The 57,261-nt window shown below is 69.8% G+C and carries 47 protein-coding genes and 1 pseudogene (1 of these 48 running past the window's edge); 18 read left to right on the top strand and 30 right to left on the bottom strand.

Features of this window, described 5'->3' with window-relative positions; translation table 11 throughout:
- A pseudogene (locus tag FrCorBMG51_RS32945) lies at positions 1–2,461 on the bottom strand (leucine--tRNA ligase) (it extends 753 nt beyond the left edge of the window).
- 134 nt (positions 2,462–2,595) lie between these two features.
- The gene (locus FrCorBMG51_RS24505) at positions 2,596–3,231 is read right to left on the bottom strand and encodes a rhomboid-like protein (protein WP_338052664.1); all 636 of its coding nucleotides are present in this window, start codon (positions 3,229–3,231) and stop codon (positions 2,596–2,598) included.
- A gap of 322 nt (positions 3,232–3,553) precedes the next feature.
- Here FrCorBMG51_RS24505 and FrCorBMG51_RS00775 point away from each other — a divergent pair, with 322 nt between their 5' ends.
- Positions 3,554–5,611: a thioredoxin domain-containing protein gene (locus FrCorBMG51_RS00775; protein WP_047221215.1), complete on the top strand. Its 2,058-nt coding sequence runs from the start codon at positions 3,554–3,556 to the stop codon at positions 5,609–5,611.
- A gap of 157 nt (positions 5,612–5,768) precedes the next feature.
- Positions 5,769–6,329 (top strand): hypothetical protein, encoded by a 561-nt coding sequence (locus tag FrCorBMG51_RS00770; protein ID WP_047221214.1) that lies wholly within the window; start codon positions 5,769–5,771, stop codon positions 6,327–6,329.
- A 65-nt stretch (positions 6,330–6,394) separates the two neighbouring features.
- Here the strand turns inward: FrCorBMG51_RS00770 and trhA are convergent, their stop codons facing one another.
- Positions 6,395–7,078, bottom strand: coding sequence for a PAQR family membrane homeostasis protein TrhA (gene trhA / locus FrCorBMG51_RS00765; protein ID WP_047221213.1), 684 nt, complete (start codon positions 7,076–7,078; stop codon positions 6,395–6,397).
- 337 nt (positions 7,079–7,415) lie between these two features.
- On the opposite strand from trhA, the gene FrCorBMG51_RS00760 reads away from it, so the two are divergent.
- The 3 genes from FrCorBMG51_RS00760 (at position 7,416) to msrA (ending at position 12,253) form a co-directional block, all read left to right on the top strand.
- Positions 7,416–9,239 (top strand): phosphoenolpyruvate carboxykinase (GTP), encoded by a 1,824-nt coding sequence (locus FrCorBMG51_RS00760; RefSeq protein ID WP_047221212.1) that lies wholly within the window; start codon positions 7,416–7,418, stop codon positions 9,237–9,239.
- Positions 9,240–10,064: 825 nt separating this feature from the next.
- Positions 10,065–11,357, top strand: coding sequence for a PhoH family protein (locus FrCorBMG51_RS00750; RefSeq protein ID WP_013872281.1), 1,293 nt, complete (start codon positions 10,065–10,067; stop codon positions 11,355–11,357).
- Between the two features lie 233 nt (positions 11,358–11,590).
- Positions 11,591–12,253 (top strand): peptide-methionine (S)-S-oxide reductase MsrA, encoded by a 663-nt coding sequence (gene msrA, locus FrCorBMG51_RS00745; protein ID WP_047221286.1) that lies wholly within the window; start codon positions 11,591–11,593, stop codon positions 12,251–12,253.
- A gap of 207 nt (positions 12,254–12,460) precedes the next feature.
- On the opposite strand, the gene FrCorBMG51_RS30240 is transcribed toward msrA, so the two are convergent.
- The 4 genes from FrCorBMG51_RS30240 to FrCorBMG51_RS27770 all read right to left on the bottom strand — a co-directional run bounded on the left by FrCorBMG51_RS30240 (position 12,461) and on the right by FrCorBMG51_RS27770 (position 14,023).
- On the bottom strand, positions 12,461–12,640 hold the full coding sequence (locus tag FrCorBMG51_RS30240) for a hypothetical protein (protein ID WP_235433203.1): 180 nt from the start codon (positions 12,638–12,640) through the stop codon (positions 12,461–12,463).
- A 36-nt stretch (positions 12,641–12,676) separates the two neighbouring features.
- Entirely contained in the window at positions 12,677–12,871 is a 195-nt protein-coding gene (locus tag FrCorBMG51_RS00735) for a hypothetical protein (protein WP_047221210.1), read from the bottom strand.
- A gap of 490 nt (positions 12,872–13,361) precedes the next feature.
- Complete coding sequence (locus FrCorBMG51_RS00730) at positions 13,362–13,862, bottom strand: GNAT family N-acetyltransferase (RefSeq protein ID WP_047221209.1); 501 nt, start codon at positions 13,860–13,862, stop codon at positions 13,362–13,364.
- On the bottom strand, positions 13,859–14,023 hold the full coding sequence (locus tag FrCorBMG51_RS27770) for a hypothetical protein (protein ID WP_162233150.1): 165 nt from the start codon (positions 14,021–14,023) through the stop codon (positions 13,859–13,861). Before FrCorBMG51_RS27770 ends, FrCorBMG51_RS00730 begins: the two co-directional genes overlap by 4 nt.
- A 92-nt stretch (positions 14,024–14,115) precedes the next feature.
- Here FrCorBMG51_RS27770 and FrCorBMG51_RS00725 point away from each other — a divergent pair, with 92 nt between their 5' ends.
- The 4 genes from FrCorBMG51_RS00725 to FrCorBMG51_RS00710 all read left to right on the top strand — a co-directional run bounded on the left by FrCorBMG51_RS00725 (position 14,116) and on the right by FrCorBMG51_RS00710 (position 17,004).
- Complete coding sequence (locus FrCorBMG51_RS00725) at positions 14,116–14,430, top strand: hypothetical protein (protein ID WP_139342119.1); 315 nt, start codon at positions 14,116–14,118, stop codon at positions 14,428–14,430.
- A gap of 467 nt (positions 14,431–14,897) precedes the next feature.
- Positions 14,898–15,539 (top strand): 5,6-dimethylbenzimidazole synthase, encoded by a 642-nt coding sequence (gene bluB / locus FrCorBMG51_RS00720; protein WP_200902292.1) that lies wholly within the window; start codon positions 14,898–14,900, stop codon positions 15,537–15,539.
- Positions 15,540–15,857: 318 nt separating this feature from the next.
- The gene (locus FrCorBMG51_RS00715; RefSeq protein WP_047221206.1) at positions 15,858–16,346 is read left to right on the top strand and encodes an SRPBCC family protein; all 489 of its coding nucleotides are present in this window, start codon (positions 15,858–15,860) and stop codon (positions 16,344–16,346) included.
- A 298-nt stretch (positions 16,347–16,644) separates the two neighbouring features.
- Complete coding sequence (locus FrCorBMG51_RS00710) at positions 16,645–17,004, top strand: hypothetical protein (protein ID WP_047221285.1); 360 nt, start codon at positions 16,645–16,647, stop codon at positions 17,002–17,004.
- Positions 17,005–17,274: 270 nt separating this feature from the next.
- Here the strand turns inward: FrCorBMG51_RS00710 and FrCorBMG51_RS00705 are convergent, their stop codons facing one another.
- Positions 17,275–17,841, bottom strand: coding sequence for a hypothetical protein (locus tag FrCorBMG51_RS00705; RefSeq protein ID WP_157180339.1), 567 nt, complete (start codon positions 17,839–17,841; stop codon positions 17,275–17,277).
- Positions 17,842–18,303: 462 nt separating this feature from the next.
- On the opposite strand from FrCorBMG51_RS00705, the gene FrCorBMG51_RS00700 reads away from it, so the two are divergent.
- The 3 genes from FrCorBMG51_RS00700 (at position 18,304) to FrCorBMG51_RS00690 (ending at position 21,885) form a co-directional block, all read left to right on the top strand.
- The gene (locus FrCorBMG51_RS00700) at positions 18,304–18,879 is read left to right on the top strand and encodes an NUDIX hydrolase (RefSeq protein ID WP_047221205.1); all 576 of its coding nucleotides are present in this window, start codon (positions 18,304–18,306) and stop codon (positions 18,877–18,879) included.
- 686 nt (positions 18,880–19,565) lie between these two features.
- Positions 19,566–20,429 carry a serine hydrolase gene (locus FrCorBMG51_RS00695; protein WP_235433202.1) on the top strand — a complete coding sequence of 288 codons (864 nt, stop codon included), beginning with the start codon at positions 19,566–19,568 and terminating at the stop codon, positions 20,427–20,429.
- A 367-nt stretch (positions 20,430–20,796) separates the two neighbouring features.
- Complete coding sequence (locus tag FrCorBMG51_RS00690; RefSeq protein ID WP_083730747.1) at positions 20,797–21,885, top strand: DUF3616 domain-containing protein; 1,089 nt, start codon at positions 20,797–20,799, stop codon at positions 21,883–21,885.
- Positions 21,886–21,945: 60 nt separating this feature from the next.
- Here FrCorBMG51_RS00690 and sthA read toward each other — a convergent pair whose 3' ends face one another.
- Both sthA and FrCorBMG51_RS00680 read right to left on the bottom strand, forming a co-directional pair.
- The gene (gene sthA / locus FrCorBMG51_RS00685; protein ID WP_047221203.1) at positions 21,946–23,355 is read right to left on the bottom strand and encodes a Si-specific NAD(P)(+) transhydrogenase; all 1,410 of its coding nucleotides are present in this window, start codon (positions 23,353–23,355) and stop codon (positions 21,946–21,948) included.
- A 650-nt stretch (positions 23,356–24,005) separates the two neighbouring features.
- Positions 24,006–25,397: a class II fumarate hydratase gene (locus FrCorBMG51_RS00680; protein WP_047221202.1), complete on the bottom strand. Its 1,392-nt coding sequence runs from the start codon at positions 25,395–25,397 to the stop codon at positions 24,006–24,008.
- 754 nt (positions 25,398–26,151) lie between these two features.
- On the opposite strand from FrCorBMG51_RS00680, the gene FrCorBMG51_RS27765 reads away from it, so the two are divergent.
- Positions 26,152–26,343 carry a hypothetical protein gene (locus FrCorBMG51_RS27765; protein WP_157180338.1) on the top strand — a complete coding sequence of 64 codons (192 nt, stop codon included), beginning with the start codon at positions 26,152–26,154 and terminating at the stop codon, positions 26,341–26,343.
- A 441-nt stretch (positions 26,344–26,784) separates the two neighbouring features.
- On the opposite strand, the gene FrCorBMG51_RS00670 is transcribed toward FrCorBMG51_RS27765, so the two are convergent.
- Both FrCorBMG51_RS00670 and glpX read right to left on the bottom strand, forming a co-directional pair.
- Positions 26,785–27,561, bottom strand: a complete 777-nt coding sequence (locus tag FrCorBMG51_RS00670; RefSeq protein ID WP_052914187.1) for a sterol desaturase family protein — start codon at positions 27,559–27,561, stop codon at positions 26,785–26,787.
- A gap of 17 nt (positions 27,562–27,578) precedes the next feature.
- A complete protein-coding gene (gene glpX / locus FrCorBMG51_RS00665; RefSeq protein ID WP_086055174.1) occupies positions 27,579–28,604 on the bottom strand; it encodes a class II fructose-bisphosphatase in 1,026 nt (341 codons plus the stop codon).
- Positions 28,605–29,316: 712 nt separating this feature from the next.
- Between glpX and FrCorBMG51_RS00660 the strand changes: the two genes are divergently transcribed.
- Positions 29,317–29,874, top strand: coding sequence for a DUF4245 domain-containing protein (locus tag FrCorBMG51_RS00660; protein WP_013872297.1), 558 nt, complete (start codon positions 29,317–29,319; stop codon positions 29,872–29,874).
- Positions 29,875–29,915: 41 nt separating this feature from the next.
- Here the strand turns inward: FrCorBMG51_RS00660 and FrCorBMG51_RS00655 are convergent, their stop codons facing one another.
- Complete coding sequence (locus FrCorBMG51_RS00655) at positions 29,916–30,200, bottom strand: exodeoxyribonuclease VII small subunit (protein WP_076842260.1); 285 nt, start codon at positions 30,198–30,200, stop codon at positions 29,916–29,918.
- Positions 30,201–30,439: 239 nt separating this feature from the next.
- On the opposite strand from FrCorBMG51_RS00655, the gene add reads away from it, so the two are divergent.
- Complete coding sequence (gene add / locus FrCorBMG51_RS00650) at positions 30,440–31,513, top strand: adenosine deaminase (RefSeq protein WP_086055173.1); 1,074 nt, start codon at positions 30,440–30,442, stop codon at positions 31,511–31,513.
- Between the two features lie 61 nt (positions 31,514–31,574).
- Here the strand turns inward: add and FrCorBMG51_RS30235 are convergent, their stop codons facing one another.
- The 6 genes from FrCorBMG51_RS30235 to xseA all read right to left on the bottom strand — a co-directional run bounded on the left by FrCorBMG51_RS30235 (position 31,575) and on the right by xseA (position 38,858).
- Entirely contained in the window at positions 31,575–32,324 is a 750-nt protein-coding gene (locus FrCorBMG51_RS30235) for an iron chelate uptake ABC transporter family permease subunit (protein WP_086055172.1), read from the bottom strand.
- A complete protein-coding gene (locus FrCorBMG51_RS00640) occupies positions 32,321–33,382 on the bottom strand; it encodes an ABC transporter substrate-binding protein (RefSeq protein ID WP_047221199.1) in 1,062 nt (353 codons plus the stop codon). Before FrCorBMG51_RS00640 ends, FrCorBMG51_RS30235 begins: the two co-directional genes overlap by 4 nt.
- Positions 33,383–33,969: 587 nt before the next feature.
- A complete protein-coding gene (locus tag FrCorBMG51_RS00635) occupies positions 33,970–34,713 on the bottom strand; it encodes a pentapeptide repeat-containing protein (RefSeq protein ID WP_083730745.1) in 744 nt (247 codons plus the stop codon).
- A 126-nt stretch (positions 34,714–34,839) separates the two neighbouring features.
- Positions 34,840–36,018, bottom strand: a complete 1,179-nt coding sequence (locus tag FrCorBMG51_RS00630) for a glycosyltransferase family 2 protein (RefSeq protein WP_235433200.1) — start codon at positions 36,016–36,018, stop codon at positions 34,840–34,842.
- Between the two features lie 112 nt (positions 36,019–36,130).
- Positions 36,131–36,943 (bottom strand): polysaccharide deacetylase family protein, encoded by an 813-nt coding sequence (locus FrCorBMG51_RS00625; protein WP_047221198.1) that lies wholly within the window; start codon positions 36,941–36,943, stop codon positions 36,131–36,133.
- A 649-nt stretch (positions 36,944–37,592) separates the two neighbouring features.
- On the bottom strand, positions 37,593–38,858 hold the full coding sequence (xseA, locus tag FrCorBMG51_RS00620) for an exodeoxyribonuclease VII large subunit (protein WP_047221197.1): 1,266 nt from the start codon (positions 38,856–38,858) through the stop codon (positions 37,593–37,595).
- Between the two features lie 137 nt (positions 38,859–38,995).
- Between xseA and FrCorBMG51_RS00615 the strand changes: the two genes are divergently transcribed.
- Positions 38,996–39,964, top strand: a complete 969-nt coding sequence (locus tag FrCorBMG51_RS00615) for a 4-hydroxy-3-methylbut-2-enyl diphosphate reductase (protein ID WP_047221196.1) — start codon at positions 38,996–38,998, stop codon at positions 39,962–39,964.
- Between the two features lie 195 nt (positions 39,965–40,159).
- Here FrCorBMG51_RS00615 and FrCorBMG51_RS00610 read toward each other — a convergent pair whose 3' ends face one another.
- The gene (locus FrCorBMG51_RS00610; RefSeq protein WP_157180337.1) at positions 40,160–40,495 is read right to left on the bottom strand and encodes a hypothetical protein; all 336 of its coding nucleotides are present in this window, start codon (positions 40,493–40,495) and stop codon (positions 40,160–40,162) included.
- 1,614 nt (positions 40,496–42,109) lie between these two features.
- Positions 42,110–42,343 (bottom strand): hypothetical protein, encoded by a 234-nt coding sequence (locus FrCorBMG51_RS30230; RefSeq protein WP_047221193.1) that lies wholly within the window; start codon positions 42,341–42,343, stop codon positions 42,110–42,112.
- On the opposite strand from FrCorBMG51_RS30230, the gene FrCorBMG51_RS33365 reads away from it, so the two are divergent.
- On the top strand, positions 42,240–42,956 hold the full coding sequence (locus tag FrCorBMG51_RS33365; RefSeq protein ID WP_420848552.1) for an acyltransferase: 717 nt from the start codon (positions 42,240–42,242) through the stop codon (positions 42,954–42,956). The two genes, FrCorBMG51_RS30230 and FrCorBMG51_RS33365, sit on opposite strands and share 104 nt — an antisense overlap.
- A 1,643-nt stretch (positions 42,957–44,599) precedes the next feature.
- Here FrCorBMG51_RS33365 and FrCorBMG51_RS00590 read toward each other — a convergent pair.
- The 9 genes from FrCorBMG51_RS00590 to FrCorBMG51_RS00550 all read right to left on the bottom strand — a co-directional run bounded on the left by FrCorBMG51_RS00590 (position 44,600) and on the right by FrCorBMG51_RS00550 (position 56,742).
- The gene (locus tag FrCorBMG51_RS00590) at positions 44,600–45,766 is read right to left on the bottom strand and encodes a glycosyltransferase family 4 protein (RefSeq protein WP_086055170.1); all 1,167 of its coding nucleotides are present in this window, start codon (positions 45,764–45,766) and stop codon (positions 44,600–44,602) included.
- Positions 45,767–45,894: 128 nt separating this feature from the next.
- On the bottom strand, positions 45,895–46,698 hold the full coding sequence (locus FrCorBMG51_RS00585; RefSeq protein ID WP_047221192.1) for a hypothetical protein: 804 nt from the start codon (positions 46,696–46,698) through the stop codon (positions 45,895–45,897).
- Positions 46,695–49,154, bottom strand: a complete 2,460-nt coding sequence (locus FrCorBMG51_RS00580) for a glycosyltransferase family 39 protein (RefSeq protein WP_052914185.1) — start codon at positions 49,152–49,154, stop codon at positions 46,695–46,697. The genes FrCorBMG51_RS00585 and FrCorBMG51_RS00580 overlap by 4 nt, the downstream gene beginning before the upstream one ends.
- Complete coding sequence (locus tag FrCorBMG51_RS00575) at positions 49,144–50,358, bottom strand: glycosyltransferase family 4 protein (protein WP_047221191.1); 1,215 nt, start codon at positions 50,356–50,358, stop codon at positions 49,144–49,146. The genes FrCorBMG51_RS00580 and FrCorBMG51_RS00575 overlap by 11 nt, the downstream gene beginning before the upstream one ends.
- A complete protein-coding gene (locus tag FrCorBMG51_RS00570; protein WP_086055169.1) occupies positions 50,355–51,572 on the bottom strand; it encodes a glycosyltransferase family 2 protein in 1,218 nt (405 codons plus the stop codon). The genes FrCorBMG51_RS00575 and FrCorBMG51_RS00570 overlap by 4 nt, the downstream gene beginning before the upstream one ends.
- Entirely contained in the window at positions 51,563–52,489 is a 927-nt protein-coding gene (locus FrCorBMG51_RS00565) for a glycosyltransferase family 2 protein (protein WP_047221190.1), read from the bottom strand. Before FrCorBMG51_RS00565 ends, FrCorBMG51_RS00570 begins: the two co-directional genes overlap by 10 nt.
- Positions 52,490–53,752: 1,263 nt before the next feature.
- Positions 53,753–54,196 (bottom strand): DUF6542 domain-containing protein, encoded by a 444-nt coding sequence (locus FrCorBMG51_RS00560; protein ID WP_235433215.1) that lies wholly within the window; start codon positions 54,194–54,196, stop codon positions 53,753–53,755.
- A 254-nt stretch (positions 54,197–54,450) separates the two neighbouring features.
- Positions 54,451–55,824: a DNA recombination protein RmuC gene (locus tag FrCorBMG51_RS00555; protein WP_086055168.1), complete on the bottom strand. Its 1,374-nt coding sequence runs from the start codon at positions 55,822–55,824 to the stop codon at positions 54,451–54,453.
- Between the two features lie 171 nt (positions 55,825–55,995).
- A complete protein-coding gene (locus FrCorBMG51_RS00550) occupies positions 55,996–56,742 on the bottom strand; it encodes a DUF4232 domain-containing protein (RefSeq protein ID WP_047221188.1) in 747 nt (248 codons plus the stop codon).
- Positions 56,743–57,099: 357 nt separating this feature from the next.
- Between FrCorBMG51_RS00550 and FrCorBMG51_RS30220 the strand changes: the two genes are divergently transcribed.
- Positions 57,100–57,261: GTPase (locus FrCorBMG51_RS30220; protein WP_235433214.1), on the top strand; the 162-nt coding region annotated here is incomplete at its 3' end.

Below are 57,261 nucleotides of genomic sequence, written 5' to 3'. Positions count from 1 at the left end.
GCTCGCCGTCGTGGGTGAACCCGCCGTCGCCGGTGCGGACGACCTCGGCGGCGGGCACGTACATGCCGCGGGCGTCGGTGAACGCGTCCGCCTGGATGTAGCCCTGGTTGAACAGCCGCTTGAACGGCTCCTTCGTCGAGACCAGCCCCAGGTCGTAGAGGACCTTGTGCCAGAACCGCGCGTACAGCAGGTGCAGGACGGCGTGCTCGACACCGCCGACGTAGAGGCCCACGCCGCCGTCGCCGGGCGGGCCGCCGGGGGTGTGCATCCAGTAGCGCTCGACCTCGGCGTCGACGAAACGCTCGCTGTTCGTCGGGTCGAGGTAGCGCAGGTAGTACCAGCAGGAGCCGGCCCACTGCGGCATGGTGTTGGTCTCGCGCCGGTACGTCTTCGGCCCGTCGCCCAGGTCGAGGGTGACGGTGGCCCAGTCGGTGACCCGTGCCAGCGGGGGGACCGGGTCGCTGACGTCGTCGTCGGCCACGGCCGCCGGCCGGAAGTCGGTCATCTCCGGCAGGGTGACCGGCAGCATGTCGTCCGGGAGCGCGACCGGCAGGCCGTCGGAGTCGAACACGATCGGGAACGGCTCACCCCAGTAGCGCTGCCGGGAGAACAGCCAGTCCCGCAGCCGGTAGGAGCGGGCGGCGCGGCCCGCGCCGACGTCCTCCAGCCAGCGGACCGTCGTCTTGATCGCGTCCGGCTTCGACAGCCCGGCCAGGGACGGCGCCGCGCCCGACGTCGGCAGGTACTCTCCCTCCCCGGCGAAGGCGACCGGCCAGGTGTCCGGGGTCGCGCCCGCGGGCACCCGGTGCTCGGCGCGCCAGTCCTCGCTCGGCGCGAGCACGGCCGGGACGGGCAGGCCGAACTGCCGGGCGAAGGAGAAGTCGCGCTGGTCGTGCGCGGGAACAGCCATGATCGCGCCCGTCCCGTACCCCATCAGGACGTAGTCGGCGAGGAAGACCGGGATGGTGCCACCGGTGACCGGGTTGGTGACGTACGCGCCGGTGAACACGCCGGTGCGCGGGACCTCGTCGGTGCCGCGCTGACGGTCGCCCAGGCGGGCGGCGTACTCCCGGTAGGCGGCCACGGCCGCCTGGGGCGTCCAGACCGCCTGGTCCGTCGCCGAGGCGCCGCCGTCGGCTCCTGGGGCGCTGCTGTCGCACCCCGGGCCGGTGCCAGGAGCATCCTGCGGCTCGGCGCCCGGGGTGGGAGGCGGGTTGGTGAACGTCCATTCGACAGGGGTGTCCGGCGGCCAGGCCCGCGCGGTCAGCGTGTCGACGAGGGGGTGCTCCGGGGCGAGCACCATGAAGGTGGCGCCGGCCAGGGTGTCTGGGCGGGTGGTGAACACCTCGACGCGGGCGTCGGACCCGACCGCGGGGAACTCGACCGTGGCGCCGTCGCTGGGCCCGATCCAGTTCCGCTGCATCTGCTTGATGGAGTCCGGCCAGTCGACCAGGTCCAGGTCAGCGATCAGACGTTCGGCGTAGGCGGTGATCCGCAGCACCCACTGGCGCAGCGGGCGGCGGAAGACCGGGTAGTTGCCGATGTCGCTGCGCCCGTCGGCGGTGACCTCCTCGTTCGCGAGCACCGTGCCGAGCCCGGGGCACCAGTTGACCAGCTGCTCGGAGATGAAGGCCAGCCGGTAGCCGTCCACGACCTGTCGGCGCTCGGTCGAGCTGAGCTGTGACCAGGGCCTGTTGCGTGGGTTGGCATCGCCGCGGGGCGCCCGGGTGCCGGCGGTGAACTCGGCGATCAGCTCGTCGATCGGGCGGGCGCGGTCGGCCTGGTCGTCGTACCAGCTGTTGAAGATCTTGAGAAAGATCCACTGTGTCCACCGGTAGTACGCCACGTCCGTGGTGGCGATCTCCCGGCGGGTGTCATGGCCCAGCCCCAGCCGGCCGAGCTGGCGCCGCATGTTGTCGATGTTGGCTTCGGTGGTGACCCGCGGGTGCTGCCCGGTGTTGATGGCGTACTGCTCGGCCGGCAGGCCGAAGGCGTCGTAACCGAACGGGTGCAGGACGTTGTAGCCGGTCATCCGCAGGTAGCGGGCGAACACGTCGGTGCCGATGTACCCGAGTGGATGCCCCACGTGCAGGCCGCTGCCGGACGGGTAGGGGAACATGTCCATGACGAAGAACGGCGGCCGTCCGGCGACCTCGTCGAAACCGTCCGACAGCGGGCCCCGCGGGTTGGGGGAGTGGAACGTGCCCCGCCGCGACCACGCCTGCTGCCAGCGGCGCTCGATCTCGCCGGCGAGCCGGGCGTCGTAACGGAACGGCAGGTCCACGGCTCCGGCCGCGCCGCCCGTAACCGGCTGAGCGTCCACCGGCCGGGTGTCGTCGTCACGCCCGGTGACGGTGTGGCCGGCGGCAGCGTCCCTGGTGTCCCGCGCGCCGGTGTCCCGCACGGCGTTGCCGTTGGTGCCGCTGTGCTCGACACGGCTGTGCTCGGTACTGCTGGTCATCTCTCATCATCCTCAGGTCAACCCGACCCGACCCGTCCCGCGGACCCTGCGGGAATCCGCGGATCACGACAGCGGAACCAGCTGTGCTGGCTCATGGCAGGCACACGCGGATGGTGTCGATCGTTGGTTCGAGCCTATCCGGAGCCTGTGAACCGGGGCTGGCAGGCCGGGCCGGAAGGCCCGGAAGGTATGGCGCCCGCCAGCGGGTACGAGAGCCGAAGGTACCGGACGCAGGCCAGGCCGATGCCGGCCGCGATCAGGTGGCCGGCGGCGGTGAAGTCGGGGGTGCGGACCGCGGCGAGGACGAGCGGCGCCAGCAGGCCGCCGACCAGCGGCCACCGCCGGTGCGCCCGCGCCGTGGCGGCGAGCACCGCGGCGCAGGCGATCAGGCCATAGCTGGCGCCGACGTCGACGGCCTCGGTGACATGCCCGCCGACAAGCCCGGCACGTTGGCCCAGCAGCAGCCCGCCGGCGACGAGCAGGCTCGCTCCGACATGCCCGGAGGCGAACACGCCGAGTGCCGGTCGGGGGCCGGCCACCCGTTCCAGCGGCGCGAGCAGCGCCGCCACCGCGGCGGCCGTCTGCGGGAACGTGCCCCTTTCGAGCCAGAACGCGCTGGCCACCAGCACGTACAGCGGGCGGCTGCGCAGCCCCGCGAGGTTGGTGGACCGGCTGCGCAACAGGCGCTGGTAGGTGTCCTGGTCGAGCCGGTGGACGACCGCGAGCACGGCCGAGGTGACGCTCAGGACGCAGAGGTAGGCCATGGCCAGGGGCGCGGCCCGCCAGGCCCGGGCCAGCGGGTCGTCCCGGCTTGCGGACGCCGTCCNTTGCGGACGCCGTCCGCCGTACCCGCGGCCAGGTCCGCGGCAGCGGGCCGGGACCTGGACCTGGGCCGGGACCTGGACCTGGCCGTAACCGCGCCCGGGACAGCGCGATCTGTAAGTAGGACGCGGTTTGTGGGTGAGAAGACGCGGAATGTAAGTAGGGCGGCGCGGATGTCGCCCTGCAGGTCACCATCCGGTCGACTGGCACCATAAAAGGTTCCAAGCGCCCACGGCCCGCTGAGCTTCCCGGCGGCGGGATGCTGGGTACATGCCGAACCGTCTAGCCGAGCAGACCTCGCCGTACCTCCTCCAGCACGCCGACAACCCGGTCGACTGGTGGCCCTGGGGGCCGGCGGCCTTCGCCGAGGCCACGGCCAGGGACGTACCTGTCCTGCTGTCCGTGGGCTACGCGTCCTGCCACTGGTGTCACGTGATGGCGCACGAGTCGTTCGAGGATCCGGACACCGCAGCGATCATGAACGAGTACTTCGTCAACGTCAAGGTCGACCGGGAGGAGCGGCCCGACGTCGACGCCGTCTACATGGACGTCACGGTCGCCCTCACCGGCCATGGCGGCTGGCCGATGACGGTGTTCCTCACCCCGGCCGGGGAGCCGTTCTTCGCCGGGACCTACTTCCCGCCGGCGCCGCGACCGGGGATGAGCTCGTTCCGGCAGCTTCTTGCCGCGGTCACGCACGCGTGGCGGACGCGACGTGACGAGGTGGCGGCCTCCGGCGCGGACATCGCGCGCCGGATCGCCGCGGCGGCGCTGGGGTCGGCCGGCCCGCCAGCCGGGCTCACCGGCGACCTGCTCGACACCGCCGTGGCGAAGGTCGCGCGGTCCTTCGACCCGGAGCACGGCGGCTTCGGGTCGGCGCCGAAGTTCCCGCCGTCCGCGCTGCTGGAGATGCTGCTGCGGCACCACGCCCGCACGGGCGACGCCGCCAGCCTGCGGATGGTCACCACCACCTGTGAGCGGATGGCCCGCGGCGGGATCTACGACCAGCTCGCGGGCGGGTTCGCCCGTTACAGCGTGGACGCCACCTGGACGGTCCCGCACTTCGAGAAGATGCTCTACGACAACGCCCAGCTACTACGGGTGTACCTGCACCTGTGGCGGGCGACCGGGTCGCCGCTGGCCGAGCGGGTCGCCCGGGAGACGGCCGCCTTCCTGCTGCGCGACCTGGGGACCACGGAAGGCGGGTTCGCCTCGGCGCTGGACGCGGACACGGTCGTCCCCGCCGGGCCCGGATCCGGCGGGGACGAATCGCCCGGGCACAACGCCGGCGGGCACGGTGCCGGCGGGCACAGTGCGGAGGGCGCCACCTACGTGTGGACGCCGGCCGAGCTCGTCGACGTCCTCGGCCCGGCGGACGGTGCCTGGGCCGCGGACGTCTTCGGCGTGACCGCCGCGGGCACGTTCGAGCACGGCAGCTCCGTCCTGCGGCTGCCGGCGGACCCGGACGATCCCGAAAGGTTCGCGTCGGTGCGCGAGCGGCTTGCGCGGGCCCGGGCGGCCCGCCCGCAGCCCGCCCGGGACGACAAGATCGTCGCCGCCTGGAACGGGCTCGCGATCGCGGCGCTCGCCGAGGCCGGCGCGCTGCTGGCCGAACCGGCCTGGGTGACCGCCGCCACCAGCGCCGCGACGCTGCTGCGCGACGTCCATCTGGTGGACGGCCGGCTGCGGCGCACCAGCCGGCACGGCCGTGTCGGGACGAACGCCGGGGTGCTGGAGGACTACGGCGACGTGGCCGAGGGCCTCCTCGCCCTGTACCAGGTCACCGGGGACGAACAGTGGCTGGCGCTGGCCGGTGACCTGCTGGCCGTCGTCCGGGCACACTTCGCCGCGGACGACGGTGGTTTCCACGACACCGCCGACGACGCCGAGCGGCTGCTGCGCCGGCCGCGGGACCCTTCGGACTCACCGACGCCGTCCGGCCAGTCCGCGGTTGCCGGCGCCCTGCTGACCTACGCGGCGCTGACCGCCTCCGACGAGCATCGCCGGGCCGCCGAGCACGTGCTGGAGGTGCTCGCCCCACTGCTTGCCGCGAACGCGTCCTTTGCCGGATGGGCGGGGGCGGTCGGCACGGCGCTGCTGGCCGGCCCCGCCGAGATCGCCGTCGTCGGCCGTCCGGACCTCGAGCGGACGGCCCGGCTGACCACCTCACCGGGCGCGGTCGTGGTCACTTCCGGGCCGTTGGCGCGGGGGCGGGGCACGGCGGGGGTCTACGTGTGCCGGGGTTTCGTCTGCGAACGTCCGGTGAGCACGGTGGAGGCGGTGCGTGACCAGCTGGGAGTCCGGCTCGTCCTGCCAGCGACCAGCTGAGCGTCTCGCGGGTGAGCCGGGCTTCCCGCCGCCGGACGCGGCTCTCGAGATGTTCGTGAGCGATACCTATTGCCATGTATCTGTTGTAAGTATGTAATCAATCGAGGTGCGAGATGTCTGGAAGTCCGCACCGGATGCGGACCGCGAGGAGGCAGACATGGCGGGTGCGCGTGGACGTGGCTTCGGCCGCTGGGGTGAGCGTGAGCCGGTGCCGCCCGCGGACGACGCGCCGGCGTGGTTCGCGGGCAGGCTGCCCGACACCTGGTTCACCGGTGCCGCGACGGTGACCGTCGACCGGGACGAGATCGTGGTGGTGGGGACGATCCCCGCCGCGGAGCTGGAGACCGATGATCCCGCCGCGGTCGCCGCCGCCGAGTCGGGCCGTATCCGCCGGTTCCGTGAGCAGACCAGGGACGTCCGGATCGCGATTGCCCAGGAGGCCGAGCGGCGCTACGGGCGCAAGGTGGCGTGGGGCGCGACCGCGGGCGGAACGACCGAGTTGTTCACCACCCTGTCCGTTCCGGTGATGACCAGGCTCCGGCAGCCGGAACGCCAGGTGCTCGACACGCTGGTCGACGCCGGGGTCGCGCGCAGCCGAAGCGACGCGCTGGCCTGGTGCGTCCGGCTTGTCGGTGACAATGCGCAGCCATGGCTGGCCCGCCTGCGGGAGGCGCTGGAGAAAGTCGAACAGGTCCGGGCGGAGGGGCCGGAACTGTGAACCCGAATTCCGCCCCGGCCGGCGGCCCCGCGAGATAGCGGGTTTTCGGTCAGACCATTCTGGTCCTATGTTGCGTAGATTGCCAGAATGACGGCGATATAGTGACATGTCGCCGCTACGATGGTAAACGCGTGAAAGACCTCGTGGTAGCCGAACGTCCGCGGAGCCGGGTTGGGGCGTCGGGACGCGTAGACAAATGCCCCGAGGCTGTACAGAACGCCACCGGCGAGGATCAGAACCAACGCCGCGACGCCGGCGGTGTGCAGCAGTTCGGGTATGACGAAGACCGCCACCCAGCCGAGGGCGATGTACAGCGGCACCATCAGGAAGCGCGGTGAGTGCAGCCAGAGCATCCGCAGTCCGATACCGACCGCGGCGCCTCCCCAGACCACCATGAGTATCGTCCGGGCGGTCCGCGGTGGAAGCGTGAGCAGGGCCAGCGGTGTGTAAGTTCCGGCGATGAAAACGAAGATCATGGAATGATCGAGTCGTTTCATCAGTGATCGCGCGCGTGATGTTGACCACATCCTCCGGTGATACAGCGCGCTCGTGCCGAACAGCATGGCGATGCTTAGCGCATAAACGCCCACCGCCATCCGTGCACGGAACGTCGTGGCCAGCGTAATGGCGATGACGCCGAGTGCCAGGCTGACCGGGAAGGCGCCCGCGTGCAACCATCCGCGCATCCTCGGTCGCACCAGGTCGCTCGGGTGGTGACGGAAGTCGCGGCCAGGTGCGGTCGTGGTCACGCGGTCACCGTATCTTGCGCCCGTCATGGTTACCAGTGGGCGTCGTTGATCGGCTTCGCGGCGGCTTCGCGGCGCGTGGATTTGCCCGATTGCCATGGCTCGACCGCGCGACTGCTGGAAGCTCCCAAGGTAGAGTCAAAAGATCCTGTACACGGCCTCGAATCGCCTATGGCTGTGGCTGATCCACTATGTGCTGGACGGTGATGGCGCGGGCGCGGTGTTGCGGGGTGACGGCGCGTGCGTTCTGTGGCCCCGAACACGAGTGGACCTTCCATGGCGTGGGCATAGGTGCTATGGCGGGGCCGTGGTGGGCTCGACTCAAGCGGAGGTGGGAGCTGTGACGACCGCGGCGCAGATTTCGGGGCTTGACGCTGCCCCGACCAGGCATGCCGGGCTGATTGCCTGGGTGCGTGAGATCGCCGAACTCACCCGGCCGGAACGGATTTGGTGGTGTGACGGTTCTGACGCGGAGTACGCGGAACTGGCCCGCTTGCTTGTCGACAAAGGCACGTTCGTCCCGCTGGACCCCGAGAAGCGGCCCGGCAGTTTCTACGCCGCTTCCGATCCTACCGACGTCGCCCGGGTGGAGGACCGTACCTTCATCTGCTCGCGGAACCCCGAGGACGCCGGGCCGACCAACAACTGGGCCGACCCGGAGGAAATGAAGGAGAAACTGCGGGGCCTGTTCGAGGGCAGCATGCGGGGACGGACGCTGTATGTCGTACCGTTCTGCATGGGCCCGCTGGGCTCCCGTATTTCGGCGCTCGGAGTCCAGCTCACCGACTCGGCATATGTCGCCGTGTCGATGCGGACGATGACCCGCATGGGCGCGTCCGCCCTGGAGCAGCTGGGCGACGACGGCTTCTTCGTCCCGGCCGTGCATTCACTGGGCGCTCCGCTCGAGCCCGGTCAGGCGGACGTGCCGTGGCCGTGCAACTCGACCAAGTACATCACGCACTTCCCGGAGACCCGGGAGATCTGGTCCTACGGCTCGGGTTACGGCGGTAACGCCCTGCTGGGCAAGAAGTGCTATGCCCTGCGTATCGCCTCGGTGATGGCCCGGGACGAGGGCTGGCTGGCCGAGCACATGCTCATCCTCAAGCTCACCTCGCCCACCGGAAAGGTCCACTTCATAGCGGCGGCATTTCCGTCGGCCTGCGGCAAGACCAACCTGGCGATGCTCATTCCCACCCTGCCGGGCTGGAAAGCCGAGACCATCGGTGATGACATCGCCTGGATGCGGTTCGGGGAGGACGGCCGGCTTTACGCGGTGAACCCGGAGGCCGGTTTCTTCGGAGTGGCGCCCGGCACGGGTGAGGAGACCAACCCCAACGCGATCGCGACCCTATGGGGCAACACGGTCTTCACCAACGTCGCCCGCACCGACGACGGCGACGTGTGGTGGGAGGGGCTGACGAAGGAGAAGCCGGCCCACCTGCTGGACTGGAAGGGCCGGGACTGGACACCGGATTCCCCCGAGCCGGCCGCGCACCCCAACGCCCGCTTCACCGTGCCGGCGGGCCAGTGCCCGACGATCGCGCCGGAGTGGGAGGACCCGAAGGGCGTCCCGATCTCGGCGATCCTCTTCGGCGGGCGCCGGGCGACCGCGGTCCCGCTGGTGACCGAGGCGCCGACCTGGCAGCGTGGGGTGTTCTACGGGTCGATCGTCGCCTCGGAGACGACCGCGGCGCAGGCCGGCGCGATCGGCAAGCTGCGGCGTGACCCGTTCGCGATGCTGCCCTTCTGCGGCTACAACATGGCTGACTACTTCGCGCACTGGCTGTCGATCAGCCGCAAGGCCGACCCGGCGAAGCTCCCGCGGATCTACTACGTCAACTGGTTCCGCAAGAGCGCGCAGGGCCGCTTCCTGTGGCCGGGCTTCGGGGAGAACAGCCGGGTGCTGGCCTGGATCGTCGGCCGCCTCGAGGGCGAGGCCGACGGGGTGGAGACCCCGTTGGGTGTCCTGCCCACCCCGGAGGCGCTGCCCACCGAGGGGCTCGACGTCCCGGCCGAGGATCTCGCTGAGCTGCTCACCCTCGACATCGAGCTGTGGAAGGAGGAGGCGGAGCTGATCCCCGAGCACTACCGGACCTTCGGCGACGCGCTTCCGGCCGAGCTGTGGGCCGAGCAGGAGGCCCTGGTCGACCGACTGAAGGGCTGACGAGGAGGCTGATCACGGTCCGTCCCACGGTTGTGACCGCGGGGGTGTGACCGCGGAGATCGGGCCGGCGTCCGGCATGCGCCACGGACGCCGGCCCGATCGCTGCCGTCGCGGCCTGTCCGGCGTTCTGGCGTCGATCCCGGACAGCGCCGGCTGTCCGCGTCCGCCGCTGTTTGTCTGCGCCAGCCGTCTGTTTGTCGTCGTCTGTTTGCTGCCGTCTGTTTTGTCGAGGGCGCGCTACCCGTAGCGGGCGCGCCCGTTGCCACCGCTCCGCTTCGCTGATCTGCCCGGTCGTTCTGCCCGGTTGATCTGCCCGGAGGTCCTGTCGGGGTTCTGCCCGGGTCCTCTGGAAATGTCGCCGGCCAGTGTCGCGGCCGTCGGTTCTCCGGCCGGGACGTGCTCCGTTCTCCGATCGGGATGTGCCAGCCAGGTAAACGCTGGGAAACGTCAGGATACGAACGCGAGGACACATAGTTGTCTTCTACGGCACGGTCCAGAAAAAATGATCATGGTTGTGGCTGGAGTACAAGCGATTTCCCGTTGGCCATCACCTTACGATCGGTGACCGTTGCTGAGCGTGTTGTGCGAAGATAGTCGCGCTTTCGTGGCGGGGGAGCTAACGTGTGGCCCTGGGTACGCCGGGTGGGCATCGCACGACGATGATCCACTAGGCGGGACCAAGATGGCTCAAGTCGTGGTCCGGCACTGGGCCGGGCCATTCGGGAGGCCCCTCGGTGCCGCATTCGCGACAACGCCAGGAGGCCGGTGCCCGGCCTCCTGCGAGGGGCCCGGTCCCGGACTTCCTCCGAATAAGCGGGTGGGCGTGTGCCACGAACGCATGTCGTCGACACAAGCGTGCTCCTGTCTGATCCTGGCGCGCTGCTGCGGTTCGCGGAGCACAATGTGGTGCTTCCTCTGGTAGTCGTAGGAGAACTGGAAGGAAAGCGGAACCACCCCGAACTGGGCTGGTTCGCCCGCGAGGCCCTTCGCCTCCTCGACGACCTACGAATCCGCCACGGTCGACTGGATCAGCCACTGCCGTTGGACGACGGTGGAACGCTACGGGTCGAACTCAATCACACCGACCCGTCGGTACTCCCACCGGGGTTCCGGGTGGATGACAATGACTCGCGCATTCTTGCCGTCGCGCTCAATCTCGCCGGGGAGGGCAACGACGTCGTCCTGGTCACCAAGGACCTGCCGCTGCGGGTGAAGGCATCCGCGGTCGGGCTCGCCGCCGAGGAGTACCGGGCGCAGACGCCGGTGGACTCCGGCTGGAGCGGCATGGCGGAGCTTGCCGTCGCCCAGGACGACCTGGACCGGCTCTACGCCCGCGAGACCGTCGAGATCCCGGACGCCGCCGGGCTGCCGTGCCACACGGGGCTGGTGCTCACCGCGGCCGGCGGCAGCGCCTCCGCGCTGGGCCGGGTGACCGCGGACAAGAAGGTGCGGCTGGTCCGTGGCGATCGGGAGGCGTTCGGCCTGCACGGGCGGTCCGCGGAACAGCGGGTCGCGCTCGACCTGCTGCTCGACCCCGACGTCGGGATCATCTCCCTGGGCGGGCGGGCCGGTACCGGCAAGTCGGCGCTGGCGTTGTGCGCCGGCCTCGAAGCGGTGATGGAACGCCGGCTGCACCGGCGGGTCGTGGTGTTCCGGCCGCTGTACGCCGTCGGCGGCCAGGATCTCGGCTACCTCCCCGGCAGCGAGAACGAGAAGATGGCGCCCTGGGCACAGGCCGTCTTCGACACCCTCGGCGCCCTGGTCTCCCAGGAGGTCATCGAGGAGATCGCCGACCGCGGCATGCTCGAGGTACTGCCGCTGACACACATCCGCGGCCGGTCGCTGCACGACGCGTTCGTCATCGTGGACGAGGCACAGTCGCTGGAACGCGGCGTGCTGCTGACCGTGCTGTCGCGCCTGGGGCAGGGGTCACGGGTCGTGTTGACGCATGACGTCGCGCAGCGTGACAACCTGCGGGTGGGTCGGCACGACGGGGTCGCGTCCGTGATCGAGACCCTGAAGGGCCATCCGCTGTTCGCGCACGTCACGCTCACCCGCTCCGAGCGGTCGCCGATCGCCGCGCTGGTCACCACCATGCTGGAGGATCTCGTTCTGTAGGACCCGCGGTCCCCGCGGGAGGTGTTCTACCGGTCCCGCGGGACGTCCACCGGCTCGGCCCGGGCCAGGTTCGCCCGGCCGGGCCGGGTTCGGGATGGACGAGTACGCGGCCAGGGAACGTACCGGGCATGGACGGGGTTGACGTCTCAGGCCCTGTCGCCGAAGGACCGCGGTGGTGCATCATGCTTCTTCCGCGTCACCGCGGACCGGACAAGTCCCGGAGGTTCCAGCAGATGTTCTTCACTCACCACAAGTCCACCCTGCCCACGGCCGAGCAGGCGCTGCCCGGTCGTCTGGTGCCCGCCTTCGCCGTGCCCGAGCGGCACGCCGTCCTCGGTACGCCGTTGCGGGGGCCCCTCCCGGCAGGGCTGGAGACCGCCGTGTTCGGGCTCGGCTGCTTCTGGGGCGCGGAGCGGAAGTTCTGGCAGACCCCCGGGGTGTACTCGACCGCGGTCGGGTACGCGGGCGGCATCACACCGAACCCGACGTACGAGGAGACCTGCTCGGGCCTGACCGGGCACACCGAGGTCGTCCAGGTGGTGTTCGACCCGGCCGTGGTGAGCTACGAGAACCTGCTGAAGGTCTTCTGGGAGGCGCACGACCCGACCCAGGGTATGCGCCAGGGCAACGACGTCGGCACCCAGTACCGCTCGGCGATCTACACTTTCTCGGACGAGCAGCTTGCCGCGGCACACCGCAGCCGGGACGCCTTTCAGACCGTCCTCGACACCGCCAGCTTCGGCCCGATCACCACGGAGATCGCCCCCGCCGGGCCGTTCTATTTCGCGGAGGACTACCACCAGCAGTACCTGCACAAGGTCCCCAACGGCTACTGCGGCCTCGGTGGCACCGGCCTGTCCTGCCCGGTCGGCGTAGCCCAGACCGACGCCGGCTGACCCCGGCAGCCGACTGGATGTCCGAGGGTATCCGGCGGTGTCTGTCTCACTCCGTTCCTGCGGTAGCCGCGGATCCACGACGTACGTGGGGAAGCTACCGCTCGAAGATGTCGTGGGTGCCGATGCGCAGCCAGATGACGTGCGGGCCGGGCTTGCCGGGGATCGGCTCGCCGTACGTCCACAGCGTCCGACCATCACGTGCCCACGTCATCTCGAACACCCGGGCTCGGACTTGAAGCCCTTGACCCGCATCGGGTGGAAGGAGCCCGAAGTCAGCCCTTCACGGAACAGCGCGACGGCACGCAGGAACGCGGCCCGCTGCGCGGGGGAGAGTCGATGGAACTCCGCGAGGAAGCGGGCAACCGGCTCGAAGGTGGGCACGGTCACGACAATAGGGCGAAGGGTGAGCGCCCTTTCGAGGGGTCAGCTTGCCTTCGAGTGTGGGTCCATGGACAGCTCGTGGAGGAGCGCGTCGAACGCGGCATCACTGGTACAGATGACCGATCGTCCTGCGGCAAGGTCCTCGCGTGCTTCGTCGATCGCCTGCTGGGTAGCGGAGTCGGGTTTGTCCGCCCATTCGTACGGCTCGGGGTATGGCCAAGCGTTGGGTTGCGTCACTTCCCACCTCCCCTGGGTCAGCCTAGGCCCTTCGATGGTCACATCGAAGGGCCTTCAAAGCATGCCCACACATGCGAGCACTGACAAGAACATCGGAGCGTGAGTTAAGACCGTCTTCATCACCGGACCGGCGGATCCAGAGTCGCGTCGGGCGGCCTACCCCCACCCGGGCCCTTCTCACGCCCGCGTGGCCTTCAGGCGGCCAACCTACTCCGCGCGGTCAGGCCGTGGAGACGGCCCACGGGACGGTTCGGAGATCGTTTGGTGCACTTTTAGGCCCCGCGGCGCACTTCCGGCTGACCGGCCGGGGTGGCCCCGCAACATCTGGCTCAGGTCAGTCGAGCTACCCGCCAGCGTCCGATGAGACGCCCCGCGGGCGCCCGGCGGACGTCCGCCCTGCTCGCTGACGTGGGCATGTGGGTGACGCCGACGCACTCTCTGGCGGAAGTCCGTGCCGCCGGGAGCGGTAGGCGGCGATCTGGAGCCGGATTCAGCGGCTGATCTGCGCCGCGGCGGCGCTCATCCGTTTCAGGAGACGGTTGGTGGCGGGCACCTGGGTGAACCCGTACTTGATGCAGAAGGAGACCGCCTGTTCGTCGATCGCGTCGACCACGATGAACCGCGCGGCGACCGTCCTGGTTGCCTCGACGACCCGGCCGACGGCGTCGGCAAGCAGGAGGCCGCCGAGCCCCTGGCCCTGAAGCGTCTTGTCCAGCGCCAGCTTCGCCAACAGGACTGCCGGGATCTGCACGGGGTTTCCACGGCCTAACGACCTCGGCAGGTCGTCACGCATCAGGAGATGGGCCGCGATCGTGTAGTAGGCGACCACCCGCCCATCGGCGGACCAGACAAAGGTCCGCCCAGTTCTACGCGACTCGGTGGTGAGAGCATGACGACGGAGCCACTCGTCGAGCTCGGGCTGACCGCTGTCGAAGTGATCCGCTCCGTGGAGCTCATCCAGTGCCTCGCTGACGAATCTGCTCGCGGTCACCGTCGCTCGATGACGGAATCAAGCCGTGCGGCGGCGCGGGTCAGGGCGTCGTTGGGCTCCGCGGGAGCGTCCAGGGAAGCAAGCAGTTCGAGGATCAGGGGTGGCGCGTGGATCGGGCCAAGCGTTACTACAAGATGTTCTGCCCCTGCGACAAGAAGCACATGAAGGTCGTTCACCCGACCCCGTCGGACCCGGACTACCGACGGAACCTCATCGGTCAGCTCAAGAGGGCGACGTGCTGGGAGTGGTCGAAGTGAGAGTGCTGATCGCTCAGCGTGCGGTGTACCGCGGGCCCCTGGACGGGTTCGAGGCCCGGGTGGATCGGCTGATGGACGCTCTCCTGGATCTGCACGGGATCATTGATCCGGACATCGCCGCGAGCCTCACCGAGGGCTGGGTGGACGTCACAATGGTGGTCGAGGTGGACCGGTTCGACGACGAGGCGATCCACGAGGCGATCCGCTGGAGTCGATCGTCCCTACGTGCGGTGATTCACGCTATTGGCGACCGGATTCCGGGGTGGGATGACGGTCAGGTGTGCGAGGCCAAGGTGCTCACGGACGCCTGATCCCCCCGAAGCATGGGGGCCGATGGCTGCTTGCTCACGTTCTTCACCAAGCCTTCGGCCGGGGCCGTCCCGTGGGATGATCGTGGTGGCATTGTTCGCGAGGTGCCCCAGGTTGCCTGGGGTCTCGGGCGCATGACCGGATGACCGGTCGGGTGCGCTCGGGGCGGCCAGGCGGCCGGGGAGAATCGGGAAGCCGGTGTGAGTCCGGCACGGGCCCGCCGCGGTGATCGGGGAGCCGCCGCCCACGCGCACGGGCCACGTCCGACGGATCGGGTGCTGACGGACTGGATGGTGGTCGTCCAGGTGCCGCCCGCGCGATCGAGGTCCGCTGGACGCGGCCCGGGAGCAGCCACTGGACCGCGCGGTCCGGGAAGGCGGGCGGTCAGGTGCTGATCCGAGAGTCCGAAGACCGGCCTCGCATCCGTGCCATCCGTCGACGGGCGGGTGGCGGACAGCGGGAGCCTGCCATGCCAGTGGACCTGTACGGCGTGATCCATCAGCGGCGTGACGTCCGCGCCCAGTTCACCGGGGCACCGATCCCGGACGGCGTCCTCGAGCGGGTGCTCGCCGCGGCGCATGCCGCCCCCAGCGTCGGGCTGAGTCAGCCGTGGGACTTCATCGTGATCGAAAACCAGCGCACCCGGCGCGCTTTCTACGAGCATGTCAGACGGGAACGCGCGGTCTTCGCCGCGACTCTGACGGGTGAGCGGGCCGCCCGGTTCGCCCAGATCAAGATCGACGGTGTCCTGGAGTCCACGCTTTCCATCGTGGTGACCTATGACGAGAAGCGCGGCGGGCCCGCCGTCCTGGGACGGCATGCTATTGCGGACGCGGGGGTGTACTCGGTATGTCTGGCGATCCAGAATCTGTGGCTGGCGGCCACCGCCGAGGGCCTCGGGTGCGGCTGGGTGTCGTTCTTCCGTGAACAGGCCGTCCAGGACATGCTGGGTATTCCCGACGGTATCCGGCCGGTCGCGTGGCTGTGCCTCGGCCCGGTCACGCATCACGAGCAGGCCCCCGACCTGGAAAGACATGGCTGGGCCCGCCGCCGGCCGCTGGAGCGCGCACTCCATCGTGAGACGTGGCAGTCCGCCATTGATCATCTGTAGTGGGCGGGAAAAAGCCGTCCGTGTACACATGGGGGATACACATGGGGCGGGATGCGTCTGGCTGAGGGCAGGGCGCGGCCGACCGCGAACGAGGCCACGGCTCGGCCCCGCGTGGCCGTGTCGACAGCCACATCCGCGCCCACACTCATGTTCTTGATGAGTTCGCGTTCTTGGTGAAAGGTAAGAGGCTGTGGTGGACGTCCGTCGGATATGGGAGCAGCCGGCCATCGTTTCCGGGGTCGCTGCGGTGGTACGAACCAGGTGGCCTGGCCAGGTCGACCGGTCTGACCGGCGCGAACGGGCCGGGCGGCGGGCGTCGTGAGCGGCCGGCGTCGGGTGTACGTGGTGACCCAGCTCTCCCCGGCCGCGCCGTCAGCGGTGTTCGAGCTCCTGGCGGACGGCGCGGGCTGGTCGCGGTGGGCGGCTCCGCTCATATCGCGATCGTGGTGGGAACGGGAGGGCACACCCCCGCCGGGCGGTGTGGGAGCGGTGCGTCGGGTTGGCCGGCCACCCCTGATCTCCCGTGAAGAGATCGTTGAGTATCTTCCGGCTCGTCGGCACGCCTACCGGGTTCGTTCGGGTCTGCTGCCGATACGCGACTATCTGGCGACGGTGGATCTGGCGCCGGTGGACGGCGGTACCGAGATCGTCTGGCAGGGCAGCTTCGTCCCGCTCGTGCCGGGGACGGGAGCGCTTCTCGCCGGTGTCCTGAAGTTCTTCACCGCCAGGCTTGCTCGCCGCCTCGCCAGGGCCGCGGCCGCGGGCCCGCAACCGGGTCCGGCAGCCACGCCGCCGGCCACGGCCTGAGCCGTCCAGCGGCCTGGCGGAAGCCTGGCGGAAGGAAGGCCTCCACGGGCCCGCGGTCTGTCCGGGCCCGGCGCCGGGCCGATGGGCGTCAGTGGGTGCTCGCCGGTGACGGCAAGAATGATCATTTGTGGGGGTGGCGTGCTGGCCGGGGTGGTTCAGCCGGCCGGGATGCCCCCTGGGGGCGTCAGGTGGCGTACCGGTGTCGATGCTGCCAGACCGGGTACGGCCGTCTGAACGGGCCGTTGACGCGGCCAGCCCCGTGCACCGGTTCGTCCTCGAGAATGCTCTGGAGGAGATCATGTCCGTGAGACTGAGCCGCCGTTCCTACGAGCATGCCAGAAAACTGATCGAAAACGGTGCCGTGGTACTCGACGAACGAGACGACTGGAGCGTGCACCAGCCCTCGACGCGGCAGGAGAACGAGTTCATTTCCGAACATGGCTTCAACGAGTATCAGAAATGGTATCTGGGAATCTCCGAGGACGACGACGAGGACGACAGGAAACGGTACAGGTTCCCGTACGGGGACTTCAGCAGAGTGCACCTTTGTGGCGTTCTCACGGCCGAGTCACGGGCCGGCCGGTACAAGTACTTCGACATTGAATGGGCGGTGGCCCATCTGCACGGGATGCTGGACGCGCTGATGAGCACGAAATAGCATCCGGGTACGGAACACGGTTCGGGTGCGAAGTGAGGTCCGGGCCGCCCGGGGTAATGCTGGCGGGTGCCCGATGGCCGTCCGGCGATCGCGACGGTACGGGCGGTGGCGGGTCACCGGCCGTACCGGGAGTCGGCGTTGCACAACCATCGGGCTGGCCGGAATCGGGCTGGTGGGCCGGTGAGCCTGAAAAGCCGGATCTGGTCCGTTTCCGCCGGCCTGTTCACTGCTGCCGGCAGGGGCCCGTCGCTTTGTCCGCTGCTTCTTTGCCTACTGCTTCCGGAAGGTCAGTATCGTGCCGTTGGCCGTTCCGATCCCGGCCGTTCCGATGGTCCCGCTCAGACCGTGGCCCTCGAAGGCGATCGAAGCCGCCAGACCGGCTATCTGATTGTCACTGGTAATCGTGTAGCCGGCGGCCGGCAGCGCCTGGCGGTAGAAGGTCGCCACCGCGTTGTCGGAGACACCGCTCAGGGTGAGCACGGACTCGTTGTTCCTGGACGTACCGGCCTCCACCTCGGCGCCCGGTGGGATCGGGAAGTCCTCGGGGACGTTCGCGGCCTTCAACGCGTCCCTGCCCGTGGCCACCTGCCCGCCGCCCGGCAGTGACGCCGAAATGGACGGCAGGGCCGTCGGCAGGCCCGTGGGCAGCGATGTCGGCAGCCCGCTCGGCAGAGTCACCGATCCGGTCGGCCCGGTCGACCCGGTTGTCACGCTCGTGCCCGTCGCTTCGCCACAGGCTCCGAGCAGCAGTACCGCCAGGCCACCGCCCATGGCTGCCACCGCCATCCGATGCCGTGTGGTGCCGACGTAGCCACCGGAACCTCCGGAAGCACCCAATCTGATCTCCCCCTTCACACACCCCGGGTGTGACGCGTGTCCTGTTCGGCCGGCCTCGCCCGCCGGTGTCCGTCCCGCCCGCATGGAGACGATCCCCAACGGTTGGTGCCGGTCGATGTGGGTTGGTGCCGGTCGTCACACGATAGGCATCACATGCCGACGCGCCGCCGCGGCTGTCGGCAGCCTGTCAGCGCGGCCGCGGGAACCGTTGGCGGCGGGCGGCGGGGCGGAGGTGAGCGGAGGCGATTTGTCGGTTTGGCGACTGTGGCCCGCTCGCTCGCCCGCCCGGCAGCGTCGTGACCGTCCGACGCGCTGGGCGGAAAGTGCGTGCCACGAACGGGATCCGGCCGCTGAGTGCACCGTTCGGGCGCCGCGGAGTACACCGTGGGCCCGTTCGAAGTGGCGGCGCCCGGCCGGCCCTCGTGCGGCCGAAATCGTCTTCTGGAGGTACTGTCATGTCCCGTGGCAGTGAGCAACAATGCGGTCGCCGGAGTAGTTCTCCACTATCTCGAGGACAATCCCGGTGAGATCGAGACCCTGAGTCCGCTGGTGCTGGCCCTGATAGAGGGGGCAGGCCCGGTGACGGACGCAGCCACGATGCCGGCGCACGTCACCTGGGGCGCGGTCGCGGTTACCGCGGACTGGCGGGTGCTGCATGTTCGTCATCGGGGTTCGGCGGGCTGGCTGCTCCCCGGCGGGCATGTCGACGCGGCGGACCGGTCCTTGTTGGGCGCGGCGCTGCGCGGGCTCGCCGAGAGAACCGGAATAGCGGCGAATTCTGTGATTCCGGACACTGTTTATCCGATTGATATTGACGCGCAGATCGTGCCCGCCGATCCGGTTCGGGAAGAACCCTCGCATGTGCACTACGACGCTCGCTTCATTCTGTATGTCCCGGACGAAACGGTGCGGCCGTGTTCCGCGGAGACGGTCGACCATCGCTGGATCCCGGTACGGGATCTGTCCGGCACGCTAGGTGACAAGCTTCGTGCCCGCTGCGCCCGCGACGCCCGAACGGAGCGGGCTCACCTCGCCTGACAAACCCGCCCGGGAACGGTGTGGTCACGTTCCTTCCACGCCTGGCTTCCCCGCTGCTTCCAGGGTGTCTCCTGATTGCGCGGAGGACGCGGCCAGGGGCGGTCGGGGGCCAAACCGGGAATCGGGCCGGGGACCAGGACCACAAGCCAGGGAGCAGTGCCAACAGCGCCAACCCGCCCCGTCGCCTGACAATAATGTCGAGGGCCGGTATGAGACTGTTTCCGAACTGCCGAGGTGCCGGCGGCCCGTGCGGCCGGTTCCAGCGTCTTTTGCCGGCGAATTTTCCGGTGGCTGTTTTCCACGGAAAGGCTGCCTGACGGGAGCCTTCTCGGCGTCCGGCACCGATCTGCGCGGTCGCGGAGAAAAGGGAATGTGGCGATGCGGCGACGCCCTGCCACGGGTATATATCGGCTGTGACCATGCGGCACCATGCAATCGTCGCCATGCGGCACCGCGCACCGCTGCACAACGTCGCGAAAAACGCGACCCGGCGGCCGGCGGTGGGATTTTCAGGACCGCTGGGATCCGTCGATGTGCCGGCCCGGGTCCCGGTCTCGAGACGAGCCGGCGCAATACTGGTCGCCGCTGCCGTGGTCAATGCTCTCGTGCTGGCTCCGGTCGTTGGATCCGTGCGTTTTGCCGGTGCCGGCGGATCCACGTCGAATGTTTCCGCGCCGGATGTTCCCGTGCCGGGCGTTCCCGCGGAGCCGCCAGCTGTCCGGTTGCCGTCCATCGGTATCGTCGTCCCACCGCCGCGGCTCGTTCCCGAGGCCGTGCCGAAGGCGCCGTCGCTGTCCGGGTCCGACCTGTCCGAGCGGTTCCAGGGATATCTCGAAGGACGCCCCGGGCAGGTCGGTGTGGCGGTGTACGACGCGGTCACCGGTCGGACCGTCACCGTCGACGACCCGACGGCGCCGGGTTTCGAGACGGCCAGCACGGTGAAACTGTCGATACTGCTGGGCATTCTGGAACGCGCCGGGCCGTCCGGACGTCTGGGCACGAGCGAACTGCGCAACGCCCAGGCGATGATCTACGTAAGCGACAACAGGGCCGCGAGCCGGTTGTGGCGCTCACTCGGCGGCACGGCGTCGATGGACACCATGTTCAGCCGGCTTGGGATGACCAGGACGAAGGCGGGCGGCGGCGGACGCTGGGGGCTCACCCTGACCAGCGCCGCCGACCAGCTCGCGGTGCTGCGCACGCTGGCCTATCCGGGCGGTGTGCTGAGCGAGCAGGCCCGGGCCACCGCGGCGAGCCTGCTCGCCGGTGTGGTGCCCGCCCAGCGGTGGGGCCTGCCCGGCGGGGTGCCCGCGGGCGTCACCGTGGAGGTGAAGAACGGCTGGCTGCCCCGTGACGGTGGCTGGGTGATCGCCAGCATCGGACATGTCCACGGGGGCGGGCGGGACTACGTGATGGCGGTCTACAGCCGCAGCAACCCGTCGATGCGGGCCGGCATCGACACGGTCGAGGGGCTGTCCCGGATCGCCTGGGACGCCGCCGCGACGTCGGTGGCGGTGGGCGGCCCGCGTCCCCTGAAGCCATTCCCCTGAAGCCGTTCCGCCGCGCTCGTCCCGCGGGAGTACTTCCGCGGCGAGGGCTGTGGGGCGACGGTCCACAGCCCTGAGGCTGCCCGGCGCGTCCGGCGCGTCTCCAGCCCGCCTACCCGCCCCCTCGACCGGCTCGGCCCGATTCCGCCCTCGGGGCCGTGTCCGCTTTGCGACACACAGCGTGTCTGTGGGCTGTGGTGATGTTTGCTGACCACGGCTCTGTCCGCCGGCTGCGCCGTCCGGTCACGGTGACGATCCGATCTGGCCGGATATGTCGGACGGGTCGTGGCAGGCGGGGCTGTGACAGGCGAGCTGTGGTAAACGGGACTGTCACGTCAGCGGGGGCTCAGGGCCGAGGGGGAGCAGTCGCGTGGATACGGTGGAGACCGTTACGGTCCGTTTCGACGACGTCGGCCCGCACCCCGTGGTCGACATCGTCGAGTCACTGTCGACGATCAAGAGTGAAGGGCGGCACCTGTGGCTCGGCGGAGACGAGACGACGACGATCGAGCGGGTAACCCTGGGCGCCGCCGGGGACACCTACGACAACCATGTCTCCTTCCCGGTCGGTGACTTCCTGCCGCTGCCGGCGGGGCCGGACGCGGACGGCGCCATCCCCGAGATCGACATCGAGGGGTTCGACCGGCATGGTGACTACCTGTGGTTCGTCGGCTCGCACAGCCTGACGCGCAAGCGGGTCAAACCGCACCACGCGACCGAGGACGCGCTGCGCGCCCTGGCAAAGATCCGTAAGAACGCGAACCGGCATCTGCTCGGCCGCATCCCGGTCGTCACCCGGGACGGGCTGCCCACCCTGGTGGGCAGCGCCGCCGCCCCGGACGGCGCCGGCGGGCCGCTGACCGCCGCCGCGCTGGGCCTGCGCAAGCAGACCCGGGTCACCACGGTGCTGAAGGGCGACAAGCACCTCGGCCCGTTCCTGACGATTCCGAGCAAGGACAACGGGCTTGACGTCGAGGGGCTGGCCGTCGTCGGTGAGCGGGTCTATCTGGGCCTGCGCGGGCCGGTGCTGCGCGGCTGGGCGGTGGTCGTCGAACTGCGTCCCACCGAGGGGGACGGGCAGGACCTCGGGCTGCGGCCGCTGGATGGCGGCCTCTCCTACCGGAAGCACTTCCTGAACCTCGACGGCCTGGGCGTGCGCGACCTGCTCGCCCAGGGGGACGACCTGCTCGTGCTCGCCGGCCCGACCATGGACCTCGACGGCCCGGTCCGGGTCTACCGGTGGCGTGGCGCGGCCAGGGCGGCGACGAGCGTCGTCGTCGACGACGAGGCGCTCGTCCGTGTGCTGGACCTGCCGTTCGGCGAGGGCGACGACCACGCCGAGGGGATCGCCCTGGCCCCGGGCGACCCTTCGTCGATCCTGGTCGTCCATGACAGCCCGGCGGCGCACCGCCGGCCCGCCCCAGGCGTGATCCTGGTCGACGTCTTCCGGCTGCCCTGACCGTTCCTGCCCCGACCGGGTGCCTGCCCCGACCGCCCTGAGCCCGCCTGAGCCTGGACGTCAGCTGCTGAAGCGGGCGACGGCACGCATCTTGTTCATCGCGTCCAGCGCCGCCACCTTGTAGGACTCGGCGAGCGTCGGGTAGTTGAACACGGCGTCCACCAGGTAGTCGATCGTCCCGTCGCAGCCCATCACGGTCTGGCCGATGTGGACGAGTTCGGTGGCCCCGGTACCGAAGACGTGGACACCGAGCAGCTTGCGGTCGGTCGAGCTCACAAGCAGCTTCAGCATGCCGTAGGAGTCCCCGACGATCTGGCCGCGGGCGAGTTCGCGGTAGCGGGCCACGCCGACCTCGAATGGCACGGCCCGTTCGGTGAGCTCGTCCTCGGTGCTGCCGACGTAGGAGATCTCGGGGATGGTGTAGATGCCGATGGGCATCAGCTCGTGGCGCATCACGTGGACGGCCTCGCCGCAGGCCGCGTAGGCGGCGAGCCGGCCCTGCTCCATGGATGTCGCGGCCAGCGCCGGGAAGCCGATGACGTCGCCGACGGCGTAGATGTGGTCGACCTCGGTCCGGAAGTCCGAGCCGACCTTGATGCGCCCCCGGTTGTCGGCGCTCAGTCCCGCGTTGGAGAGGTTGAGCGCGGTGGTGAGCCCCTGGCGTCCGGCCGAGTACATCACGGTGTCGGCGGGGACCTTCTTGCCGCTTTCCAGCAGAGTCAGGGTGCCGTTGTTGTGGCGTTCGACGGACACGACCGACTCGCGAAACCTGAATGTAACAGCCAGGTCTCGCAGATGATACTTGAGAGCTTCGACGATCTCCACGTCGCAGAAGTCGAGCATCCGGTCACGACGCTCCACGACGGTCACCTTGGTGCCGAGCGCGGCGAACATGGACGCGTACTCGATGCCGATCACACCGGCGCCCACGACGACCATCGAGCCGGGAATCTTGTCCAGCGCCAGGATCTGGTCGCTGTCGACCACGGTGTGGCCGTCGAAGTCGACCGTGTCCGGTCGGGCCGGCCGGGTGCCGGTGGCGATGATGATTTTCTCCGCCCGGACCCGGCGCTCGTCGATCTGGTCGCTGCCGATGATGGCGATGGTGTTCGGGTCGACAAAGCTTGCCGTTCCGATGAGCAAGGCCACCCGATTACGGCTGAGCTGGTTACGAATGACGTCGATCTCACGTCCGATGACGTGCTGGGTACGTGAGGACAGGTCCGCGACCGTTATGTCGTCCTTCAGCCGGTAGCTCTGTCCGTACATCTCCCGCTGGGTCATACCGGTGAGGTAGAGCACGGCTTCGCGCAGTGTCTTCGACGGGATCGTGCCGGTGTTGATGCAGACCCCGCCGACCATGTCACGACGATCGACGATCGCGACGCGGCGGCCCAGCTTGGCGGCGGCGATAGCCGCTTTCTGCCCGCCTGGGCCCGACCCGATGACGAGGAGGTCGTAGTCGTACATCGTTTGTCACCTCCTCAACTGAAAATTCCCGCTATTGATTAGTTGGGAGAATATCCGGCCCGGCGGCCCGAGGTGTCCGGAACGTCAGGTTGTTACTGCCCCTTCTGCCGGGACCTCCGTACCTTCCCGGGCCGTCGCTTCCAGATGGGCCGGCCGCGTCGGTGCGCGCGTGCCGGCCACACCTGGCGGCCGGTATGCGGCCGGTATGCGCCCGGCCCGGTCCGACACCGGCCCGGACAACTGGCATGGCCAGCGCGAACGACCGGCACGGCTCGGCCAGCCCGGCCGGCCGGCCCGCATGGCCCGGCCCGGGTGGCCCCATCGGCTGGCCCGTCCGGCCCGCACGGCCCGTCCGTCCGGCCCGCGGAAAAATCTTCGAGCTCCCCGTAACCTCCACCGTGGTGCCTCGTTGAACACGGGTGCGGGGGTCGTGGGGGCTTGCTGGGGGGTCTTCCACGGCTCCCCGCCGTCTGTTCGGCGCAGGTGGCGGGCAACGGCCGCGGCCACACCGCCGGACTGCCCGGTGATCGCGGCCCGGCGGCGCGCGGCAGAGATGATCATACTTTCTTCGGCCCGTCGGTGCCCCGCGGATCCGGGCTGCCGGCAGCGTGAAAGAGCATGATCACACTGCCGGCCGGGCCGGGCACGGTCTATGGGTGGGTCATCGACAGGACGTCCAGCGCGGCGTCCAGCTGCTCCTCGGTGAGCCTGCCCGCAGCCACGTAGCCGCGCTCGAGGACGACCTCGCGGATCGTCTTCTCCTCGGCCAGGGACTGCTTGGCGACCTTGGCTGCCTCCTCGTAGCCGATGTAGCGGTTCAGCGGCGTCACGATGGACGGCGAGGACTCCGCGAACCGCCGGCAGCGCTCGACGTCCGCGACGATGCCGTCCACGCAGCGGTCGGCGAACAGCCGGCTGATGGTGGACAGGATGTGGATCGACTCCAGCAGGTTGCGGGCGATCACCGGCAGCATCACGTTCAGCTCGAAGTTGCCCGCGGAGCCGCCGAAGGCCACGGCCGCGTCGTTGCCGACCACCTGCGCGACGACCTGGCAGACGGCCTCGGGGATCACCGGGTTGACCTTGCCCGGCATGATCGACGACCCTGGCTGCAGGTCGGGCAGGTGGATCTCGCCGAGCCCGGCGCGCGGACCCGACGACGCCCAGCGCAGGTCGTTGGAAATCTTGTACAGCGACAGCGCGATCACCCGCAGCACCCCGGAGGCCTCGACCAGGCCGTCCCGGGACGCCTGCGCCTCGAAGTGGTCGCGGGCCTCGGACAGCGGCAGGCCGGTGGCCGCCACCAACTGCTCGATGACGGCGGCGGCGAAGCCGGGCGGGGTGTTGATACCGGTGCCGACGGCGGTCCCGCCCAGCGGGAGCTCACCGATGCGGGGCAGGGCCGCCCGCAGCCGCTCCACCCCGTAGCTGACCGCCGCCGCGTAGCCGCCGAACTCCTGGCCGAGGGTCACCGGCGTGGCGTCCATCAGGTGGGTGCGCCCCGACTTCACGACCTCCCGGAACTCGACGCTCTTGCGCCCGAGGGCGGCGGCCAGGTGCTCGAGGGCGGGGATCAGGTCCCGGACGATCGCCTGCGTCGCCGCGACGTGGATCGACGACGGGAACACGTCGTTGGACGACTGGGACGCGTTGACGTGGTCGTTCGGGTGCACCGGCCGGCCCAGCCGCTCGGTGGCAAGGGTGGCCAGCACCTCGTTGGTGTTCATGTTGGACGACGTCCCGCTGCCGGTCTGGAACACGTCGATCGGGAAGTGGTCGTCCCAGGCGCCCTCGGCGACCTCCTGGGCGGCTTCGGAGATCGCGGTGGCGATCTCCGCGTCGAGGACGCCGAGCTTGGCGTTGACGGTTGCCGCCGCGGCCTTGATCCGTGCCAGGGCTGCGATGTGGGCCCGGGAGATCCGCTGGCCCGACACGGGGAAGTTCTCGACCGCACGCTGGGTCTGTGCCCGCCACCTGGCCGTGGCCGGCACGCGCACCTCACCCATGGAGTCGTGCTCGATGCGGTAGTCCTGCTCGCTCATATGCTCCCGCTCCCGCCGGTCGTCACCTGCTCGACATCTATCTATCTACCGTCCAGGAGGTTAGGCGCAACGTGCGACGGGCGTCCGGTGGTGGGCGGTACGTACCCTCCGGCGGGGGCTTCCGGGTTCCCGGTGACCTGACCGCGGCCGTCGCCACCGTGACCGACGCCGGTATTCGGCGTGGAACACGCCGTCGCCGCCGGCCGGATGCGAAGAAATTATTAACCGATTCATACGGGTTGCATTGTCCGAAAACTGTCCGGAAGCTGTCCGTCGGACGCGGCCCGGCATTTGCCGCGTTCGACGGTGTCGGTGCTAGTGTCACCGACGGGAGGAATGAATAGTTACGCGGTAACGACTGTGGTCGGCCGCACGAATATCTGAGATGGCGGCGGTCGTGCGTTTCGGTCCGTGTTTTCCGCTGGTGTGTTCAGTGGCTCTGGCCACCGTGTGCGCCGTCAGTTCCTGCGGATCCGCCGCGCTGCCGGTACCGGACGGTTCCCCGAGCGCTTTTCCGCGGGTGTCGGGCGCGGCCAGCCCGGGCCGGCCACCGGTGGGGCACACGCCGGCCACCTCGTCGGCCGGCCCTTCCGACGGTTCGGCGCCGCTCGCCCGGCGAATGGCCCTCGCCGGGCTGCGGGCGGGCGCGGACGGTCCGGCAGGGTCCCCACGAGCCCGAACGGCTCCGCCGGCCGCGGTGTCTCCGCCGGCCAGGCTGCCTCCGCCATCCCCGCTGGCCACGGGGCCGGCACGGTTGGGCACCACCAGTGGCGGCCGGCCGTCGCCCCGCCCGGCCGGGAGCTCTCCCGCCTGCCTGGGGGATCCGGTCGTCGACGGCACCGACAGCGCCATCGACGACACCCGAGCCGACACCCGCGTCGGCACCCATGTCGACATCGGCATCGGCCTGGACACCCTGGGCGCGGAATGTCCACCGTCATCCTGACGTCCTGTTCGCCAGTACGGTGTCAGACCTGCCGGTAAACGGCCCACCGCGGTTTTTCGGCGGTTACAGCCACGGCCGGGCACGATGTTTCCGATGTTTCCGTGACGCGGGCCGAACCTCGACGACATGGCGGTGACATATCCATGGCCCGCGGTGCGGGCGCGGACAGAGCGGACAGAGCTGTCGGAAATGATCCGTCGGTGGCCGGACTGCGTTGGAACGGAATCCGGCGACTGGCGGTTGGTCAACCACCGGAGCGCGGGCCCACCTGACGGCCACCCGCGGCGGATGACCGGATCAGGGAAGATCCCACTCGCTGGCGGGCGGCCGCGGCCAGTTGACCGGCGGGTGGAGCGTCCGTTTCTCGGGCCAACCGGCCGGTACCGAGCGTGAGTAAGTCCACAGGGCGTGAGCGACCCGGCGGACCGGCATCACCGAAGATCACTGGGCGGGGAGGTGGGCGTAGGCCGCGGTCGGCGAGACCGGGACCGCGTCCCGCGGCGGGTTGGTACCCAGCAGCACGTCGCCGATGTTGGACGTCACACCCAGCCAGTAGCGTTCGTTGCGGAAGTGGTGCAACCGGTGGTTACGCCAGATCCTGCGGTACATCCTGCCGCGCGGACGGTAGCCGGTGTGGATGAGGAAGTGCGTCCAGTCGTAGGCAAGCAGCCCCAGGCCCGTGCACAGGGCCGCGGTGGCGGCGGGGGGAGGACCGACCAGGGCGACGGCCAGCGCGGCCGCGCCGGCGTCGAGCACCTCCTGCGGCCGGATGAACATCGTGTCCATGTTCGTCGGGTCGCGGTGGTGCTGCTCGTGCCCCCAGCCGGCGATCCGGTAGCAGACCGCGCCGGCCCGGCTGCCCGGCCGGGCGTGCAGAATCCCGCGGTGCACCCCCCACTCGACGAACGGCTGCGCGGCGGCCATGGACACCGCGACCACCGCGTCCGTCCGGCTGAAGCGCCCGCGGGCGAGCCGCATGGCCGCCAGGCTCGCGACCACACCCAACAGCACCGGTGGACGCGGATGGGTCACGAAACGGTTGGCTGCGGCGCGCAGCGTGGTGGCTTCGGACGCCCGGCCGTGGGGACCGGGCCGGTCCAGGCGGGCGACAGCCGCGGTGACCCGGTGTAGTGCGGCCCGGTGTAGGGCAGCCCAGCGTGGGGCGACCCGGCGCGGGGTGACGGCCGTGGTCCGCACCGGCGCCGATGTCGTCGACATGGTTCGGAACGGTACCTTCAGAACGGCACCGTCGAATACGCCTGCAGTTTGGTCAGTTGATGCTGGCTGTCCACCCGCCGGATCGTCCCGCTGCGGGAGCGCATCACCAGCGACGACGTGTTGGCGCCGCCCGGCCGGTACCGGACACCGGCCAGCAGCTCACCGTCGGTGATACCGGTGGCGACGAAGAAGACGTTGTCGCTGTCCACGAGCTCGCGGGTGGTCAGTACGCGTCTGAGGTCGTGGCCGGCGTCGACGAGCTTGGTGCGCTCGGCGTCGTCCCGCGGCCACAGCCGTCCCTGGATGACACCGCCAATACAGGTCACCGCGCACGCGCTGATGATCCCTTCGGGTGTGCCGCCGATGCCGAGCAGCAGGTCGACGCCGGTGTCGGCGGAGGCAGCCATGACCGCGCCGGCGACGTCCCCGTCGGAGATGAGCTTCACCCGGGCGCCGGCCGCGCGGATCTGCTCGATCAGCTGGACGTGGCGCGGGCGTTCCAGGACGACGACGGTCACGTCCCGCGGATGCACACCCTTGGCCTTGGCGACGGCCCGGACGTTGTCCTCGACCGGCGCCGTGATGTCCACCACGCCGGCGGCCTCGGGGCCGGTGACGAGCTTCTCCATGTAGAAGCACGCGCTCGCGTCGTACATGGACCCGCGCTCGGACACCGCCATCACGGAGATCGCGTTGTTCATGCCCTTGGCGGTGAGCGTGGTGCCGTCCACCGGGTCGACGGCGACGTCGCACTCGGGGCCTTCACCCGAGCCGACCTCCTCGCCGTTGAAGAGCATGGGGGCCTCGTCCTTCTCGCCCTCGCCGATGACGACGACGCCCCGCATCGACACCGTGCCGACGAGCCGTCGCATGGCGTCCACGGCGGCCTGGTCGGCGCCGTTCTTGTCACCACGCCCGACCCATCGGGCGGCCGCGAGTGCCCCCGCCTCGGTCACTCTGACGAGCTCGAGGGCGAGGTTGCGGTCGGGTGCCTGCCCCTGGACGACGAGAGGATCAGGAAGGTTCGCGCTTTCGACTGCCACGGAAGTGAGACTAGTTGCACATCAGTGAATCCGCCCACCGATAGCCGGCGGGTCACCGGCGGCCCTTCGCCCCGCCGGCCGCGGGGCGGATGTCACCCGGTCACAGCCCGGTGCGGTCGCGCGGGCCCAGGCCGCCGGTCCCCGCGCGGGGTGCCAGCCGCGGTACCCGGGTGGATACCCGCCGGTACCCACGGCTGGCAGGACGGCAGGGCGTGGAAATACGATCGCACCGCTTTTGGGACGGCAGTCCGCGGAACGCCAATGTCAGGTGTGTGACATCTCGATCGTCCTACTTGGTGCAACCTTGACCAGCAGACATACGTCCAACCTCACACATGGGCGTCCGGCACGCGGAGGGGGCGTGCCGGACGCCCATCTATTGTTTACCGACGGTTGGCGCCAGGCATTCGACCTGGCCGGCAGACGCGCTGTTAGTTGGCTTACGTCCGGGCCGTGCTTCAACAGGCGCCCGATAATTATTTTATCGATGATGTTTCCTGAATGCGGTGTGTGGTCGTCGTGGGTGTGCCCCGGGACGCCGACAGCGCGATCCACCGCGATCCGGCGCCATGACGGGCGGCCTACCGGGCACGGGATCCGGCGCGGAGACCACCGTCCGGCGATGACCGATGCGGGATCGCCACGGACGAAAAGGGGCCGAGCGGGCCGACTGCCCCGTCGGGCCGCATCCCCGGGACGGCAGGATGGAACGATGGCACGACGACGCGGTCAGGAAACGATCCGAGACATGGCGCTGTCCCTCGGGGTGGTGATGGCCGGGGTGCTGCTGGTCGCGCTGTTCATGCCCAGAGGCGGCGGCGACCCGGTGCGCACGGTGGACACGGCCGCCCCGGTGGCCGCGTTCGCGCGGTTGGCGCCCTTCGACGTCCTGGCGCCGACGGGTCTGCCCGACCACTGGAAGCCCACCTCGGTCCGCACCTCGGGGCTGTCGGACACCGCGCCGGGAACGGTCGAGCTGACGATCGGGTACGTCGTCGACCGCCCGGATGACAGGACGTACGCGCAGCTCAACGAGAGCAACGCCCGGGACGCGGTCAAACGCGTCCTGGGGGACCGGCCCGTGACAGGGACTGTCGAGTTCGCCGGAGCGTCCTGGCAGGAAAGACGGGACGATGCCGGCCATCTGGCGCTGACCCGCCAGGTCGGTGACGTCGTGCTAATCGTCTCCGACGGCGGCGGCAAGGGCGGGGCGTCCGCCGCCGACCTGGGGGTGCTCGCGGCGTCGCTGCGCCCGCACGCCGCGCCGTAGGCCGCGCGCCAGCGGGCCGTGCGCCAGTAGCGGGCCGTGCGTCAGCGGACGCCCGGATCCGCCGCCGGGCCGGTACTGGCGGCGTCGACAGCGCTGTCGAGGCGGGCGCGGGCTCCCTCCAGGAACGCCTGGCACACCTTCGCGAGTTCTTCGCCGCGTTCCCACAGCGACAGCGACTCCTCCAGGGTGATGCCACCGGCCTCCAGCCGGCGGACGACGTCCTCCAGCTCCGAGCGAGCCCGTTCGTACGTCAGCGGCTGCTGCCCCACCGGTGACGGCTGCTGCTCTGGCGTGTCGCTCGACCCCTGCACCTTCAGCCTCCTCATGGTTCGGCCGGCCCTGCTTGGAGCAGGCCTGGGACAGGCTCGGAGCAGGCTCGGACCGGTTACGGAACGGTACGGAACGGTATTGTGCCGGACGGCGTCGCCTGGCCCGGTAGGCGTTCCAGTGGAGTTCCGGTGGATATGCGCCGGTGGGTGGCGTCAGCCCTGCTTGACGGGACGGGTGGCCTGGAGCGATCGTCTCCCGACATGCGAACTGGTGACGTCCGCGCGGGTGATGTCTGATGAGCGTGAGCGATGCCGGCCGCCAGGAGGTGGCGGACGGGCTGAGCGACGAGGAGTTCGTCGACGCGCTGCCCAAGGTGGAGCTGCACGTCCATCTTGAGGGATCCATGCGCCCGCGGACCCTGCTCGCCCTCGCGCGCCGCCACGGGGTGGACGATCTGCCCACCGATATCGAGGGCCTGACGAAGTTCTACGAGTTCCGCGACTTCGACCACTTCATCGAGGTCTATCTGGCCGCCGTCCGGGTGCTGCGGGACGCCGACGACTTCGCCGTCCTCGCCAGGGAGACCGCTCTGGGGCTCGCCGGCCAGGGAGTCCGGTACGCCGAGATCACCTTTACGCCGTTCCTGCACCTCGGACGCGGCATCGACGCCGACGAGCTTTTCGGCGGCATCGAGCGGGGCCGCCTGGACGCCGAGCGGGAAACCGGCATCCAGGTGCGGTGGGTGACCGATATTCCCGGCCTGCCGAACATGAACCTACGCCCCGCGTCCGAGGGCACCGTCGAGTTCGCGCTGAACCGCCGGGAGTCCGTGATCGCGCTCGGTCTCGGCGGGCCGGAGGCCGGTGTGCCCCGCCCCCAGTTCGCCGAGGCGTTCACCGTCGCGCGTGACGCCGGGCTGCACCGCGTCCCCCACGCCGGCGAGACCACCGGGGCGCGCACCATCTGGGACGCCCTCGAGTATCTGCACGCCGAGCGCATCGGCCACGGCATCCGGGCCCTCGACGACCCGGCCCTCGTCGAGCATCTGCGGGCGCATCACATCCCGTTGGAGGTGTGCCCGACGTCGAACCTGCGCACCGGGGTCGTCGCGGACTATCCGGACCACCCGTTGCCCACGCTGATCGAGCTGGCGCTGCCGGTCAGCCTCAACAGTGATGATCCACCCATGTTCGGTACCACGTTGCGTGACGAGTACCTGCACGCGTTGCGCAGCCTGGGGCTGCGCCGCGACCAGGTGGTCGGCCTGGCCGCGGCCGCGGTGGAGCACTCGTTCGCCCCCGCCCCGCTCAAGGACGCCCTCCGCGCCGAGATCGCCGCGGCCGCCGACCGTCTCCAGGCCGCTTCCTGACCGTGCCGCTGGTCTCTTTTCCGTCTGTGTCCCAGACCGGCCTGTGTCTGTGGCGACGTTCTCAGCCGGCGGGTTCCGGTCCGGCCGGCGCGGCGGGGATGGGGACGCAGGTGCGCACCTCCCGGCGGCCGTGCCCGGCGGGCAGCGTCACCCCGGTGACATGGACGGACACCCCGTAGAGGTCGCTGAGGCGTTCGCCGGTCACCACGTCGTCGGGATGGCCGTCGGCGATGACCCGGCCGTCCCGCATGAGCACCGCCCGGCTGGAGTAGGTCAGCGCGTGCGACGGCTGGTGCGTTGTCATGATCACACAGTGGCCGGCGCGGGCCAGTTCCGCGACGACGTGCAGGGTACGCACCTCGTTGCCGTAGTCGAGGGCGGCGGTGGGCTCGTCGAGAACGCGGAACATGGTCTGGTAGGCCGCGCCCGAGGCGGCCAGCGCCGCCCCGACCAGCAGCGCGGCCAGGATTCGCGGGAGGCGGATGTCCATGACCACGGCCCGCTCCTGCCCCGAGGCGCCCCGGCCGGCGCCGGCGATCTCATGGGCCAGGATGCGGACGACGGTCACCGGGCTCAGCGTGTACCGGCCGAGCCCGAACGAGATCGCGACGAGCCCGAGCAGGCCGACGACGAGCAGAACGATCCGCAGGTGACCGTCCGGGCGGGTCAGGCGCCAGCCTCGGAGCCGCGCTGGGAGCCGGCCTCGCAGCCGGCCCGGCCGCGGGCTCGTACGGGCGGCGGCGGCCGGGCCGGGTTCCCGGAGCGGGGGAGACTCACCACGCTGGTCCGGCTCCGGGGGAGCGCTCCTCACTTGGTTCCGACCTGGAGGATCTGGTCGAGGTCGGCGTCGGTCACGGTGTAGTCGAAGAACTTCTGGTAGAAAGCGCGGGACTCGGCGCGGATGTCGACATCCTTGAACAGGTCCGGGTGCAGGGTCTTCGCCGCCCACTGGATCTGCAGCGCCTCCTCGGGGCCGAAGCGGTCCCACGGGTAGAGCCCCTGCGGGTTGAGGTAGACCCGGTTGGTTTGGACGGCCTTCAGATCGGACCAGCCGGGAGCCTTCGCCAGGTTGTCCACCACGGACTGCGCGGAGGCGGCGGCCAGCCCCTGATCACCACCGGGTGTCTCGACGATGAGGACGTCGGGGTTCCACTGCAGGAGCTGTTCGATGGACACCGTGACGTGGGTTCCCTTGACGCCGCTGGCGGAGTCGGTACCGCCGGCGATCTTTATCCATCCGTCGATCAGGGATGTCCCACCGTCGATGACGACCGGTGGGTAGCTGGCGATGTGGACGACGCTGGGCTTGTCCGCCTCGGGCAGGTTCGCCAGCCGTGACTGGACCATCGACAGTTTGTCGTTGACGTAGGTGGTGTATTCCCGCGCGCGGGTGGCCGCGACGCCGCCGTAGACCTTGCCTGCGAGCTCGATCGAGGGAGCCAGTTGGGGGAAGGCGTCGAAGCTCATGTTGACGGCCGGTATGCCGGCTTTCTGGAAGGGTTCCAGCGTGGTGCCGCCGCTGATCGTGGACACCACGTCGGGTCTGAGCTTGAGCAGTTCCTCCATGTTCACCGCGCCCCCGTTGCGGAAGAGTTCGGGGAGCGAGTCCACCTGGGGGAAGACCTTGTGCAGGAACGGGAGCGTTTTGACGTTCTGCGGGATCGCCACGAGCTTGTCACCCACGCCGAGCATGATGTCGGTGACCGTGTGTGCGGGAAACTGCTCGGCGATCCGGTCGATCTTCAGTGGGATGGTTGCCTGCTCGCCCGACACGCTGGTCACCACCTGCGTGGTCGGCGTGTTGTCGGACGAGGAGCCGCCGCATCCGACGGCCACCGCGGCCAGCAGTGACGCCAGCCCCAGGGTCATGGCCGCGCGTGTCGTGGCGCGCGCACTCCGCCTGTGCGTACGGGCTGTGCCGGCGCTGGGCGTGGCCTGCCGGACAGGGGTGCGGCCGGCCACGCGTCCGGCGTTGCTGTGAATAGCCGAACACGATTCGTTGTGCTCATGGCTTTCCGCATGTGGTCAAACACGAACTGATGAAAATCTTGAATGTGAGCTCACGCCTGCCCCCGACGATGAGATGGCCGTTGAAACGTTTGGTGATCGCCGTCGTGCGGACGGTGCACGGCGGGCGGCTGTCGCGTGCGGATGCGCGGCGCGGCTTTGCGCTAGAACTCCGTGAACGCGGATAGAACAGACGTTATCGTCCGTATCATCGTTTATCATTCCCGAAATTGTCCCTGAATTGCGGAAACGGTGTGCTGGGCGGGAGGCGCGGGCGGGGACGACGGGAGCTGGTCGGCTCGGGCGTGGCGCCTGCTTCCGCGGGGCGCTTCGGCGATCGTGACGGCCAGCGGATCCGGTCGGGACCGCCTCGCCGACTATGCGTTCCGTGCCCAGGGCATCACGATGTCGCAGCCCGAGGCGGGATCCGCCCTGCGGAAGAGGTCGACCTACTCGACCGAGATCCCTACCTCGTCGGCCAGGATGATCCCGGCCTCACCGGCCTGATGCAGAGAGATCCGCGCACCGCGCAGTGTGAGCAGGCCGTTGACACCCGCGATATCCGCTTCCCGGAGATCGCACTGACCGGCCGATGTCGCATCGAAACGTGCGCCGTCCAGTCTGCAGTCGCGGAAGACGAACCTGTCCAGCCTTCTGTCGAACTCGGCTTCCCGGAAAGGTGCAGCCCGCAAAAAAATCACGCCCGAGGACCTTTGCGCTGTCCACGAGCAGTAGTCAGGTCGGCAGTTCGTAAACGCGACGTCCTCGACGCGCTCGAACCGCACCGACCAGCTGACCAGCCGGTATCCGGAGAACCCGACCCTCCGCATGGAGATTTTGCTCCATGCGGAGTTGGAGAGGTCCACCTCCTCGAACCGGAGGTCAGCGCAGCTCAACGGCCCGAAATTCGCACCCGCGAGGTCCAGCCCCTTCAACAGGGACTGGATGATGCTTCCTTCCCCGCGGACACCGGCCTGGTCACCGGTGAGCCGATGGCCGTCCACCTCGAAATGCCCGTGCAGCCGAGCGAGGGCGTCCGCCAGCGCATCCAGCTCTGTCGCCGCAGCCGCAGCCGCAGCCGGAGCCGTCGCCGCTCGCCTACGTCCCGGAAGCCCACGCGGGTCAGCACAGAGGCCCGAGGCGAATGCCCCGTCCGCCAGCACCGCGCACTCGATGCCGGTCGGTAGCGTCACCGCGCATACAGGTGCTACCGGTAGGTGGCGCGACCGTTGCGGCCGTGTCGCCACCCACCCGTTCGGCGTGGCTCGCGCTGTCCGGCAAGGAGCGGTGGCAACCGGTCCGGGTCGTTCAGGCCGGGCTCAGGCCGAGAGCGTGTGGATGTTGGACGGAGCGGCTTCCGCGGCCGGGGGCAGGGCGTCCGCGCTGGAAGCGCCTGTGGCGGCTGGGGAGTCCGTGCTGTTCGGGGAATCTGCGGAAGCGGGGGCTTCGGCGGTGTCGGTGCCGGTGGTCGGCGTGCCCAGCGGCGCGGGACTGGCGGCCGGGATGGCCGGGCCGCCGCCTGCCGCCCGCACCGGCGAGAAGACCGTACGGATCACGGCGAGCAGAAAGCTCAGAATGGTCGTCCCGGTTCCCACAACGATCATGCCGGCCCGCGCGAGGCCCGCCGGGCGTCCGCGGAGAGAGGCCCCGACACCGTTGCGTACCCCGCGTGGCAGCACCTTGAGAACGAAGTCGCGTTCAGGGCCGAGCGGGCCGCGTGCCGGTGCGCGGTAGCCCGCGCACAAACGCCGGAGCGTGGCCTTTGACGCGCCTTCCGCCCAACAGCGGCGCACGATATACGAGGGACGCTGCCGCTGGGCGGGCACGTGGTGGTGGATGACCGCGGCCGGTTCGTGCACGAAGCGGCCGTCCGGGATCAGGGCGGCGGCGCGGATGCACAGCTCTGTTTCCTCGCAGCCCGATGCTCCTTTGGTCTGCCGGCCCAGGCGGGTGTCGAAACCCCCGGTGGTGGTGAACACGCTTCGCCGGAACAGGGCGCAGCCACCGAAGACATTACGCACGGTCGTCTGCTGGGTGGGTAATCCGTGATGGCTGCAACCGACCGTCCAGAGCAGCTCGGGTGGGAACCAACCGGGTTTCTCACCGCCCCAGTCGGGGGTCACCCAGCCGCCGACTCCCAGGATGTCGGGGTCGGCGTCCGCGACCTGTACAAGGGATGACAACCAGGACGGATCGGCGACCGCGTCATCGTCCAGGAATGCCACGAATTCGCTGTTGACCGCGGCGATACCGACATTACGTGCGTTGGACAGCCCGGTACGCCCCCCGGTGCTGAGGACGAGTTCGGGGCCGGCTCGCTCACGCAGGCGGGCGAGCAGCTCGTCGTCGCCGTCCACGACCACGACAACCTGGTCCGGGCGCAGCTTCTGGTTCCAGAGCGAGTCGAGAGCTCTTGTAAGTTGCGGCCATCGTGCCACGAGATGGCTACACACCACGACACTGACACTGTTCACGACACCGATACCGACACTGGTCACGGTTTTCTCCACGGACGTTCGGGGCCTTGGGGCGGTATGAACGGGACCGGGCTCGCGCCGTCTTCCGGCCAGTTGGTTGGCTGGCCGGTGGGGCGGGGCCGAGGTGACCCGGTCATGGTTGTTCCTGGGCGGCTGGTTCCTGCCGCGTGCGCAGGCCACGCCGGGCGGCCCGAAAAACGCGCCACGGGGCCCTGGTACCACGGCGCAGATACGGAACAACTCCGGGCTGGCCGCTGCGGACCAGGGCGAGGGTCTGTTCCGGGCTCGTCGAGCCGGTGACTATCAGCCGGCTGATCGAGAACGGGGACGCGTCACGGCGGTGAATGCGGTATCCCACCTCGCAGGCAGAGGCGAAACCGGTCTCCGCCACGGCCTCGCGGACAGCGCGTGTGTGATATCCGAACGGATAGCAGAAACTCTGGACCGGAGAGCTGAGCTCGTCCTCGAGCAGGCGACGGCTGGTCTCGACGTCGTGGCGCAGCTCGGGGCCGGCCAGCAGGTCGAGGTCGGTGTGCCGATGGCCGTGCGAGCCGATCTCGTAGCCGGCGGCGTGCAGGTCCCGCAGGTCGGACCAGGTGAGCAGGGGGGAAGCGCCCTCCGGGTACGCCGACAGCCACGTCGCCCGGCCGCCCACGTAGGCGGTGGGAGCGTAGAGGGTCACCCCGGCGTTCGCCTGCCGCAGCACCGGGACGGCATGGGCGGAGAAATCCGCGAAAGCGTCGTCGAAGGTGATCGCGACGTGTTTCCCGGCCGGTCGGGAAAGTGCTTCGGAAAGGCCCAGCAGCTGGTAGCCGGCCGCACTGAGACAGGCCAGCTGTTCGGCGAACAACGCCGGCGGGACCTGCCATCGACGAAATGCCGCGCTGGCACCGTCGCCGATGCTGTGGAACATCAGCACGGGCAGGACGGGAAAACCATCGGTCATGCCCGGCCCCAGGCGATGGTTTTGTTCTCCTGGCCGGCCGTCCCGGGCCGCGATGAGCGGGGATTGCTTCCGCCGCGCTGTTCCGTTGATTCACCGGTGCGATAGTGATCGCGCCGAGAGCGTGGTATCGAAGAGCTCTGGAGGGGCCAGTGGGAAACTGTTTCGCCGGCTGAACACGAGCGCGCCGGCACTGGTCGCGCCAATGTTTTCCTCCCAGGGACCTGGGGATGCGGGCCGTCGGCAGCACAGAAAAAGCATGATCGTACTGTCTCTGACTCGCTGACGGACGTTTGGAATCTTCCGCTGGAAATCATAGCACCACGGAGGTGAAGGATCGTGTCATGATCCCAGGAATAATCCAATGACTACTGTCCGAAGCTGGCCGGATGTATTGCGTCGTCCCCGGTTGGTTTACCGAGTTTTCCTGAGGTCTTGCCTGAGATCTTGCCTGAGGTCTTGCCTGATGCCTGGCCCGATGTCTCCGGTGGATGCGCGGCGGTGGCGCCGCCTGACGTTGATTCCCGCCGCCCTGGTCGACCGAAAGCGGTTCGATCATCTTTTCGGGGCCCGGGCCCGGGCCCGCGTGATTCCCGGCCCGTGCCGGCGTCCCGGATCATGCTGGCTTTCCGGGCCGGGACGGCTTCTTAGGTCAGGTCGTGGTGCCGGTCTGTGTCCGTGCGCCAGCTGTCCCCGCGTCAGCTGTCGGGGAGTCAACCGTCGCGGGGAAGGAGCCGCCGGCGACCCGTACGGTCAGCGCGTCGCCAGGGGTGGCCTGGGCGGGATCACGCACGATGGAGCCGTCGGCGACTCTGCGTACCAGCGCGTATCCCCGGTCCAGGGTGGCCGCTGGTGACAGCGCGTGCAACTGGGCCAACGCATGGGCCAACTCCTGGTCGGCCCGTTCGAGTTGGTGGAGCACGCAGCGCCGGCCACGGGAGCGCAGCGCCTGCACGTACTCGTCGTGACGGTCGAGCTCATGCCCGGGCGCGGCCAGCGCCGGGCGGCCGCGCAGGTCGGCCAGCCACCGTTCCTCCCGGTCCAGGCGCTGCTCGACGGACCGCCGGGCTCGGCCACGCAGCGTCGTCACCAACGCGAGCTGTTCGGCCACGTCCGGTACGACCCGCTTGGCCGCGTCCGTCGGAGTGGACGCCCGCACGTCCGCGACGAAATCGAGCAGGGGCGCGTCCTGCTCGTGGCCGATCGCGGAGACCACCGGGGTGGTGGCCGCGGCCACGGCCCGCACCAGCGCCTCGTCGGAGAACGGCAGCAGATCCTCCAGCGACCCGCCGCCGCGGGCGATCACGATGACGTCCACCTCGGGGACGCCGTCGAGCTCGCGCAGCGCGTCGATGATCTGCCCGACAGCCAGCGGCCCCTGCACCGCGACCTCACGCGAGACGATCCGCACCGCGGGCCAGCGGCGGCGGGCGTTCATGACCACATCCCGTTCGGCGGCGCTGGCCCGTCCGGTGATCAGCCCGACGGCCCGGGGCAGGAAGGGCGGCCGGCGCTTGCGGGACGCCGCGAACAGCCCCTCGGCCGCGAGCATGCCGCGCAGCTGTTCGAGTCGGGCGAGCAGGACCCCGGTACCGATCGGGCGGATCTCGGTGACGGCGAGCGCGAGCGTCCCCCGCGCGGGATGGAACGACGGTTTGCCCTGGACCACCACCCGGGCGCCGTCGGTGAGCGCGGCCCCCACCGCGTCGCAGACCGCCCGCGGGCAGGTCAGCCGCAGCGACACGTCGGCTACCGGATCACGCAGGGTGAGAAACACGGTGGCCAGGCCCGGCCGTCGCACGATCTCGGTGAGCTGGCCCTCCACCCAGACCCGGCCGAGCCGGTTGATCCAGTCGCCGATTGCCCGGGCGACCGTCCGGACGGGCAACGGCTGCTCCGGGGTGGAGGTGAGCGCCATCGGATAACCGTAACCAGCGCGGCCGTGCGGGCCTTCGGACCGATGCACAAAGCACGAGAGCTGTCCGCCCGGACATCGGTATGTGACGGTTGTCGTTTGGCCTTCCGGGCGCTGCCGGGCCGCGTAGACTCCGGGACATGGGGCGGATCCTGCTGGCCAATCCGCGCGGGTACTGCGCTGGTGTCGACCGAGCGGTACAGACGGTCGAGAAGGCACTGGAGCTGTACGGCGCTCCCGTCTACGTCCGTAAGCAGATCGTGCACAATGCCCACGTCGTCAAGACGCTGGAGGCAAAAGGCGCGATCTTCGTGGAAGAGACCTACGAGGTTCCTACCGGGGCGACCGTGGTGTTCTCCGCCCACGGCGTCGCACCGACCGTCCACGAGGAGGCGAGGTCCCGGGAGCTGCGAACGATCGATGCCACGTGCCCGCTGGTGACCAAGGTCCACGGTGAGGCGCGCCGGTTCGCCAAGGAGGACTTCGACATCCTCCTCATCGGCCACGAGGGCCACGAGGAGGTTATCGGTACCACGGGCCAGGCGCCCGACCGCATCCACCTCGTCGACGGCGCGGAGGACGCGGAGGCTGTCCGGGTTCGGGACGAGTCCAAAGTCGCCTATCTGTCCCAGACCACCCTGTCGGTCGACGAGACCGAGGTCACCGTGCGGGCGCTGCGCGAGCGGTTCCCGCTGCTGCAGGGGCCGCCGAGCGCCGACATCTGCTACGCCACCCAGAACCGGCAGGTGGCGGTCAAGGAGATCGCCAGCCAGGTCGAGCTCATCCTGGTCGTCGGGTCGCCGAACTCGTCGAACTCGGTACGTCTGGTGGAGGTCGCTCTCGACCACGGAGTGCCCACCGCCTATCTGGTGGACAACGCCGAGCAGGTCGACCCCGCCTGGCTCGAAGGGGTCGAGACGATCGGCGTGACCAGCGGGGCATCCGTTCCCGAGGAACTGGTCACGGAGGTTGTCGCGTGGCTTGCCGAACGTGGTTTTGACGACGTCCAGCAGGTGACGTCGGCGGAGGAGCATCTGCTGTTTGCCCTGCCGCCCGAGCTCCGCCGGGAAATCCGTGCCCGGGAGCGGGCGGCCAGCGGTAGCCAGTAAGCAGTCAGTCGGTAGTCCAGTAAGCAGGCCAGCAGGCCAGTAGCCAGGCCGTATCCGGCCGGTTGTTGGCTGTCGGTTGTTCCGGGCGTGCCCCGCGGATGAATCCGCGGGGCACGCCCGAAATTTTTCACGGACATTCATGCGCGTCCGTACGTCCCCGAGTGGCCTACGGCCGTGAGCCGGGTGCCGGGCGTTTCACCGGGCGCTGTCGAGCAGCGCGACCGGATCCGCGCAGAGCAGGTCCACGGCACGACGTACGACATCCTGGTCGAAGATGCTCGCGTGGAAAGCCACCGTGACGTACACGTGTCCGTGCAGCTCGGCGAACTGGAAGGTGACATAGTCCGGCTGGCGCTGGGTTGTCGCCGACAGGTAGTAGGTATCCGAGGTGTCGCCCCGCCACGGTAGTTTCTCGAATCCGCGCAGCCGTCCGAGATGATTCAGGACCAGGGACGGACGTGCCGGGAAGGGCGCCCGATCGCTCAGAGCCGCGATGCGGCCGACCTGGGCGAAGCCGGTCAACAGGCTCATCGTGGCCAGCGTACGCCCGTTCGCGGTCGCGGACTCCAGCGCGGCCGACACGGCCACCGGATCATGGGCGTCCGTCGGCTCGACGTAGATTCCGATCGTGAAGTTGCCGTCGAGCCGGCGGCCGGNNCGTCGAGCCGGCGGCCGGTCGGAAGGAATTTCCGGTTGTCGACGACGGTGTAGAAACCGCCGGCCGCCGGCCGCATGCCCGCCGCTTCCACCGCTGCCCGGACCGCGGCGAAAACCACCATCGTCCGGGTGACCCCGGACGCGTTGCGGACTTTCCACTTACGCAGGTCAGTGAGCGTGCTCCTGGCGAGGACCCCGGAAACCACGGTGAAGTTCGGTTGCCATGGCCGGTGCTGTGTCCCGGCGTCCGGGCCGGGCGCGGCCGGGCGCGGGGTCCGCAGCGTCGCGAGTACCCGCCCGGGTTTCCGGCCGTAGTACTCGCCCAGGGCGCGGGCCAGGGGAAGCCGGGTGGACGGCCGGTGCAGGCTCAGTGGCGGACGGCCTTCCGCGGCAGCCAACAGCAGCTCGGCGCCGGTGTCGAGGCCGAGCCGGGCGTCCCCGAGCGGATGGGACAACGACATCGCCAGCGAGTCACGGCCGACCGCGATCCGAAAGGGGATGTCGTCGACGTGTGCGTCGTACTGCCGTATCAGTAACCGTTCCGGCCCGCCGTCGTCGACGCTGTCATCGAGTGCCGTGACCATCCGCTCACAGTGGCTGTCGAGTTCGTGGCCCGTCACCGGGCGCCACCGGTGGTAGCCAGGATCGGGCCGGCGGAACAGCCGGTGGTCGGGAGCGATCCAGGCGAGTTCCCGCAGGGTCGCGCGGACCGTGTCGACGTCGGGTAGGTCCAGTGGCCCGGTGACGAAGACGGAATGGGCGCCGATCCACATTCGGTCACGTCCGGCCACGCGCTGGGACCGTGTTCTGCCTGGCATCGCCGATTTACCTCCGGTGTGGTTGTCCGCCGTCCTGCCAGCAACGCCGCCGTCCGCTCAGCGGGGGGACGCGAACTACCTGGCGGTGCCGTTTTGACGGGAGAACGACATGACTGGTGTCGTTATGTGTCCGGTCGACAACGGATACAGGTTTCCGTCGGCGGGCCGGGTATCCCGACGCCGACAACTCGTCCCGAAGACAAACGGACATGCTGGCAAACGAACATGTTGGCAAACGAGCATGCCCGGTAAACGGACACGGTCGGCAAACGGACATGGCGCCGCGCGCCGCGCCGCCGGTGCCGTTGACATCCTATCCCGCCGTATCCCGCTGTATTCGGTCGGTCAGCCGGCACGGTGATGGCATCCGACCAGCGTTCATTACTTTGAGTGATTGAATCGCTACTATCGGAGCGATTGTTTGGACGGTGGATGGGGTGAGACCGCGCCGCGAACCCGCGCCGCGACCGGTGCGCGTGAAGGAGACGGCTGTGCGTCGTGAAAAGCTCTGGGAGCAGCTCAGACTCGAGTTCTGGATGCTCGTGCGGGGAACCATCGTCAATGGCATAGGCGGGTCTTTCCTCGTCCCGCGTCCGCTTCGCTTCCTGCTCTATCGTCTCGGTGGCGTGCGGACCAGGACGAGGAACATCCTGCTGGGCTCCGTCGTCGGTCATCGCGCGGGCTTCGCCCGCGGATCAGGGATGGGCTCGATGTGTTTCATCGAGAATTCGGCACCGGTACGGATCGGTGAACGACTCAAGATATCACCCCAGGTCACGATTCTGACCTCCACGCATGACGTGGTCAATGGTGAGGTCAGCAGCGAGGTGGTGGCCAAGCCGGTTGTCATCGGGAACGACTGCTGGCTCGGCAGCAGGGTGATCGTGATGCCTGGCGTGACCATTGGCCATCATTGTGTGATTGCCGCCGGCTCGCTGGTCAACAGGGACTGCAAGCCCCACGGGCTTTACGCTGGATCGCCCGCCCGCCGGGTTCGCGACCTCGCCCCGGAGGAGGCCACTGCCCCGCGGGAAAACCCCGCCCCGCGGGAGAACCCCGTCCCGGAGGCACTCGCCGCATCGCTGACGTCCGTTACGGTGCCTCCCAGTGCATACGCTGTCTCCCAGCGCACCAACGCCCTCGGCTACCGCGTCCACGGCCGCGAAGCCGTAGCCGGAGCACGGCTCAAAGCGCCCGGGACAGCTGTTTGCGATCAGGCTGTTCCCGTCATTCGGGCTGGTTCTGCCGTGACGGCCGATGGTGGTCGGTGCTGGGGGGCGGGTGGTTGGCCAGGGCACGCCTGGTGGACGGCCGCAGACGCACGGTGCTCTCGTCCGGCAGGCGCTCCAACCGGCTGGGCCGGTGCCAGATGGAGATGGTCCGCTCGTGCGTACGGCGAGCCTCGCCGCTGGTGCTGTCCGTGTTGTCGATGTAGCGGGCGAGGTCTCGTTCGTCGATCGGACGGAGCAGCTCGAGCGGGTAGAAGCTGGCGGCCATTCGCCGGTACACGCCGGTGAGCGGTTCGGTGGTGTTCGCCCGGGGGCCGGCCACCGCGATCGTGGCCCTGGGCTCGCGCCAGACCACCGCCAGCGGTGGCAGGGTGATCACGGCTTCCAGCACCACCGCCAGCAGCCAGCCCCAGCACAGGCCGTTCACCCCGCCGAGATGGCCACCGACGAGGGCGAAAACAATCTCCATGGCGGTTCCGGCGCCGACCACTCGCAAGGCGGATCCCAGCCGTCCCTGCACCCGCCGCAGCGAGACATAGTGATCTTTGATCACCAGGGGTACCCCGGCGAGCATCATGATCCGGAACGCGCTGACGGCCACCCCGCTGGTGTAGGCGCCACCGAAGATGGTCATGACAAGACTGGCGCAGGGCGCCGCGATCAGGAAGGTGGCGACGGCCGCCACGAGTCCCAGCGGCAGGGTCGAGCGGATCTTCGCCAGCGCCTGTTCCTCGTTCTGCCCGGACTGTGCGAACACGGCGATGGCCAGCGCGAACGGAATGATGAAGAAAAAGGTCGCGGCAAGGCGCGCGGTCGTGAAATAGGCGGTGTCCGCGGCGGTCGCGGCGAGCGCGGCGAGAATGGGCAGCAGCAGGGTCGGCAACTGCAGTGCCAGGTTGAGCAGGTGGTGCCCACCGGCTTCCTTACGCATCTCCCGCAGCTGTCGGAGCCCGGCGAACCGCTGGCGGGGGGTGGCCGCGGCGCCAGCGCCGTCCGGTGACCGTTCCTCCGGCGCGGGCCGGCGGAAGTAGCGGTAGCAGACCGGCAGGGACAGGGCCATGCCGGCTACCCAGGACAGGTAGAGATCCAGCCCGGACGTCCAGCCGATGACCACGAACACCGGGATCAGCCCGAGCTTGACCACCGACGTGACGACGTTGCGGACGAACTGTACGGCCCCCCGCGCCGCCGACAGCAGCGCGAAGTCCAGGGTGGAGGTCACCGCGAACAGGACGACCCCGACGCAGAACAGCACGGCGGCGGGCACGCTTGAGCTGACCGGGCGCAACGTCTCGGACAGGAACGGAGTGACCCCGGTCCACACCAGCGCGAGCAGGCCGGAGGTGACCCCGACAACGGCGATGGATGCCCGCATCAGCCGGAGGCGGTCCGACTCCCGCTCGACCGTGGGGAGCTTGGCCATCAGCAGTGTGCCCAGGCCGAGTATCCCGACGGAACCGAGGACCGTCATCGCCGCGATGGCCGCCGACCCCACCCCGACCTCGTGGACGGCGTAGGTGCGTGCGGCCAGGGACCAGAACACCGCCCCGAGGACGGATGTCACGATCTGCGTCCCCACCATGGACATCGCGATCGCCAGCAACTGCGCGAGACCGGCGTGACCGTGCCTGGTCTCCTCCGGCGGTGGGCTTTCGGCAGCCCTCGCCACGGGCGCGGTCGCCATGATGTCGGTCGTGATGCCTGCCGTGGCAGTGCTGCCCACGGTGATGCCGCTCACGGTGATGTCGTTCGCGGGCGGGCCGGCGGTGGCGCCGCTGTTGACGCCGACGATGTTCCTGTCAGCATTCCTGTCAGCGCGGTTCCCGTCAGCGCTGTTCATGGCGGTGTTGGCGCGACTGTCCCGTCCACCGTGCTGATCATCACTGCGGGTGGTCCCGGGCGGGTCGTGTCCACTGGCGGACGATGGCGCGTCATGCGTGGGCACGGTAGGCGTCTGCGAGCGCGCCGGCGCAGTCGTCCCAGGTGGGCAGGTGCGTGGACGGCGTGCCATGGCCGCTGGCCCCGGCCGGTGCGTTCCCGGTGTTCCCTTCCGCGGTCACCTCCGCTCCCGCGGTGGTCCGGGCGGTCAGGTGACGGAGCAGGGTCGCGGCGACCGTGCGCGGGTCCGCCGGGTCGTCGACCCGTTCGGCCAGGCCGCGGTCGGCCAGCTCGCCGAGACCGGTGCTGGGGGCGACCACGACCGGACGTCCGAGCGCGACCGCCTCCATCACGGCAACCGGGTGGGCCTCGTACTCGCTGAGCAGGGCGACCACGTGTGCGCCGGCCAGCAGGTCGGTCATGGCCTGGCGTTCGGCCGGCGGGACGAAGGTGAAGCTGACCTGGTCGGCCACGCCCAGCCGGGCGGCCTGGGTCCGCAGTTCGTCCTCGTAGGGACCACGTCCCACCAGCACCAGCCGGGCCCGCGGTTCCCGCTCGAGCAGGGTGGGCAGCGCGGCGATCAGGTGGTGCTGGCCCTTGTACTTCTCGAACCGGCCTACCGAGACCACGGTCGGCGCGTCGGCGTCGGGCCGGATGTCGGTGGTGGTGCTGGCGGGCTCGACGCCGTTCGGGACGACCCGCAGCCGGTCGACGGCCACCCGTGCCAGCCGGGCGAACATATCCTTCTCGAACTCCGCGACGCACACCACCTGCCGGGCGCGGCGCAGCAGCGGGCCGAGAGCGCGCCACTGGGCGCCCCGCAGCCGGTGGCGGATGGCCGACGAGTGGCCGCCGGTGTGCGGGCTGACCAGGTAGGGCGTGCCGGCCGCGAGTGCGGCGGTCATGGCGATGACCGGGACGGCGGTGTGCGCCCCCTGGCAGTGCACGAGGTCATAGTAGCCACCGCCGACCGCCGCGCGGATACGTGGAGCGACGTAGTAGTCGCGCTCCCGTGGCCAGGCGGGCACCCGCCGCACCCGGATCCCCTCGACCACCTCGACGGGGGGCCGGCTGCCGTCACGATCGGTGGTCAGGACGTCCACCCGCAGGCCGGGCATGGCGTTCAGCCGTCGGGCCGTCTCGTAGACATGCGTCTCGATCCCTCCCATGTCGGGGAAGAACCGAGGGGTGACCTGGAGCACGCGAAGTCGTCCGGGCACGGTTACTGCTCCCTCGAGGTGGCGAACGCGGGTGTCAGGGCACGACACGTCGGTAGCGGGTTACGGCTGTGCGGGTTACGGCCGGTTGGGCCGGAATGCGGGCGGGACGCCATCGTAAATGCTCTGAGTCACGGGATGGTTATCGACTGTATGATTTTTTCGCCGGCGAGCAGGTGGATCGTGGTCGGGGCGGGAACCGCCGCGTTCTCCACGGCTACGTCGACCTTGTCCCTGTCCGGTGCCAGCGGCGTCCGCCAGTGCCGGCCCACACTGTTGATCACCTCCAGTGCGAGATCGCCGCTGTCGCTGTCGGCCCGGGTGACGGTGACCGCCAGGCCCGACTGGGTCCGGACGGCACCGAGCGCTGTCACCGGCTCGTTCGTGGTCGTCTCGTCCGACCACCACGACAGGCCGATCGCCAGGGCGAGGATCAGGACCGGGACGGACACCAGCAGCGCGGCCCGGCGAGGGCCCGTCCGCCAGCCCCCGGCCGTCCAGGCAGCCGGCCGCCAGCACTCCACATACCAGGGCAGGCGCTCGCGGAGCCGGACCACGACGGTGGCCGGCCGCAGGCCGCCGACGGCGGCGAGGGCCACCGCCACGGCACCGAACAGCAGGTCGTAGGCGAGCGGGTTGCCGGCGTGCCCGACCGCGGCCACCACCAGCGAGCCGACCATCAGCCCGGCGACGGTGAGCAGCAGCAGCACGGCGATGTTCGCCGGGGGATCCGACCGGGAGACGAGCGGGGAGCTCACCCGAGAACCGTCCGCCGCACGGTCGCGCTCACCGGAGCCGTGCGCGTCGGGGCTGTCGTTGCCGCGGCTGGTCCCGGCTCTGGCGCTCCGGGCGAGAATCGCGTGCAGGCCGGTAACGCCGAGCGCGAGGATCGCGATTCCGAGGACGGTCTGTGCGAGGGCCGCCACGGCGCTCACCGGGTACCTCCCGCGGGCTGCGGTGCCGCCGGTGTTGCCCGCGGGGCTGTTGCCTGCGGGGCTGGAGACGCTGCAGCGGCTGCCGCTGGCGCTGCTGCCCCGAGGGCGGTGACGTCGTATATCTTCACCGGCCCGTTGTCGTAGACCTTCACCGAGCCCCGCTGGGTGTCGAACTTCGCCAGCATCGCCGCTGTCAGCCGGGTACCCATGGGTGCCTCGCCGTTCTCCGTGTAGAACGTCTCGTGCGGGAGGCCGTCGGCGAGCCGGGTGTCGACGATGACGTACTGGATGCGACCGACCGCGATGACCGCGCGTTCGTAGTCGCCGAGGGTGGTGCTGAAGTAGAGCGGACCGGCGCTCGCCCCGCTGGCCAGGCCGGTGACGAGCCACTGGCGGCCGATGCTCATCAGCCAGGTCCCGGTCTCGCGGTCGCCCGCGATCCGGCTGCCCGCCGGCAGCTCGGTGTTCGCCCACCTGGTGGCGGCGACCACGTACGGGTCGATGGAACGCCCGTCGGCGATCACCAGGTAGGGCCCGGGCATCCGTGACCAGTCCGCGCCCGAGCCCAGGACCGTCCCACCGATGAACACGAAGATCGCGAAGGAGCCGGTGAGCCGCCGCAGGAACGCCTGCCTGGTCGCGCGGCGGGTCGCCAGGTAGCTGGCGACGGTGAGGCCCAGCACGGCGGCGATGCCGAGGTAGACGAAGGTGGACAGGCGGGCGGACAGCTCGGCTGTGCGCGGTGTGACAGTACCCGCCATCGACAGTGGGAACGCCAGGTGCATCAGCCGCAGCAGCCGGTACAGCGTCGCCTGCCGGCCGTCGGTCTGCGGCCGGAACCTGAACGGGCCGAGCGGGACGATCGACACCGACCACAGCAGGGTGGTGCCGAGCAGCGCGACGATCTGCCAGGTCGGGGTGGGCGTGCCGGCCGAGTCGGTGAACATCTTGCGGCTCTTGGTCTCACCGCTGGCGACACTGCCGGCCTGGTGGAAGCTTTCCGACAGGATGGGGCCCAGATAGTCGCGGAGCATCGAGATGTTGACCAGCGCCCAGCCCACGGTCGCCACCAGCCCGACCAGGGTGACACGGGCGAGCACCCTGCCGTCCGCGCGGTCCCGGCGGGCGAAGGCGCACAACGTCCATCCGGCGAGCAGCCCCACGGCGATCCAGCTTGTGATGTGGTGGGTCAGCGCCAGCGCGACCCACGTCATCACGACCAGCACGCCCGTGGTGACCCGCCCGTACCGGGCACGGTCGACGACGACCAGCAGGAGCAGCACGGTCAGGGCGATGGCCAGGGTCTGGTAGGCGAACTGCGCGTTGAAGAAGAAGAACTGCGGGCTGCAGGAGTAGATCGCCACCCCTACGCCGGCCGCGTAGGCGGACCGGCTCAGGCGCTCGATCAGCAGGAACAGGCCGTACACCAGCAGGACGCGGGCCAGCAGGACGACGCCGATCACGGCCACCTGGTTCGGCACGCCGAGCAGTTGGACGACGGCGTTGGTCAGCAGCTCCAGCCCTGGGAAGCGGGGGCTGACCGGCAGGCCCGGATGCGGGGTGAAGACACCGCCGGTCGCCTGCAGGTCGAGCAGGGTGCGCAGGTGCAGCAGCTCGTCGAACTCGCGGACGGCGGCGATCTGGGTCAGCTCGAAACAGAAGTAGAGGCCGACACCGAGCAGCACCGACACCCGCAGCCGTTCCCGCCGGGAGGTGTCCGTTCGCAGCAGGCGGGCCACGCCGGCGACGAAGACCGTGATCATCCCGGGCCAGAGCAACGCGGTGCCCACGTCCGGATGCCCACGACGGCCGAGCGCGTAGGACACCGCGACCAGCAGCACCCCAGCGGCCATGACGGTCGCGACGGCGCGGGACCGGTCGGGACTGGTCAGATCATGACTGGCCAGGCCCGCGGTGACGGGCCGCGCGACCGGATGCCCGTCGACGACGGGGACATCGGCCGACCGTGTGCCGGCCGGGTCGTCCCGGGACGCCGGCGCCTTCCGCCGCGGCCGCCACGACCACCACGAGCGCCAGTCGAGTAACGGCCCGCGGTTCGTGCCGGTGCCGCCGACCGGCTCGGCGGCCGGCCCGGTGACCGGTTCGAGGAGATCCGCCACCGGGTCGCGCGTGACCACGGTCGTGTCGGAGCCGGTGGCATGCGCGGCCGGTGGCTGTGTGCTCTCCTCCACCCGGTCATTGTCGTAGACGCCGTGTCTCGCGTGGGCGACGGATCCGACGGTGTGCCCGGGCACGAACTCCGTGATGACAGTGGTGTCGGCACGTTCCCGCGGCCCGCCTCCGCCCGTCGGCACGGCGTTGTCGACCGTGCTGACGCGGGTCGTGTCGTCGTTGGCCGTGCTGTCCGCGCTGGGTGTCCGGGATCTGGCGGGCCGGGATCTGCCGGGCCGGGCCCTGATGATCCGGGTTTCGGTGGGCCGGGATTCAGTGGGCATGGACCAGGTCTCGGTAAACGGCCTCTATGCGCGGTACCACCTCGCCGGCGGTGAAGCTCGCGGCACGGTCGCGGGCGTGCCGGCCGAGCCGTTGCCGCAGGGACGGGTCGGCGAGCAGCAGGTTCATCGCCGCGGCCAGGGCTGCCGGCTCCGATGGCGGGACGACGACGCCGTCCTCCCCGTCCCGGACCATGTCCGCGATGCCGCCCATCCCGGTCGTGACGACCGGGACACCGGCGGCCATCGCCTCCAGCACCACGGTGGGGCAGGGATCCGGCCAGATGGACGGGACGACGGCGAACGCGGCTCCGGCGAACGCCTGCATGATCTTTTCGTGGTCCCATGGTTCGGCCACGACGACCCCGGCCGGCAGGCGGTCCGGCAGGTGGGGCGTGCGGCGGCCGACCATCAGCAGCGGCGGGCGGTCGGCGGCCAGCCGGGCGTAGGCGTCCAGCAGGATCCCGACGCCCTTGTCCCGGCTGAGATCACCGACGTACAGCAGGTAGCCGCCCGCGGTCATACCGCCGGGGACGGTGTGCGATCTGGTTTCCAGCAGTTCGTCCGGGATGAAGTTCGGGATGACCTCGAAGGGTATGCCGCCGGCGGCAAGGTCGCTGTGTCGGGCGACCGCCGAGCTCACCGCGATGATCCGGTTCAGGGCGAGCCGGCGCAGGGCACGGCCGCCCTGGTTGCCGGCGACCGTGGCGAGGCCGACCGGCCCGCCGTAGTGGTCGTGGGCGCAGCGGACGCACCGTCGTGGCGACGGGCCGGCGCACACCTGCTGGCCGAGGTACATGAAGCGCTTGGTGGCGCAGACATGGCTGTAGTCGTGCAGGGTGAGCACCATCGGCGCGCGGGTCGTCAGGCGCAGCGGCGTGAGGCTGTTGACGATCCAGTTGTGCGCGTGGATGACGTCGGGGCGCTCCTCGACGATGACGCGCCGCAGCGCCCGGGCCACCGCCGGGTCCGGCAGCGGCGGCGCGTAGAGCCGGTCGCCCTCCCCGTACAGGAAGGGCAGCGACGCGGTGATCGGCCGGACGGTCCGGACACGCATCCCGTCCCGGGTTGCCGTCCCCGTTTTGTCACCGAAGGTGACCACGGTGACTTCGTGACGGTCGGCCAGACGCCGGCCGAGATTGTGGACGTGTCGTTCCTCACCGCCGACGATCGGCGGGAAGAACTGGGCAAGTAGAAGGATCTTCACGAGGTGGGTCCTCCGGCCGGGCGTGCCTGGCCGCCCCTGTCGTCGGCCCTGTCGCGGCGGGCGGCGACCGGTTGCAGCAGGCGGCCGTGCAGATATCCGGCGGCCGTGAGCACGAGCCCCGAGACGATGCTCGCGGCGCCGCGGCGCCGACCGGGGGTGCGCATGTCGCGCCAGACGGCGCGGGGGAGCGTCCGGTACACGTAGGTGCGTTCCGTGGCCAGGGCGTCCGCGCTGCCGACCTGCCCCGAGATGATCGCCTTCGACCGTCCCTCGGCATAGCAGCGTTTGCGGAAGTACGTGAAGGAAGCCCGTGCCGGCGTGACGCGGTGGTGCACCAGCGCGCGCGGCTCGTAGAGGATGGTCGCCTGTGGGTCGGCCTGCCGCAGCCGGATGCCGAGCTCGGTCTCCTCGCACCCCAGCGGGGTGGACCCGATCCGGCCGATGCCGTCGCTGAAGCCGCCGACCCGGTCGAAGACGCTCCGGCGGAAGGACATCGCCGCGCCGATGGGATTGCGGACCGGCTGGGCGGAGGTGGGCAGGCCCTCGTAGCTGCAGCCGACCACCCAGTCGAACTCGGGGGGGAACCACGCCGGCCGGCCCGGAGCCGGCCAGGTCGGCACGGCGGCACCGCCCACACCCTGCACGGTCGGCTCCACGTACGGGGCCAGCAGGTGCTCGAGCCAGTCGGGTGCGCCGTGGGCGTCGTCGTCGAGGAACACCACGATGTCACCGCGAGCGGCCCGCACGCCGGTGTTACGGGCCGCGGACAGACCCCGGGCGCCGGTGTTCGCGAGCACCGTCACCCCGTCGAAGGTGGCCCGGGCGCGGGCGAGCAGGGCGTCGTTGTGATCGACGACCAGGATGATCTCGTGCGCTGCCGTCCGCTGGTGGCGGACGCTCGCGATGGCGGCGACCAGGTCGTCCCAGCGCTCGAGGGTGTACGCGCAGATCACCACGGACGCGGCCAGTGCCGCCGGGGGCGCGCTGATCTGCGCTTCACCGTCCGCGGGCCGCGCCGTTGCGGCGGGTCGCGCCGTGACGATCCCGACGGGATGGGCCTGTGCGGGGATCACCGGGGCCGGCACGGCAGCCGTCGCACCGGCGGCTGCNNNNCCGGCGGCTGCCGTGCCGGCCGCCGCCTGGGAGGGGCCGGAGGCTGGATGTGAGTCGTCGGCTCCGCCCGGGGTGATGCCGGTGGATGCCGTCACGCGCATTCCACCTCGGAGCCGACCACACCCACGGTGCCCATAGCGCCCACACCCGCGTCAGCTTCGGAAACCTCCAGGCGGACGCCTTCCGGGGTCTCACCGCGTGCCTGCTGGGGCCGCAGGACGGTCAGGTTCGGGCCGACCGCGGTCGCCGTGGACCAGCGCGGTACCAGCCTCCGCCGCCGGCCGCGCGAGCCGCGGGATTCGACCAGAATGGTGCGCAGGACCCGCAGGCCGTCGGAAAAGGCGTTGAGGTTGCTGACTCCGTGAATACGGGGGTGCTCGAAGCTCGGGACTTCCACAACACGCAGCTCGGCGCGGGCCACCCGCATGTTGATAACGGTCTCGACCTCGAAGCCGTCTCCCCATTCATAGGCGTCGGAATGGTCGCCCGGCTCCAGGCTGAGGGCGGGCAGGCAGTGCCGCCAGAACGCGTTGTAGCCGTAGCAGAGGTCCGAGTACCGGCAGTCCAGGAAAATGTTGACGAGGCCGCTGAGGAAAGAGTTGCCGGCCCGCCGCATACGGGTGATGTCGCTGCTGCCGCCACCGTTGATGAAACGGGATCCCTTTGCGAAGTCCGCGCCGGCGGTGAGGGCCCGGACGAACTCGCCGATCTCCGCGGGGTCGGCCGAGCCGTCGGCGTCGAGCATGACGATGATGTCGCCGCTGGCCGCGGCGAAACCGCACGCGAGCGCGTTTCCCTTACCGCGACGGGTCTGGTTGACAATTATGATGTCAGGACGCAGCGACTGCGCGACCGCGACCGTGTCGTCGGTCGATCGGCCGTCGACGAGGACGATTTCGGCGTCGGCGGGCAGGTTCTTGAAGACATGCGGAAGATTGCGCGCCTCGTTGAGCGTCGGAATGATGACGCTGACAGTCGGAATCTTGATAGTCGTCGATAGGTCCGAGCGTCCGGACACCTGTTCCCCCCAGTAACTGGATGTCGGGATGCACCGTGGGCCAGGTAGACCCGAGCCGATGTGGTGCCCCCAGTTCGCTGTCGGCTTTTTCCCTGCGGTGATCGCCGTTTCAGTAGTTTGATCCGGCGCTTCCTGACGGCCTGCTATGACTGTCGTCGCATGTCCCCCCCGGGCGCAGGATCGACAGCCGTCATCACGAGTCTATTGCGTCATCTCCTGCCGTTGGACGTTCGTGATCTTCTGGTCGGCCAAAGGTGCCGCGGATCAGTGTTCCGCGAGCGGGCGGGAGCCGCAAGGACTGTATGGCCGCCGCTGTTGGTCACGGTGATCGCCGAGGCACTCATGATCCAATTTATTGACGATGATCCAATTGATTGACGAGAGTTCGCGGTCAAGAATTTAGCATTGCCCATGGAGGGAGTCTCGGTCGGACGGTACACAAAAATATTGTTTGCATGTTGTTTACAAGTTGTTCATTTTTGCGTGACGGAAGTTCTGGAAGCGAATCACGATCTACTGAAATTGTGACAACGATATTGCTCGGCGTAGTTTAAATAACTAAGAGTAGCGAGATGTTGGCACGGAGTTCTGATGGGGCAAGGCGCTGGGCAAGGGCCCGGGTCGCCCCGGTTGTCGCCGCCCTCGGATGTCTACACAAATTCCCCTCGCGCCCGTATGCCTGGTGTCCGGATGACGACAATGCGTTGTCCTGATCTTACATTCCAGTTCGCTGCTGGATTCTTGTGACGAATTTCACCGTCACCCGCGGGATCCTTTGCAGTCTATGTCGGCCCGCCATCTGAATAACGTGTTCCAGATAACGTGCTCCAGCTATTTCTGTCAGCAGGACAATTATTATGATATTTTTATGCCCTGGCAGTCCGGGGGTCGGGAGGTCCAACTGGGTCGGAGTCGGTGGATCTTCGTATCGGGCGGGCCGCGCCCCGACGGCCGACATCCGTCGGGTCCGGCCCGGCTAAGAACGTGGGTGGGCGCGGGAGAAGGCAGGGCACGGGCAGCGTCCGCAGTCCGACCCGGGGCGGTAATGCCGGTGGTCGGCACGAGAATGACCACAGCGGCAGGTTGCCCACCATTGGGCCAGGCAGCCTCTGGCGGATCTTCGACCGCGCGGACCGCCGCCCGCGCCGAGCGCTGCCTGGTGGCACCGGCGTTCCCACAGTCCGCGGTGTGCATCTACGAGCACACTGAAAACGGTACCGGATATCTGTCCGGTACCGTTCCGGCGAGCCGTCTAGCCGGTCGCTAGCCGGTCGGCCGGCTGCGATTCCCAGGTGGCCTGAGGTTTCGTTCGTGTACGCGCCGGGTAACTCGCGCGCGTCGCGCGCGGACCGCGGCGATGAGGACAACGGCCGCGAAACCCAGCAGAAGGACGGGAGCTCGCAGAATCAGGTCGGATCCGATATTGATCGCCTTGCTCTTCAGCCCACCGCCGCCGTCGCCCGACGATCGGGTGAATCCGACACCAACGGCGATCAGCGCATAGACCAGCGGTGGCGCGATGACGATCCCAAGGAGGTCGTCGGAATGCACCCGGGCGGCGGCGAGGATGCAGCCGGCGACGAACAGGACGCCGAAGGCGGCTCCCGGGGAGCCGGACAGCGCCACGTCGATGGCCGCGCCAACCGTCCCGGCCAGGATGAGCAGGAGAGCCGCGCCGAGCACGGTCAGACCGCGTCGGCTGCCCATCACCACGGTGGGTGCCTCGCCGCCGCGTCGGCCCTGGGCACGCCCGCGCCGAGCGTCTGGTGGGCCGACACCTCTGGCGCGGCCGGACGGACCGGTCGACGAACGACGAGGTGGCGAGTTCACTTGGGCAAGGTACCGCCCGGCGTTGCCCCAGGTGTCACCGGCGAGTGTCGTTATCGCGCGGGACAGCCGGGCGTATCACTTTCAGTGCTATCGCTAAAACTTTCGGCGACCTTCGGTACTCCTCGGTGGCATCATCCGGGCGCACCACCCGCCCTGCCCGCAAGTTCGGTCGCGGACAGGGCCCGTACGCCGGTTTCCACCGGCGACGGTGTCGCCAGGACGTTTTCCACCACCTCCATGGCGGCGAGCCTGCGCGCCGGCACCAGTACGCGGCTCTCCAGGGATCCCACCGCCGTGTTGAAATCGGTCACCGTCCGGCTGAGTGAACGGCCGAGCCGGTCGACATGCTCACCGAGGGTGCCGAGGCGGGCGTAAAGATCCCTGCCCAGTTCGAAGATCTCCCTGGTCCGGCTGGTGAGCGCCTCCTGGGTCCACGCGTGGGCGACCGTGCGCAGCATCGCGATCAGAGTGGTCGGGGTCGCGATGACGACCTTTTTCGCGGCGGCGTGCTCCAGCAGCGTCGGGTCCTTCTCCAGCGCCGGCGCGAGGAACGCCTCGGCCGGCACGAACAACACGACGAACTCCGGGCTGGTGGCCAGGTGCCGCCAGTACGCCTTGGCGCCGAGCGCGTCCACGTGTGCTCGCAGATGCCGGGCGTGCGCGGCCAGCCGTTCGTCCCGGAGCCGTTCGTCGCGGGCCTCGGTGGCCTCAAGAAAGGCCAGCAGCGGCACTTTGGCGTCCACGATGATGTTCCTGCCGCCCGCGAGATGGACGACCATGTCCGGCCGGCGCACGCCGTCCTCGGTGCTGGTGACCGGTTGTTCGGTGAAGTCGCACCGGGCGACCATCCCGGCGACCTCGACCACCCGGCGCAGCTGCATCTCCCCCCAGGCGCCGCGGGCCTGCGGCTTGCGCAGCGCCGTGACCAGCGCCGCGGTCTCGGCCCGCAGGCCCTCGGAGGCCCGTTGGACACCGCGGACCTGCTCGACGAGGCCCGCGTACGCCTCCACCCGCGAGGCCTCCAGCTCCGCGAGGCGCTGCTCCATCCGGCCCAGCGTCTCGCGCAGGGGGCCGACGAGGTGCTCGACCGCAGCCCGCCGCTGCTCCAGGTCGCCGGTGGCGTGGGCGCCGACCTCCTGCAGCCGGGCCGAGGCGAGCTCGAGAAACTGCCGGCTCGCGCCCTCCAGTGCCTGTGCGGACAACGCCTGGAACGCCTCGCCGAGACGCTGCTGGCTGCGCTCGACCAGGCTCACCCGTTCGGCCGCGGACCGCCGCTCGTGGTCGAGCGCGCTGCGTATCCCCGCGAGGTCGACCTCGGCCAGCGCGGCCCGCTCCAGTGCGGCGTGCTCGGCCCGGCGCAGCGCCTCCAGCTCGCGGGCCGTCCGGCTGTGCTCGGCCACGAGCGCGTCGAGCCGGATGTCGCCGGCCCGGCGGCCGGCCGCGAAGCCGCCCCCGGCCCCCAGCAGCAGCCCGACGAGAAAGAACAGCACGGTCGTGGCGTCCATGGTGCACAGGCAATCACGGACGTCCGACACTTTTCCGGAGGAACCGCCGGCCGGCCCCGAGCGTCCCGGCGGCGACCGGCTCGCCAGCGGCCGTCAACGGCCCCGGATGGCGCCCCCCAGCCGGCTGCGCCGACCGCGACCGTCGTGGCCACCGCGATCACGGTGGCCCACTCAGGTGCCCGCCGCGGCACCGGGGACGACCGGATGCACCCGGAAGTTGCCACAGAACGTGACCGACTGTGGCAGCTCAAGGCTGTCGGTGTCACCCGGCGGTGTCACCCGCAGACCGGCATAGGACGGACAGGTCGTCTGGTTCCCGGACGGGACGACCGTCCACTCGACGCCGGCGGAGGCGCTGCCGTTCGGCTCCAGCACGACACGCCGCTGCTCGGTCACCGGGAAGATGGAACCGACGGTGCTGCGGGCGGCGTCCGCGGTGTCCTGGCCCGTGGCGTCCCGGGCGGCCACCCCCGGATAGCCGGTGAGGGCGCAGGCGTCGCGCGTCCTGTTCGTGAACACGATCACCAGGCCCTGATGGCCCATGCCGCTGCCACCGGGGGGTGGGGCGGTCGACAGCTGCAGGTCCGCGGCGGCGCACCGGCCCGGGACGACGCCCACGCCGGTGCCCCCGGTACCGGGGCCGGTGGCACCGGGCACCGGTGTGTCCGTCGACGCCGCGCCACCGGCCCTCGGCGGGGAGGACGGGCTCACCCCGGTGGCCCCTGGACCCGTGCCGTCCGCGCCGGCGCAGGCCGCGCACGCCGCCGCGAGCGCGAGGACGGTCAACGCCCGCGCGACGGCCCTACCGGCCCCGCCGCTTCCGACAGCCTCGTCGCCCTCGTGGGCCCTGCCGCCATCATTGGCGCTGTAGGTCTTGTGGGTCCCGCCTCTGCCGGTCTCACCCAGGACGAGCTTCATGCGCCTCACCCTCCCGCCATGCCACCAGCAGTTACATCTCTTCGATGTTGTCCTTCAGTGGCACGGGAGGGAAGACGGCGGCACACAATGGCACGGACGGAAGCGGGAGCCTCGGACAGGCAGCGGTCCGAGCGGGTCGGCCGGGGAGCCTCCGGACGCTGCCGGACGAGCAGCCGTGCCGCCACCGACGGCCGGAAAGCCACCCGCCGCCGGACGTCGCGGGACGGGCGGCCGGTCCCGGCCCGGCGGACGCGGCCCTGTCCGCCCGGCCCTGTCCGCCGGGGTGGTCAACGGCCGACGGCCACCGGCGGTCGGCGGCCGACAGGCGACGCGGTCGGCACCGTAGACTGCGACCCCATGGGCTTGTCGATCGGGATCGTCGGACTACCCAACGTCGGCAAGTCGACCTTGTTCAACGCGCTGACCCGCAACGACGTGCTGGCCGCGAACTACCCGTTCGCCACCATCGAGCCGAACGTCGGCGTCGTCGGGGTCCCCGACCCCCGCCTCGACCGGCTC

It is taken from the genome of Protofrankia coriariae, from assembly GCF_001017755.1.
GTDB classification, from domain to species: Bacteria; Actinomycetota; Actinomycetes; order Frankiales; family Frankiaceae; genus Protofrankia; species Protofrankia coriariae.
The sequence above is the reverse complement of the archived record's forward strand: the minus strand, read 5'-3'. Positions and strand labels throughout refer to the sequence as shown.

Excerpts from the sequence above, each read along its gene's own strand:
- FrCorBMG51_RS00770 (WP_047221214.1), top strand. The coding sequence starts at position 5,769 with ATGGCGGGTGCGCGTGGACGTGGCTTCGGCCGCTGGGGTGAGCGTGAG.
- msrA (WP_047221286.1), top strand. The coding sequence starts at position 11,591 with ATGTTCTTCACTCACCACAAGTCCACCCTGCCCACGGCCGAGCAGGCG.
- sthA (WP_047221203.1), bottom strand. The coding sequence starts at position 23,355 with ATGTACGACTACGACCTCCTCGTCATCGGGTCGGGCCCAGGCGGGCAG.
- FrCorBMG51_RS00660 (WP_013872297.1), top strand. The coding sequence starts at position 29,317 with ATGGCACGACGACGCGGTCAGGAAACGATCCGAGACATGGCGCTGTCC.
- FrCorBMG51_RS00680 (WP_047221202.1), bottom strand. The coding sequence starts at position 25,397 with ATGAGCGAGCAGGACTACCGCATCGAGCACGACTCCATGGGTGAGGTG.
- FrCorBMG51_RS30230 (WP_047221193.1), bottom strand. The coding sequence starts at position 42,343 with ATGGTCACGCCAGGCATCACGATCACCCTGCTGCCGAGCCAGCAGTCG.
- FrCorBMG51_RS00670 (WP_052914187.1), bottom strand. The coding sequence starts at position 27,561 with ATGTCGACGACATCGGCGCCGGTGCGGACCACGGCCGTCACCCCGCGC.
- FrCorBMG51_RS00550 (WP_047221188.1), bottom strand. The coding sequence starts at position 56,742 with ATGAAGCTCGTCCTGGGTGAGACCGGCAGAGGCGGGACCCACAAGACC.
- FrCorBMG51_RS00560 (WP_235433215.1), bottom strand. The coding sequence starts at position 54,196 with ATGGGCAGCCGACGCGGTCTGACCGTGCTCGGCGCGGCTCTCCTGCTC.
- FrCorBMG51_RS00610 (WP_157180337.1), bottom strand. The coding sequence starts at position 40,495 with ATGAGCCTGTTGACCGGCTTCGCCCAGGTCGGCCGCATCGCGGCTCTG.
- FrCorBMG51_RS00555 (WP_086055168.1), bottom strand. The coding sequence starts at position 55,824 with ATGGACGCCACGACCGTGCTGTTCTTTCTCGTCGGGCTGCTGCTGGGG.
- bluB (WP_200902292.1), top strand. The coding sequence starts at position 14,898 with ATGCCAGTGGACCTGTACGGCGTGATCCATCAGCGGCGTGACGTCCGC.
- FrCorBMG51_RS00655 (WP_076842260.1), bottom strand. The coding sequence starts at position 30,200 with ATGAGGAGGCTGAAGGTGCAGGGGTCGAGCGACACGCCAGAGCAGCAG.
- FrCorBMG51_RS00580 (WP_052914185.1), bottom strand. The coding sequence starts at position 49,154 with ATGCCCACTGAATCCCGGCCCACCGAAACCCGGATCATCAGGGCCCGG.
- FrCorBMG51_RS00625 (WP_047221198.1), bottom strand. The coding sequence starts at position 36,943 with ATGACCGATGGTTTTCCCGTCCTGCCCGTGCTGATGTTCCACAGCATC.
- FrCorBMG51_RS00710 (WP_047221285.1), top strand. The coding sequence starts at position 16,645 with ATGTCCGTGAGACTGAGCCGCCGTTCCTACGAGCATGCCAGAAAACTG.
- FrCorBMG51_RS00640 (WP_047221199.1), bottom strand. The coding sequence starts at position 33,382 with ATGACCCTGGGGCTGGCGTCACTGCTGGCCGCGGTGGCCGTCGGATGC.
- add (WP_086055173.1), top strand. The coding sequence starts at position 30,440 with ATGAGCGTGAGCGATGCCGGCCGCCAGGAGGTGGCGGACGGGCTGAGC.
- xseA (WP_047221197.1), bottom strand. The coding sequence starts at position 38,858 with ATGGCGCTCACCTCCACCCCGGAGCAGCCGTTGCCCGTCCGGACGGTC.
- FrCorBMG51_RS00775 (WP_047221215.1), top strand. The coding sequence starts at position 3,554 with ATGCCGAACCGTCTAGCCGAGCAGACCTCGCCGTACCTCCTCCAGCAC.
- FrCorBMG51_RS00615 (WP_047221196.1), top strand. The coding sequence starts at position 38,996 with ATGGGGCGGATCCTGCTGGCCAATCCGCGCGGGTACTGCGCTGGTGTC.